The organism is Monashia sp. HAY1-5C, assembly GCF_056755255.1.
On the sequence record NZ_JBPGXG010000002.1, the window covers coordinates 1 to 57,671 of the forward strand.

Annotated in this window: 43 protein-coding genes and 3 pseudogenes (1 of these 46 running past the window's edge); 20 read left to right on the forward strand and 26 right to left on the reverse strand. The window is 73.5% G+C overall.

What is annotated here, in order from left to right:
* Positions 1 to 336: pseudogene (locus ACR9ZK_RS00450) on the reverse strand (alpha/beta fold hydrolase); the annotation flags it as partial.
* 39 nt (positions 337 to 375) lie between these two features.
* Positions 376 to 663 (reverse strand): hypothetical protein, encoded by a 288-nt coding sequence (locus ACR9ZK_RS00455; protein ID WP_481338873.1) that lies wholly within the window; start codon positions 661 to 663, stop codon positions 376 to 378.
* A gap of 44 nt (positions 664 to 707) precedes the next feature.
* Between ACR9ZK_RS00455 and tpx the strand changes: the two are divergent.
* Positions 708 to 1,217: pseudogene (gene tpx / locus ACR9ZK_RS00460) on the forward strand (thiol peroxidase).
* Between the two features lie 90 nt (positions 1,218 to 1,307).
* On the opposite strand, the gene glpK reads toward tpx, so the two are convergent.
* Positions 1,308 to 2,834 carry a glycerol kinase GlpK gene (gene glpK, locus ACR9ZK_RS00465; protein WP_481338875.1) on the reverse strand — a complete coding sequence of 509 codons (1,527 nt, stop codon included), beginning with the start codon at positions 2,832 to 2,834 and terminating at the stop codon, positions 1,308 to 1,310.
* 173 nt (positions 2,835 to 3,007) lie between these two features.
* Between glpK and ACR9ZK_RS00470 the strand changes: the two genes are divergently transcribed.
* From ACR9ZK_RS00470 to ACR9ZK_RS00485, 4 genes are all read left to right on the forward strand, one after another.
* Positions 3,008 to 4,372, forward strand: coding sequence for an HNH endonuclease signature motif containing protein (locus ACR9ZK_RS00470; protein WP_481338877.1), 1,365 nt, complete (start codon positions 3,008 to 3,010; stop codon positions 4,370 to 4,372).
* Between the two features lie 444 nt (positions 4,373 to 4,816).
* Complete coding sequence (locus tag ACR9ZK_RS00475; RefSeq protein ID WP_481338879.1) at positions 4,817 to 5,014, forward strand: twin-arginine translocase TatA/TatE family subunit; 198 nt, start codon at positions 4,817 to 4,819, stop codon at positions 5,012 to 5,014.
* Between the two features lie 97 nt (positions 5,015 to 5,111).
* Positions 5,112 to 6,836 (forward strand): glycerol-3-phosphate dehydrogenase/oxidase, encoded by a 1,725-nt coding sequence (locus tag ACR9ZK_RS00480; RefSeq protein WP_481338881.1) that lies wholly within the window; start codon positions 5,112 to 5,114, stop codon positions 6,834 to 6,836.
* On the forward strand, positions 6,833 to 7,765 hold the full coding sequence (locus tag ACR9ZK_RS00485) for a carbohydrate kinase family protein (protein ID WP_481338883.1): 933 nt from the start codon (positions 6,833 to 6,835) through the stop codon (positions 7,763 to 7,765). The genes ACR9ZK_RS00480 and ACR9ZK_RS00485 overlap by 4 nt, the downstream gene beginning before the upstream one ends.
* Before the next feature lies 1 nt (position 7,766).
* On the opposite strand, the gene ACR9ZK_RS00490 is transcribed toward ACR9ZK_RS00485, so the two are convergent.
* Positions 7,767 to 8,216 (reverse strand): VOC family protein, encoded by a 450-nt coding sequence (locus tag ACR9ZK_RS00490; protein ID WP_481338885.1) that lies wholly within the window; start codon positions 8,214 to 8,216, stop codon positions 7,767 to 7,769.
* Positions 8,217 to 8,324: 108 nt separating this feature from the next.
* Positions 8,325 to 9,194 carry a DNA-formamidopyrimidine glycosylase family protein gene (locus tag ACR9ZK_RS00495; RefSeq protein WP_481338887.1) on the reverse strand — a complete coding sequence of 290 codons (870 nt, stop codon included), beginning with the start codon at positions 9,192 to 9,194 and terminating at the stop codon, positions 8,325 to 8,327.
* Positions 9,195 to 9,304: 110 nt separating this feature from the next.
* Between ACR9ZK_RS00495 and ACR9ZK_RS00500 the strand changes: the two genes are divergently transcribed.
* A complete protein-coding gene (locus tag ACR9ZK_RS00500) occupies positions 9,305 to 12,379 on the forward strand; it encodes a glycosyltransferase (protein WP_481338889.1) in 3,075 nt (1,024 codons plus the stop codon).
* Here ACR9ZK_RS00500 and ACR9ZK_RS00505 read toward each other — a convergent pair.
* Together ACR9ZK_RS00505 and ACR9ZK_RS00510 are read right to left on the reverse strand one after the other, a co-directional pair.
* Entirely contained in the window at positions 12,366 to 13,580 is a 1,215-nt protein-coding gene (locus tag ACR9ZK_RS00505) for a glycosyltransferase family protein (RefSeq protein WP_481338891.1), read from the reverse strand. The genes ACR9ZK_RS00500 and ACR9ZK_RS00505 overlap by 14 nt on opposite strands.
* Positions 13,580 to 15,457 (reverse strand): glycosyltransferase family protein, encoded by a 1,878-nt coding sequence (locus tag ACR9ZK_RS00510; protein WP_481338893.1) that lies wholly within the window; start codon positions 15,455 to 15,457, stop codon positions 13,580 to 13,582. Before ACR9ZK_RS00510 ends, ACR9ZK_RS00505 begins: the two co-directional genes overlap by 1 nt.
* Positions 15,458 to 15,643: 186 nt before the next feature.
* Here ACR9ZK_RS00510 and ACR9ZK_RS00515 point away from each other — a divergent pair, with 186 nt between their 5' ends.
* From ACR9ZK_RS00515 to wecC, 5 genes are read left to right on the forward strand one after another with little or no spacing between them, the layout of a single operon-like run.
* Positions 15,644 to 17,353: a glycosyltransferase gene (locus ACR9ZK_RS00515; RefSeq protein WP_481338894.1), complete on the forward strand. Its 1,710-nt coding sequence runs from the start codon at positions 15,644 to 15,646 to the stop codon at positions 17,351 to 17,353.
* Positions 17,350 to 18,264 (forward strand): ABC transporter permease, encoded by a 915-nt coding sequence (locus tag ACR9ZK_RS00520; RefSeq protein WP_481338896.1) that lies wholly within the window; start codon positions 17,350 to 17,352, stop codon positions 18,262 to 18,264. The genes ACR9ZK_RS00515 and ACR9ZK_RS00520 overlap by 4 nt, the downstream gene beginning before the upstream one ends.
* Positions 18,251 to 19,114 (forward strand): ABC transporter ATP-binding protein, encoded by an 864-nt coding sequence (locus ACR9ZK_RS00525; protein ID WP_481338898.1) that lies wholly within the window; start codon positions 18,251 to 18,253, stop codon positions 19,112 to 19,114. The genes ACR9ZK_RS00520 and ACR9ZK_RS00525 overlap by 14 nt, the downstream gene beginning before the upstream one ends.
* Positions 19,111 to 20,319 carry a glycosyltransferase gene (locus tag ACR9ZK_RS00530; protein ID WP_481338900.1) on the forward strand — a complete coding sequence of 403 codons (1,209 nt, stop codon included), beginning with the start codon at positions 19,111 to 19,113 and terminating at the stop codon, positions 20,317 to 20,319. Before ACR9ZK_RS00525 ends, ACR9ZK_RS00530 begins: the two co-directional genes overlap by 4 nt.
* Complete coding sequence (wecC, locus tag ACR9ZK_RS00535; RefSeq protein WP_481338902.1) at positions 20,253 to 21,512, forward strand: UDP-N-acetyl-D-mannosamine dehydrogenase; 1,260 nt, start codon at positions 20,253 to 20,255, stop codon at positions 21,510 to 21,512. Before ACR9ZK_RS00530 ends, wecC begins: the two co-directional genes overlap by 67 nt.
* Before the next feature lie 65 nt (positions 21,513 to 21,577).
* Here wecC and wecB read toward each other — a convergent pair whose 3' ends face one another.
* The gene (gene wecB, locus ACR9ZK_RS00540) at positions 21,578 to 22,768 is read right to left on the reverse strand and encodes a non-hydrolyzing UDP-N-acetylglucosamine 2-epimerase (protein WP_481338904.1); all 1,191 of its coding nucleotides are present in this window, start codon (positions 22,766 to 22,768) and stop codon (positions 21,578 to 21,580) included.
* A gap of 107 nt (positions 22,769 to 22,875) precedes the next feature.
* On the opposite strand from wecB, the gene ACR9ZK_RS00545 reads away from it, so the two are divergent.
* Positions 22,876 to 24,153 (forward strand): nucleotide sugar dehydrogenase, encoded by a 1,278-nt coding sequence (locus ACR9ZK_RS00545; protein WP_481338906.1) that lies wholly within the window; start codon positions 22,876 to 22,878, stop codon positions 24,151 to 24,153.
* Positions 24,154 to 24,538: 385 nt separating this feature from the next.
* On the opposite strand, the gene ACR9ZK_RS00550 is transcribed toward ACR9ZK_RS00545, so the two are convergent.
* Genes ACR9ZK_RS00550 through fdh form a run of 7 tightly spaced genes read right to left on the reverse strand, consistent with a single transcriptional unit; the run spans position 24,539 to position 38,817 of the window.
* On the reverse strand, positions 24,539 to 29,461 hold the full coding sequence (locus ACR9ZK_RS00550) for an ATP-dependent helicase (protein ID WP_481338908.1): 4,923 nt from the start codon (positions 29,459 to 29,461) through the stop codon (positions 24,539 to 24,541).
* A 57-nt stretch (positions 29,462 to 29,518) separates the two neighbouring features.
* Positions 29,519 to 29,959, reverse strand: coding sequence for a nuclear transport factor 2 family protein (locus tag ACR9ZK_RS00555; RefSeq protein WP_481338910.1), 441 nt, complete (start codon positions 29,957 to 29,959; stop codon positions 29,519 to 29,521).
* Between the two features lie 22 nt (positions 29,960 to 29,981).
* Positions 29,982 to 31,793 carry a selenocysteine-specific translation elongation factor gene (selB, locus tag ACR9ZK_RS00560; protein WP_481338912.1) on the reverse strand — a complete coding sequence of 604 codons (1,812 nt, stop codon included), beginning with the start codon at positions 31,791 to 31,793 and terminating at the stop codon, positions 29,982 to 29,984.
* 30 nt (positions 31,794 to 31,823) lie between these two features.
* Positions 31,824 to 33,194, reverse strand: coding sequence for an L-lactate MFS transporter (locus ACR9ZK_RS00565; protein WP_481338914.1), 1,371 nt, complete (start codon positions 33,192 to 33,194; stop codon positions 31,824 to 31,826).
* Between the two features lie 53 nt (positions 33,195 to 33,247).
* Entirely contained in the window at positions 33,248 to 34,372 is a 1,125-nt protein-coding gene (gene nrfD, locus ACR9ZK_RS00570; RefSeq protein WP_481338916.1) for an NrfD/PsrC family molybdoenzyme membrane anchor subunit, read from the reverse strand.
* Positions 34,369 to 35,466 (reverse strand): 4Fe-4S dicluster domain-containing protein, encoded by a 1,098-nt coding sequence (locus tag ACR9ZK_RS00575; RefSeq protein ID WP_481338918.1) that lies wholly within the window; start codon positions 35,464 to 35,466, stop codon positions 34,369 to 34,371. The genes nrfD and ACR9ZK_RS00575 overlap by 4 nt, the downstream gene beginning before the upstream one ends.
* A 3-nt stretch (positions 35,467 to 35,469) precedes the next feature.
* The gene (fdh, locus tag ACR9ZK_RS00580) at positions 35,470 to 38,817 is read right to left on the reverse strand and encodes a formate dehydrogenase (RefSeq protein ID WP_481338920.1); all 3,348 of its coding nucleotides are present in this window, start codon (positions 38,815 to 38,817) and stop codon (positions 35,470 to 35,472) included.
* A 137-nt stretch (positions 38,818 to 38,954) separates the two neighbouring features.
* Between fdh and ACR9ZK_RS00585 the strand changes: the two genes are divergently transcribed.
* From ACR9ZK_RS00585 to ACR9ZK_RS00595, 3 genes are all read left to right on the forward strand, one after another.
* Positions 38,955 to 41,510, forward strand: a complete 2,556-nt coding sequence (locus ACR9ZK_RS00585) for a DEAD/DEAH box helicase (protein WP_481338922.1) — start codon at positions 38,955 to 38,957, stop codon at positions 41,508 to 41,510.
* 38 nt (positions 41,511 to 41,548) lie between these two features.
* Complete coding sequence (locus ACR9ZK_RS00590; protein ID WP_481338924.1) at positions 41,549 to 42,442, forward strand: acyl-CoA thioester hydrolase/BAAT C-terminal domain-containing protein; 894 nt, start codon at positions 41,549 to 41,551, stop codon at positions 42,440 to 42,442.
* Positions 42,443 to 42,553: 111 nt separating this feature from the next.
* Positions 42,554 to 43,336: a DUF1206 domain-containing protein gene (locus tag ACR9ZK_RS00595; protein ID WP_481338926.1), complete on the forward strand. Its 783-nt coding sequence runs from the start codon at positions 42,554 to 42,556 to the stop codon at positions 43,334 to 43,336.
* Between the two features lie 4 nt (positions 43,337 to 43,340).
* Here the strand turns inward: ACR9ZK_RS00595 and ACR9ZK_RS00600 are convergent, their stop codons facing one another.
* From ACR9ZK_RS00600 to ACR9ZK_RS00610, 3 genes are read right to left on the reverse strand one after another with little or no spacing between them, the layout of a single operon-like run.
* Positions 43,341 to 44,114 carry a phosphatase PAP2 family protein gene (locus ACR9ZK_RS00600; protein WP_481338928.1) on the reverse strand — a complete coding sequence of 258 codons (774 nt, stop codon included), beginning with the start codon at positions 44,112 to 44,114 and terminating at the stop codon, positions 43,341 to 43,343.
* Positions 44,111 to 44,881: a phosphatase PAP2 family protein gene (locus ACR9ZK_RS00605; protein WP_481338930.1), complete on the reverse strand. Its 771-nt coding sequence runs from the start codon at positions 44,879 to 44,881 to the stop codon at positions 44,111 to 44,113. Before ACR9ZK_RS00605 ends, ACR9ZK_RS00600 begins: the two co-directional genes overlap by 4 nt.
* Positions 44,874 to 45,872: a diacylglycerol/lipid kinase family protein gene (locus tag ACR9ZK_RS00610; protein ID WP_481338932.1), complete on the reverse strand. Its 999-nt coding sequence runs from the start codon at positions 45,870 to 45,872 to the stop codon at positions 44,874 to 44,876. The genes ACR9ZK_RS00605 and ACR9ZK_RS00610 overlap by 8 nt, the downstream gene beginning before the upstream one ends.
* Before the next feature lie 118 nt (positions 45,873 to 45,990).
* Between ACR9ZK_RS00610 and ACR9ZK_RS00615 the strand changes: the two genes are divergently transcribed.
* Positions 45,991 to 46,644, forward strand: coding sequence for a DUF1345 domain-containing protein (locus ACR9ZK_RS00615; protein ID WP_481338934.1), 654 nt, complete (start codon positions 45,991 to 45,993; stop codon positions 46,642 to 46,644).
* Positions 46,645 to 46,671: 27 nt separating this feature from the next.
* Here the strand turns inward: ACR9ZK_RS00615 and ACR9ZK_RS00620 are convergent, their stop codons facing one another.
* The 4 genes and pseudogenes from ACR9ZK_RS00620 to ACR9ZK_RS00635 all read right to left on the reverse strand — a co-directional run bounded on the left by ACR9ZK_RS00620 (position 46,672) and on the right by ACR9ZK_RS00635 (position 49,753).
* Complete coding sequence (locus tag ACR9ZK_RS00620; RefSeq protein ID WP_481338936.1) at positions 46,672 to 47,925, reverse strand: ATP-grasp domain-containing protein; 1,254 nt, start codon at positions 47,923 to 47,925, stop codon at positions 46,672 to 46,674.
* A pseudogene (locus tag ACR9ZK_RS00625) lies at positions 47,922 to 48,590 on the reverse strand (alpha/beta hydrolase); the annotation flags it as partial. The gene ACR9ZK_RS00620 and the pseudogene ACR9ZK_RS00625, both read right to left, overlap by 4 nt.
* Positions 48,591 to 48,791: 201 nt before the next feature.
* A complete protein-coding gene (locus tag ACR9ZK_RS00630) occupies positions 48,792 to 49,130 on the reverse strand; it encodes a TfoX/Sxy family protein (RefSeq protein WP_481338938.1) in 339 nt (112 codons plus the stop codon).
* Positions 49,131 to 49,204: 74 nt separating this feature from the next.
* Positions 49,205 to 49,753, reverse strand: a complete 549-nt coding sequence (locus tag ACR9ZK_RS00635) for a type 1 glutamine amidotransferase domain-containing protein (protein ID WP_481338940.1) — start codon at positions 49,751 to 49,753, stop codon at positions 49,205 to 49,207.
* 122 nt (positions 49,754 to 49,875) lie between these two features.
* Here ACR9ZK_RS00635 and ACR9ZK_RS00640 point away from each other — a divergent pair, with 122 nt between their 5' ends.
* From ACR9ZK_RS00640 to ACR9ZK_RS00650, 3 genes are all read left to right on the forward strand, one after another.
* The gene (locus ACR9ZK_RS00640; RefSeq protein ID WP_481338942.1) at positions 49,876 to 51,558 is read left to right on the forward strand and encodes an alpha-amylase family protein; all 1,683 of its coding nucleotides are present in this window, start codon (positions 49,876 to 49,878) and stop codon (positions 51,556 to 51,558) included.
* Between the two features lie 37 nt (positions 51,559 to 51,595).
* Positions 51,596 to 52,315, forward strand: a complete 720-nt coding sequence (locus ACR9ZK_RS00645; RefSeq protein ID WP_481338944.1) for an MBL fold metallo-hydrolase — start codon at positions 51,596 to 51,598, stop codon at positions 52,313 to 52,315.
* 75 nt (positions 52,316 to 52,390) lie between these two features.
* The gene (locus tag ACR9ZK_RS00650) at positions 52,391 to 53,377 is read left to right on the forward strand and encodes an LLM class F420-dependent oxidoreductase (protein WP_481338946.1); all 987 of its coding nucleotides are present in this window, start codon (positions 52,391 to 52,393) and stop codon (positions 53,375 to 53,377) included.
* Here ACR9ZK_RS00650 and ACR9ZK_RS00655 read toward each other — a convergent pair.
* The 4 genes from ACR9ZK_RS00655 to ACR9ZK_RS00670 form a co-directional block, all read right to left on the reverse strand.
* Positions 53,366 to 53,896, reverse strand: coding sequence for a DUF4395 domain-containing protein (locus ACR9ZK_RS00655; RefSeq protein WP_481338948.1), 531 nt, complete (start codon positions 53,894 to 53,896; stop codon positions 53,366 to 53,368). The two genes, ACR9ZK_RS00650 and ACR9ZK_RS00655, sit on opposite strands and share 12 nt — an antisense overlap.
* A gap of 63 nt (positions 53,897 to 53,959) precedes the next feature.
* Positions 53,960 to 54,775, reverse strand: a complete 816-nt coding sequence (locus ACR9ZK_RS00660; RefSeq protein WP_481338950.1) for a DUF6498-containing protein — start codon at positions 54,773 to 54,775, stop codon at positions 53,960 to 53,962.
* 58 nt (positions 54,776 to 54,833) lie between these two features.
* Positions 54,834 to 56,384, reverse strand: coding sequence for an MFS transporter (locus ACR9ZK_RS00665; RefSeq protein WP_481338952.1), 1,551 nt, complete (start codon positions 56,382 to 56,384; stop codon positions 54,834 to 54,836).
* Positions 56,385 to 56,408: 24 nt separating this feature from the next.
* Positions 56,409 to 56,981 (reverse strand): carboxymuconolactone decarboxylase family protein, encoded by a 573-nt coding sequence (locus tag ACR9ZK_RS00670; RefSeq protein ID WP_481338954.1) that lies wholly within the window; start codon positions 56,979 to 56,981, stop codon positions 56,409 to 56,411.
* Positions 56,982 to 57,097: 116 nt separating this feature from the next.
* On the opposite strand from ACR9ZK_RS00670, the gene ACR9ZK_RS00675 reads away from it, so the two are divergent.
* Positions 57,098 to 57,671, forward strand: partial view of a deoxyribonuclease IV gene (locus tag ACR9ZK_RS00675; RefSeq protein WP_481338956.1) — the 5' portion only. It continues 224 nt past the right edge of the window; 574 of the gene's 798 nt are visible here — the first part of the coding sequence; it begins with the start codon at positions 57,098 to 57,100; its stop codon lies beyond the right edge, outside the window.

Sequence of the window (57,671 nt, forward strand, 5' to 3'; positions counted from 1 at the left end):
CCCGCGTGCGCTCCACGTGACGACGACGTAGCCACGCTCCTGCAGCTCGAGCGCCTGGGAGGCCACCGCCTCCTTGTTGCCCCCGAAGCCGTGCGCGAGCAGCACGACGGGGTGACGGCCGGAGGCCTGCGGGTAGACCGAGACGTCGAGCCGCACGGCCGTGCCGTCCGGCTCGGGGCGCACGGGGACCTGCCGGCCCACCGGGGCGGGGACGGCGGCCGACCGCGTGAGCGCCGGGGACGCGACCGGGGACGACGCCTCGGCCACGGGCAGCGTCGGCGCGCTCGCGGCGAGCAGCACCCCGAGCGCGGCGACGAGACGGGCCCGAAGCGGCATGCGGCCATCACATCACGCGAACACCCAGAGCCGCGTCGGTCAGCCGGCGCGCTCGAGGCGCTTCTCGAGCAGGTAGGCGGCGACCCCGCACACGACGAGCACCATGAGCGGCGGGACGTAGCGCATGGCACCGTCGAGCCGCAGCCAGTCGTACGGCGCCGTCGCGAAGCCGAAGAGGTCGAGCTGGAGGACGTACCTGACGACCGGCAGCAGGCCGAAGACCAGACCGACGATGCCGATGCAGTTGACGAGGAACCGGGTACCGGCACCGTGCGGCGCCTCGGGCGAGCGTCCGGACGGGCGCGCCGGCGGACGCGTCGGAGTCATGGGCCCCAACCTACGCGTCGGCTCCCGGGTGCTAGAAACGCGTCATGGCCACCACCGCCCTCGCAGAGACCACCGTCCACACCGTCGGCGACCTGCCGGCCGTCGGGCGCCCTGCGCCCGACTTCACGCTGGCGGGCACCGACCTCGCCGACGTCGAGCGGCCGCACGGCCGCCGCGTCGTCCTCAACATCTTCCCCAGCATCGACACCCGCGTCTGCGCGACGAGCGTGCGGCGTTTCAACGAGCTCGCCGCGGGCCTGGACAACACGACGGTGCTGTGCGTCTCGGCCGACCTGCCGTTCGCGCTGCGCCGGTTCTGCGGCGCCTAGGGCATCGCGAACGTCGTGACGGCCTCGACGTTCCGCTCCACCTTCGGCACGGACTACGGCGTGACGATGGTCGACGGCCGGATGCGCGGGCTGCTCGCGCGCTCGGTGGTCGTCATCGACGCCGAGGGCACCGTCGTCCACACCGAGCTGGTGCCGAGCATCGGCCAGGAGCCGGACTACGACGCCGCGATCGCCGCCGTCACAGCCGGCACCGGGCTGGGCTGACCGCCGTCGCGCCGGTGCGCGTCCGGGCAGCCGACGCAGGCGCCACCCAGGTCGCGGGGGCAGGCGGGGGTGCGCCCCCGTCCGCGGCGCTCACCGGGTGTCGTCGTCGACCCAGTCGAGGGTGCGCTGCACGGCCTTCTTCCACTGGCGGTAGAGGCGGTCCCGCTCGGCCTCGTCCATCTGGGGGCTCCAGCGGCGGCCCTCGCGCCAGTTCCGGCGGATCTCGTCCGTCGACTCCCAGTAGCCGACGGCCAGACCCGCGGCGTACGCCGCTCCGAGGGCCGTCGTCTCGCTGACCTCCGGCCGGACGACGTCGACACCGAGCAGGTCGGCCTGGAACTGCATGAGGGTGTCGTTGACGACCATCCCACCGTCGACCTTGAGCTCGGTCAGCGGCACGCCCGAGTCGGCGTCCATGGCGTCGAGCACCTCGCGCGTCTGGAAGGCCGTGGCCTCCAAGGCCGCCCGGGCGATGTGCCCCTTGTCGACGTAGCGCGTCAGACCGACGAGGGCGCCCCGTGCGTCGGGGCGCCAGTACGGCGCGAAGAGACCGGAGAAGGCCGGCACGAAGTAGGCACCGCCGTTGTCGTCGACGCTCGCCGCCAGCGTCTCGACCTCCGCGGCGTCCTCGATGATGCCGAGGTTGTCGCGCAGCCACTGCACGAGCGACCCGGTGACGGCGATGGACCCCTCGAGCGCGTAGACCGGCTTGTCCCCGCCGAGGCGGTAGCAGACCGTCGTGAGCAGGCCGTTGTCGGACGCGACGATGTCCTCGCCGGTGTTGAGGAGCATGAAGTTGCCGGTGCCGTAGGTGTTCTTCGCGGTCCCCACGTCGAGGCAGGCCTGGCCGAAGGTCGCGGCCTGCTGGTCGCCGAGGATGCCCGCGACGGGCACGTCGATGAGGATGCCTGGCTTGCACGTGCCGTACACCTCCGAGGACGAGCGGATCTCGGGCAGCATCGACATCGGCACGCCCATCGCGGCGCAGAGGTCCTCGTCCCACGACAGGGTCCGCAGGTCCATGAGCAGGGTCCGCGACGCGTTCGTCACGTCGGTGACGTGCAGGCCGCCGTCGCCGGCCCCTCCGGTGAGGTTCCACAGCAGCCACGAGTCGATGGTGCCCATGAGCAGCTCACCGTCGCGAGCGCGCTCGCGGGCGCCGTCGACGTTGTCGAGCACCCAGCGGACCTTCGGTCCGGCGAAGTACGTCGCGAGCGGGAGCCCGGTGACCTCGCGCCACCGGCCGGCGTCGCCGCGGGCCGCGAGCTCGTCGCAGATCGCCTGCGTGCGGGTGTCCTGCCAGACGATGGCGTTGTGCACCGGCTCGCCCGTGGTCCGGTCCCAGACCACGGTGGTCTCGCGCTGGTTGGTGATGCCGACGGCCGCGACGTGCGTCGCGTTGAGGTTGGCCTTGCCGAGGGCGCCACCGACCACCTGACGCGTGTCGGCCCAGATCTGGGACGCGTCGTGCTCCACCCACCCGGCGCGCGGGAACACCTGGCGGTGCTCGAGCTGGTCGACGGCCACGACCCTGCCCTCGCGGTCGAACACCATGGCCCGGGTGCTCGTGGTGCCCTGGTCGATCGCGACGACGTGGCTGCGCTGCTCGGTCGGCATGACGCCGACCGTACCGTGCGGGCGCCTCGGCATCACGGCTCCGCGGCCCACACCTGTGGACAGGACTGCGACACAAGCACTTCCGAGTCCACCGTCCAGACTGCAGGCTTGACCGCCATTCGAACACCTGTTCTACTTGAGAGAGGTGACCACCTGGCGAGAGGAGAGCGGCGATGCCCTATCTCGACGCGCTGCCTGCCGGGTCTGCGGGTGGTCGACCCGCGAGGGTCCGGCGCATCCTCGCCACCGACCGGGCCCGGCTTGGGGCTGCGGTCGTGGTGGCACCGGTCCCCTTTCGCGTCGAGGGGCTGGACGCGGCCGGTGACCGGGTGCTGTCGCAGGTGGAGGCGCTGGAGCGGGCCAAGGCGCGGCTGGAGTCGCGGCTGCTGGAGGCGTACGCCGCGTTGCACACGATCCAGGAGCAGCAGCTGGCGCGACTGGCCACCGCCGCGCCGGTACCGCTGAGCACCGAGCGGGTCGTGGCGGCCGAGATCGCCTGTGCGACCGGGGTCGGGCAAGGCGAGGTGTCCCGCCGGCTCGAGCTGGCCCTGGCGCCGCGCCGACACCGGGTCCTGCGCGAGGCGCTGCGCCGAGGAGCCACGAGCCTGCACCGGGCCCTGACCCTCGTCGCCGAGACGCGCGCCCTGCCCGACCACGCCCTGCCGGCCCTCGAGACCACGGTCCTGGCGCCGGCCCCCGACGGGACGGTCGCCACGCAGCAGCTGTTCCGGGCCCGACTGCGCCGCACCGTCACCGCCGCCGACCACCGGTGCAGCGACGAACGCCGCCGTACCGCCACCGCGCGCCGGGGCGTGTTCGGGCGCCTGACCGAGGACGGCATGGGCGTCATCACCCTGACGGCCACCGCCGAACGGGTCGTCGGCGTCCTGGACCGCGTCGACGCGTTGGCCCGCGCGGCCCGGGCCGCCGGCGACGGGCGCACCCTGGACCAGCTCCGTTGCGACCTGCTCACCGACCTCGCCCTCTTCGGCACCACCCCGGGCGGGCATGACGGGCAGGCCCTCGCTGGAGCGGCATCCGGGTCGACGGCAGGCCCGGACGCCGGCCCGGATGCCGGCCCGACGTGCGGGCGCTGGCTCACCGCCGCGCCGGCGGCGGTGGTGCGCATCGTCGTCCCGTTCGAGGTCGCCACCGGGGCCTCGGACGCCGCGTGCGAGCTGCCGGGGCACGGTTGGGTGACCGCCGCCCACGCCCGCGCGATCATGACCGCGCCCGGGTCGGTGTGGCAGCGCCTGGCAGTCGACCTGGACACCGGCACCGCCGTGCAGCTGTCCGCCGACTGCTACACCCCGACCCGCGCCATGGCCGAGCACGTCCGGGCCCTCGACGGGACCTGCCGCGCCCCCGGCTGCCAGGTCCCCGCCGAACGCTGCGACCTCCGACCACATCACTCCCTGGCCGGCCGGTCCGACCCGGGTGACCAACCTGCAGGCCCTGTCCCGCGGCTGCCACCACCCCAAGACCGCCGGCGCCTGGACCGCCCGGCGCGACCACCATCCCGCCGCCGGACCCGATGACCCCGACCGGGGTGGTGGAGGTGGTGGAGGTGGTGCGGGCCGTGGTTCCGGGGCGACGAGGTGGACCACCCTCGCCGGTCGCGAGTACGTCACCTACCCCAAGGACTGGCGCGAAGCCCTCACCGACCCCGGCGCCCGCCCATCCGATACGGGGCCACCCCAGACAGACCGGCCCGATCCGGCGATTGTCCGGGAACCCGGCGCTGAACCCGAGCCGCCACCGTTCTGAGCACGTCGGCTGGCTGAGCCGGTCCTTGGCCTCTGCAGCGTGGGTGGCCGAAGGCCGACGCCCGCGGCCGCTCGTCGCTCCGAGGTGAGCCACCGCCTGTCGACGGGGTCACAGTCAACGCCTCGACGGCGCACAGGCCACGTCCAGACTTCGCGCCTAGCCTGCGGCGGAGCGGCATGCGGCACGGTGCCGGCCGCCGTCGAGGGGAGGGCGCCATGGCCGATCTGGGATGGCCCGAGATGCTCATCATCGCCATCGCCGCGATGGTCCTCTTCGGCTGGAAGCGCCTGCCCGACGCCTCACGCAGCCTCGGCCGGTCGATCCGCGTGTTCCGCTCCGAGATCGCCGGTATGCGGACGGACGCCGAGGGCACGGACACGCAGGCCGAGAGCTCGGCCCCGCGGGCCGAGTGACCGGCGGGCCGGCAGTCCGGGGATGACCGCGCCGGGTCCCCGGGCGGGTCGTGACGGCTAGGGTGTGTTCGGGCCCGTCCGACTCGAAGGGGGACCGATGACCAGCCCCGTCCGCCTGGACCTCGCCTATCGCGCCGCGGCGTGGAAGCGCCTGGCCACCAAGCAGTTCGACGTGCTCGTCGTCGGCGGCGGCGTCACCGGGGCCGGCACCGCGCTCGACGCGGCCACGCGTGGTCTGTCGACGGCGCTCGTCGAGCAGCGCGACTTCGGGTCGGGCACGTCGTCGCGGTCCTCGAAGCTGTTCCACGGCGGCCTCCGGTACCTCGAGCAGATGAACTTCGACCTCGTCCGCGAGGCCCTCAAGGAGCGCGAGCTCATGCTGAGCCGCATCGCGCCGCACCTCGTGCGGCCGGTGTCCTTCCTCTACCCCCTGACGAGCCGGGGCTGGGAGCGCCCCTACGTCACGGCGGGGCTGACGCTCTACGACTCGATGGGCGGTGCGCGGTCGGTCCCGCGGCACAAGCAGCTGACCCGGACCGGTGCCCTCAAGCTCGCCCCGGCGCTGAAGCGCGACAGCCTGACCGGCGGGCTGCTCTACTTCGACGCCCAGGCGGACGACGCGCGGCACACCCTGATGACCGTCCGCACCGCGGCGGCCTACGGTGCCACGGTCCTGTCGAGCGCCCGCGTCGTCGACCTGCTGCGCGCCGGCGAGCGGGTCGTCGGCGCCGTCGTCGAGGACGTCGAGACGGGCGAGCGCACCGACGTGCACGCGTCGGTCGTCATCAACTGCACGGGCGTCTGGACCGACGACATCCAGACGATGGCGGGCGGGCGCGGCCGCTTCCACGTCCGCGCGAGCAAGGGCGTGCACATCGTCGTCGCCCGCGACCGGATCAACTCCGAGACCGGGCTCATCCTGCGCACGGAGAAGTCGGTGCTCTTCGTCATCCCGTGGAACACCCACTGGATCATCGGCACGACCGACACCGACTGGGACCTCGACCGGTCCCACCCGGCCGCCACCAAGGCCGACATCGACTACATCCTCGAGCACATCAACGGCGTCCTGAAGGTGCCGCTGACCCACGACGACATCCAGGGCGTCTACGCCGGCCTGCGGCCGCTGCTGTCCGGCGAGAACGAGGACACCAGCCAGCTCTCGCGCGAGCACGCCGTGGCCCGGCCCCAGCCCGGCCTCATCTCCATCGCCGGCGGCAAGTACACGACCTACCGGATCATGGCCGCCGACGCCGTCGACGCCGCGCGCGAGGACGTCGGCGGGGACGTCCCGGGCAGCGTCACCGAGTACATCCCGCTGTCCGGCGCGGAGGGGTACGTCGCGCTCGTCAACCAGATCGACCGCCTGGCCCGGCACGAGGACCTGCCGGTCTGGCGGGTCACCCACCTGCTCGAGCGCTACGGGTCGCTCGTGCACGAGCTGTTCGCCCTCGCCGCGGACGACCGCAGCCTCTACGAGCCGCTGCCGGGGGCCGAGGAGTACCTCAAGGTCGAGGTGCTCTACGCGGCGACCCACGAGGCCGCCCTGCACCTGGACGACCTGCTCGCCCGCCGCACCCGCATCTCCATCGAGACGCCGAGCCGCGGCGTCGACAGCGCCCGCGCCGCGGCGCAGATCGTCGCGCCCGCCCTCGGCTGGGACGCCGAGCGCGTCGAGGCCGAGGTGTCCGCCTACCTCGCGCGCGTCGAGGCCGAGCTGGAGTCGCAGAAGGAGCTGGTCGACTCCGAGGCCAACGAGGAACGCCTCGCCGCCCCGGATGCGCGTCGCATCCCCGTGAGCCGGCCCCAGGAGATCTCGTGACCCACACCGCACGGGGGGTCCTCGTCGTCGGCGGCACCGGGGTCGACACGATCGTGCGCGTCGCCGAGCTGCCCGTGCCCCTCGCGGACTCGCACGTCGTGCCCCCGATCGACGTGCACGTCGGTCACACCGGTACCGGCGTCGCGCTCGGCTGCCACCGGCTCGGCATCCCGACCCGGATCGTCGACGTCGTCGGTGACGACCACGAGGGCCGGCTCGTGCGCGAGCGGCTCGCCGCCGAGGGCATCCCGTTCGACGCGGTCGTCCACCCGACCGGGACGCGTCGGGCCGTCAACCTCGTCGACCCCACCGGCCGCCGGCTGTCCCTCTACGACCCGCGTCACCCCTACGACCTCGTCCCCGACGCAGCGCTGTGGCTCGACGCGCTGGCGGCCCTCGACGCGGGGCCGGGTGCGCGGCACGTCCACGCGTCGATCATGCCGTGGACGGTGCACGCCCTCACCGAGGCGACCCGGCGCGGCCTGAGCACCTCGACGGACCTGCACGACTGGGACGGCGAGAACCCGCACCACCGGCCGTTCGCCGAGGCGGCTGACGTCGTCTTCGTGTCGGGCTCGGCGTTGGGCGGACGCGAGGACGACGTCGTCGCGGCCGTCCTCGCCCGCGGCCGTGCCCACACCGTCGTCGTCATGGACGGCGCGCGAGGCAGCCGTGTCACCCCCCGCGAGGGCGAGCCGTTCGCCGTGCCCGCCCTCGAGCTGCCCGGTCGCACGGTCATCGACTCCAACGGCGCCGGCGACGCGTACGTGTCGGGCTTCCTGCGGACCTGGCTCGACGGCGGGTCGACCCGCGACGCGGCCCGCGCCGGCGCCGTGGCGGGCGCGTGGGCGTGCGGCGCGGTCGGCACCCACACCGACCTCGTCGACGCCGCCGAGCTCGACCGCCAGCTGGCCCGGCTCGCCGCCTGAGTCAGGCCTGCGCGCCGCCGGCGTCGCCCCCGGCGTCCCCGCCCTCGCCGCCGGTGCCGATGTTGACCATCCAGTCGACGCCGAACCGGTCCGTCAGCATGCCGAAGGTGTCGCCCCACATCTGCTTCTCGAGCGGCATCTGGACCGCGCCGCCCTCGGCGAGGCCGTCCCACCAGCGCTTCAGGTCGTCCTCGTCGTCGCCGCTGAGGCTGATGGTGATGCTCGAGCCGGTCCGGTGCTCCATCTGGGGCGGGGTGTCGGCGGCCATGAGGGTGAAGCCCGTGGGGGTCACGAGCTGGGCGTGCATGATGCCGTCGGAGCCCTCGCCCTCCTGCCCGAACTCACCGAACGTGCTGAGCGTCAGGTCGCCGCCGAACACGGACTTGTAGAACTCCATCGCCTCGCGGGCGTTGTCCTTGAACGAGATGTACGGGTTGAGCCGAGAGGTCATCACATGCTCCTTCACAGGTCGCTCCGGTGCGGAGCGGGACGCGCAGCAGCCTAGGACTCGGCACCGACGGCCGACACCCCCAGAAGGGCGACGCCGCGGGGGCCCGGCTCAGGAGGACCGTCGGGAGCGCCGGGCCCCGCCGCTCGAGCCGAGCGGGTCCTGCCGGCGTCCGTCGTCGGTGGGCCCGAGCCCGCCCTGGCACGCCGGGCAGTAGAACATCGTCCGCTCCTGAGGTGGCACGCCGATCGGGGCGACCCGGACCGTCGTGCCGCACCTCCGGCAGGGCCGGCCGCTGCGGGCGTGCACGTACTGCGTCTCGCCCTGCCGCCGGCTGCCGGTGCTCGACTGCACACCGTCGTGCCGCCCCTGGTCCATGAGCCGCTGCGTCCGGTCGACCAGACGCTCGACGGTCCGGCGGCCGAGGTCGGCCGGCAGCGACCACGGGTGGACCCGCTCGAGGAAGAGCGCCTCGGCGCACCACATCGTACCGACGCCGGCGAGGTTGCGCTGGTCGAGCAGGGCGGCACCGACCGGCGCCGTGGCGGCGAGCACGTTGCCGACGGCGCGCTCGCGGTCCCAGTCGGGTCCGAGGACGTCCGGGCCGAGGTGGCCGACGAGCTCGCCCTCACGCGCGGTCGGCACGAGGTCGAGCATCCCGAGCCGCAGGCCGAGCGCCGTCCAGTCGGGCGCCGACACGAGCGCGCGCAGCTGCGGGTTGCGGCGCCACCGGTCGGCCAGCGTCGGGGTCGCCTCGACGCGCCACTGCCCCTCCATCCGCAGGTGCGAGTGCAGCGTGAGGCCGCCCTCGACCCGGTGCAGCAGGTGCTTGCCACGGCTGACCACCTCGAGCGTCGAGCGGCCGCGCAGGTCGGCGGTCGAGATCTCGGGCCAGCGCAGGTCCGACTCGACGATGACGCGTCCGGCGAGCGCGGCGTGCAGCCGCTGCGCCGTGCGCCACACGGTGTCGCCCTCCGGCACGTGCCACCTCCAGCCGCGTCGTGCTCTGCGTACCCCCGCTTCACCTTGCGTTCACCGGCGAGGTGCCCGCCACGGCCAGCGTATTCAACCCGGGCCACTAGCTTCGCCGGGTGCGAGACCTGACCGTCGTCGTGTCCGCCCCGGCGTCGTGCGCCTCCCTCGAGCGATGCCTGCGGGCGCTCGCGGCGCAGACGCTGCCCGCCGACCGCTTCCAGATCGTCGTCGTGCTGCACGGGTCCGGAACGGGCGCGCGCGAGGCGCTCGAGCGCGCGTTCGAGGGGCCGCTCGCCGGGCACGAGGTCGTGCTCGCCGACGCCGTCGTCGCGACGTCGGCCGCGGCCCGCAACGTCGGCGTGGGCCTGGCCCACGGAGCGTGGACGACGCTCGTCGACGGCCGCGACACCATGAGTCCCGACCTCCTCGAGGCTCTCTACTCGTCCCGCTCCACCGAGCGGGTCGCCGCGGCCCGCGTCGAGCCCGGCCACGAGCCGGGGCCCGACGCCGGGCCCGCCACGGCTCCCCACCGCGCCGTCGGGCTCGCCCGGGCGCGTGGGGGTTTCCTCGTGCCGACGGCGTGGCTGCGCGACGTGCCGTGGGTCGACGCGCTCGCCGCGCACGCCGACGCCGTCCGCGCCGGCCGGCTGCTCAGCCGCTTCGAGCACCGCTTCACGACCGTCGACCCGACGCCCGCACTGCGCGGGGCGACGTACGTGTGCTCGCCCGACGGCCCCCGCACACGACCGCTCGACGCCCCGCTCGACGCCCCGGTCCGCGACCGGGTCGCCGCGCTCGCAGCCCTGACCGCCGGCACGCAGGCCGACCCGACCGACCGGTCCGCCCTGACCGACGCGCTCGTCGACGCCGAGCTGGCCGACCTGCGACGCGACGTCGCCGGTGACGCCGAGTCAGCGGCACTCGCGGACCGGCTGCTCCACGCGGCCGGCATCCGCGGCGTCCGCGGTCTCGGCACGACGTCCTCGCACGACGACACCTGGTCGCTGTTCCGTGAGCCGAGCGACAGCGTGCGCTCCGTCGTCGTCGTCGCGGGCAGCGCGGCCGCCGTCAACGGCCACGCGCGGATGCTGTCGTTCCTGTCGCGCAACGGGGTCGGCGTGCGTGTCGTGCACTACAGCGGCCGCCTCAAGCGGATGCTGCGGCAGCTTCCCGACGCCCACCGCGTCGAGGTGCTGCCCGCCTCGCCGGACCGGCTGGAGTCGCTGCTCGGCGGCGCCCGATCCCGTCGCGGCCGCGTCGCCGTCCGAGCCGCCGGGGAGGCACTGCGCGTCGGCCGACGCCTGGTCCCCGAGGTGCTGCCGCCGGGGGTCACCGCACCCGCGTGGCGACGCGTCGACCGGCGTGTCGTCGACCTCGTCTCCGAGCCGGGCGCCCTCGTCACCCTCGACCGTGGCGGCTCGACGCTCCTGCGGGCGTGTGGCCCGAAGGCGCCCGTGCCGACGAGCGGGGACGCGCACGACCTCGCCGTCACCGTCATGCGGGTCGCCGCGAGCCGGGTCGGCGGCCACCTCCAGGACGCGCACGCCGCCCGCGGCGCGTCCCGCATCCTCCGTGGCGACCCGGCTCGGACGCGGTCGGTGCTCGACGCGCGTCTCTGGGCGATGGTCGCCTACCGGCTGCTGCGCGCGAACCGTGTCGAGGCCGCGGAGCACGTCCTCGAGGACCTCGGCGCCGTCTTCGGCCTGGAGGCGCTCGACCGGCACGGGGTGCCGGCCCTGCGGACGCTCCTCGACGTGCAGACCGGGCGCGGCCGCGACACCGCAACGCTCGTGCAGGCCGTCACCGCTGCCGCCCGTGCCGCGCTCGACGAGGCCGACGCCGCGCTCGGCGGCCCGCACGGCCCGCACGGCCCGCACGGCCGGCACGGCCCGACCGACGACGCGGCCCTCGACGAGGTGGCGTTCCTGGCCACCGTCACCCTCGACCTGCTCTTCACCCGGCGCCTGCACGCGGCCGTGACGACCACTCCCCTCGTCGAGGACCCCGACACCTTCCTCGCCCCGCTGCGCGACACCGCCACCGGACGCCTCCTGTCGGCCGCCGCGCCGCACCGCTCCCCCGCTCGCCCGACGACGGCCCCCGACGCCGGAGCGAGTCGCCCACGCGTCACTGTCCTGCCCGGCGCCTACCCCAAGTTCGCCCGGGCCGTCGTCGAGCAGCTCACCCCGGCCGCCGTCGTCGAGCTGCTCGACCTCTCCGCGCGCGAGTCACGCTTCACGAACACCGGCGTCGATCCGCGCACCGTACGAGCCCGGCTCCTCGCGGCCACGGGCCGGGCCCCAGCCCTCGACCCCGCCACCGCCGAGGCGCTGGCGGCCGACGTCGTCTTCGTCGACTGGGCCGACAAGGGCCTGACGTGGGTCACCGACGTCGTGCCCGAGGGGACACGCGTCGTCGTGCGCCTCCACGGCGTCGACACCCTGGGCGCCTGGCTGCACACGGCCGACTGGTCGCGGGTCACCGACGCCGTCTTCCCGAGCGAGCACCTGCGCCGGGCTGCTGCAGGCGCCCTCGGTGGCCGGCTCGACGGCGTGCGCCAGCACGTCGTCGCCAACCCGGTCGACGTCGACCGCTACGACCTGCCCAAGCGCGAGTCGGCACGCAAGCGCCTCGGCATGGTCGGGTGGGCCCAGCAGGTCAAGGACCCGCTGTGGACGCTCGACGTCCTCGCTGCGCTGCGGCGCCAGGACCCGGAGTGGCGCCTCGCGCTCATCGGCGCCGACGTCGACGTCCGCAACACCAACCCCGTCGAGCGTGAGCTGGCCCGCGCCTTCCACGACCGCGTCGCAGGCGACGCCGAGCTGCACGACGCCGTCGACTACGTCGGGTACACCTCCCGCCTTCCCGAGCGGCTGCGTGACGTCGGCTGGGCCGTGAGCGCGAGCCGCCGCGAGGGCTTCCACGTCGGGCTCGTCGAGATGGCGGCGAGCGGCGCCGTGCCCGTCGTGCGGGACTGGCCCGTCTACGCGCGCGAGGGCGGGGCCGGCCTGCTCTTCCCGACCGACTGGGTCGTGACGACGCCGGCCGAGGCCGCCGCGCGCATCCTCGCGGTGTCGGACGCCGGCGCCTGGGAGGCCGAGAGCGCCGCCACCGTCGAGACGGTCCGACAGCGCTTCAGCGGCACCGACGCCGGTGCCCGGCTGCGCGAGATCGTCCTCAGGACCGGCTGATCCGCGCGAGCACCTGGACGGCTGCGCTCACGTGCTCGATCGCTGACCGGTGGTCGAGCGGTTGCGCGTCGAGGGCGCTGCCCTCCTCGACGACGCCCCAGACCGGGGTACCACTGCCGCGGTAGTCGCTCCACTTGGACGGCAGGAAGGGGTTCTGCGCACCGGCCGGGCTGACCGCGTCGTTGACGAGGAGGCAGTCCATCCGCCGGGCGAGGGACAGGAACTCGAGGTAGCCGACGAACGGCCCGACCCGGACGCAGTCACCCAGCCCGCGGCCCGCGACGACGTCGTGCAGCTCCTCCGGCTTGGCGGTGAACACGTGCAGCAGGACGCGCTCGCGGACCGTGCGCGGCGCCACCTCGAGGGCGTCGAGGACGCCGGTGACGCCGCGGTTGGCGTAGAAGTTGCCGAAGTAGCCGACGTGGCGCCGGCTGGGGTCGAGCTCGTAGGTCGAGGTGCGGCTCCCGTAGAACCGGGGCTCCGGCGTCGGGTGCGGTGAGACGACCCCGATGCGGGCGGCGCGGTCGGCCAGGCGCGGGTCGTGGCAGTGCCTGAGCATGAAGTCGCGCTGGTGCTCGTTGGTGAACATGACGCTGTCGGCGAGGGCGAACGCGATGACCTCGCACCACTCGAAGGCGTTGAGCCCCTCGGGCGCCCGGAAGCCGGCGGCCTCGACGGCGGCCCGGAGGCGCCCGAGCACCCGGTCATCGCCGGCCGGCGCGGACCGGACGTCGCCGAGCACGTCGTGGGACAGCGGGTCGGAGAACTCCGCGTCCCAGTGGATGCCCGGCCGGGCCAGCTTGACCTCGGCGGCGAGGAAGTGTGACGCCGCGAACTGCGCTCTGCTGTAGAGCGACTCGTACTCACCCTGGAGCGACTCCCACCGTTGGAGCGTCTCGAGGCCGAGGCGCTGGTAGTCGACGATGGAGGCCCACGAGCTGAACGCCGTCCTCGACGGGACCGCGGCGAACCGGCGCACGAGGCCACCCGTCAGCTGGACGAGCCCCGGGTCCTGGTGCCGGATCGAGTCCATCGCGTTGCAGACGACGTCGACGGGCTCACCGCGGTCGTGGACGCGCTTGGCCGCGACGATGGCCGCGGTGTCGGAGTAGGGCGGGAAGCAGTACGACGTGACGAGCCGTCGGGCGGTGTCGGGGGCCCCGTGGGCCATGCTGTCCTCCAAGGGGTTTCGCGAGGTCATCAGACGGTGACGTGCTCCGTGGGGTCGCCGTGGAAGGCGAGCACCCCGCGCCGCGCGAGCAGCTCGACGTCCGAGACCGGCCACGTGTGCCCGTCCGGCGTCGAGGCACGCACCGAGACGAAGTTGAAGCGGTCGGTCGAGTAGACGCGGCCACCGTCGGCGCGCACCTTCTCGAGGAACGTCGTGTCGACGCGCCGGGGCAGGTCCTCGAACCGCACCCGGGTCGCGAGGTCGCGGGCGAGCAGCAGCGTGCCGCCCTGGACGAGGTCGACGTACCGGTGCTCGGCCTCCGGGAAGCGCAGCAGCGTGGCCCCCGTCGCGGTCAGGTGCGCGTAGTGCGCCCACTTCCCGACCACCGCGGCGTCCGTGTAGTCGAACGCGCGCACGAGGTCGAGCAGGTAGTGCTCGGTGTAGACGTTGTCGTCGTCCATCTTCGCGACGTACCGGCCCGAGGCCGCCTCGACGCCGCGGTTCATGCACGCACCGAGCGTCAGCGACGCGTCGGCAGGGCGCACGACGATGCGTGAGGCGTCCAGTCCTGCAGCGTCGGCGAGCACGCGCACCGTGCCGGGCTCGACGCCGAAGCCGTGCGTCACGAGGACGAGCTCGATGTCGGGGTGCGACTGGGCGGCGAGGAACCGCAGCACGTGCTCCACCTGGCCCGGGCGCATCGTCGGGACGACGGCCGAGACGCTGCGGTCACGCGGCGGCGCCGGCACGCCGACGGTGGCCAGGACGGTGTCGACGCGGTGGCCGTAGGTGTGTGCGTCGTGGACCCGGCGGTGCGCCCGCAGGCCCAGCCGGTCGCGGTGGTCCTCGTGCTGGAGCAGCGCGCGCAGCTCCCGGTCCGTCTGCTCGGCGTCGTGCGTCACGCGCACCGTGTCGCCGAAGAACGGCTCGAGGGACGCGGCCGGCCCGGACAGCACCGGCGTCTGCGCGGCCGACAGCTCGAACAGCCTCCGCGCGCACATGCTCGGCGAGTCCGTCACCGAGTTGACGTTGAGGAACACCTTGTACGCGGTGTACGCGCCGAGCATCCGCGCGTAGGGCAGGCTGCCGACGAGCGAGCCGGCGTAGCGGCGGGGGAACTGGTACCGCCGGTCGCGCCCGGCCATCCTCGAGAACACCTCGAGCCCGAGCGGCAGGGCCGGTTCGAGCACGTACTCCATCTGCCGACGGCGCTCGTCGTGCTTGTCGGCGAAGTAGCTTCCGGCGAAGGCCACCTCGCGCGTGCGGCCGGCCCCGTGGCGCACCGGGGTGTGGATGCGCGGCTGGGCACCGAACGGCAGCAAGCCGATCCGCGAGTGCCCGAGGTCACGCTCGTAGTCGGGGATGCGTCCCGCGTCGACGGTGAAGACGTGGTCGAAGAGGCGCGCCGTCGCGAGGAACCGGTGGTAGCTCGGCGGGTCCTCCTTGTTCCAGAACACCGTCGGGATGCCCTCGGCGCGGCACCAGGCGACGAGGTCGCGCAGCTCGAGCGAGGGAGCCTCGGGCGCGGTCATGGCCAGACGCCAGGCACCACCGTTGCCGTTCCACGCCGACTCGACGAACAAGAGGTCGGGCCGCCTCCGCCGCAGGAGCTGGCGCCACGTGTCGGGCTGCACCGGCAGCTGGTCCCACTCGTACCGGAAGGCGAGGTCGGAGAAGTCGTCGAGGATGACGGCGGCCACGACGTCGGGCCGGGCCACGGGTCCCGCGGGCAGATCGGGCCTCGGCAGGTCGACGCGCAGCCGCGCGGACCGCACCCGGGGCAGTCGTCGCTCCAGCTCGCGACGGGCCTTGCGCGGCAAGTCTGCCCGCGCCCGGCCGTCGCTCAGCGCGCGCGCCAGAGCGATCCGCGCGCGCCGGAGGTCGGCGAGCATCCGCTGCCTGTTCACCACAAACTTCTCTCCCTGTTCGGCTGGCGTTCCGCCCGCACCCCACCGACGTTTCGCGTGCGCTGCGACGTTCGTCGGGTGAGACCTGGACTCGGCGCCACTGTGGCATCCGCCCTTGGCGCCTCCGGCCCCCGCGGTGCGACGCCCAGCCGAACAGTTGGTGACATCCCGTCCACGACGGCGTTGATGCTCGCCAACCTGCCGGTCGCCGCGTGCGTCGCCCGCAGCCACGTCGTCCGCAACCCGTGGCAGGCCGTCTGGGTCGGCGCCCGCCTGCTGCCCACGACGGTGTCCGGTCGGCTCGGCGAGCGCACGCGCGGTCCCGTGTCGGTCATCGCGGCCGCCGCGGCCGGCCACCGCGAGCTGGCCCGTCGGCGCCTGTCGGACGGGCTGCGCGGCGCCCCGCCGGCGCGGGCCCGGCGCCTCCTCGCGGCCGCCGCGGCCACCGGTCAGTGGGCCGAGGTCGACGCCGACACGGCGAGGCGCGCCCCTGTCACCGGGGGTGCCGCGGCGTACGTCGCGCACGCGTCGGGCGACGTGAGCACGGCCGAGCGTGCCCTCGCCGGCGCCCGCGGTCCCCTCGACCGGGCGCACCGCCGGTGGCTCGAAGGTGAACGGCTCGTGCTGACCGGTGCCGCCGTCGCCGGCCTGGGCCCGAGCCGTGCGCGTCCGGTCGGGGGCAGCGCTGCGTCACCGGGCCGACGCCGCGCCGTCGTCCACGTCGTCACCAACTCGCTGCCCGAGGTGCAGGCCGGGTACACGGTGCGCACCCAGGGCCTCGTCGGCGCCCAGCGACGAGCCGGGATCGACGCGCACGTGTGCACGCCCCCGGGCTACCCGCTGACCCAGGGTCGCATCCTGACGTCCGCCGAGTCCGTGCACGGCGGCGTCCCGTACCACCGGAGCCTCCCGACCCGGAGCCGCCTCGACCTGCCCGACCGGCGTCTCGAGGCGTACGCGTCGGCCGTCGCGGCCCTCGCCCGCAGCGTCGGCGCGCGCGTGCTGCACGCCCACTCCAGGCACGACAACGCCCAGGCCGCCCTCGTCGCCGGTGCACGCCTCGGCGTGCCGGTCGTCTACGAGGCCCGCGGGTTCCTCGAGGACACCTGGGCCAGCCGCGGCGGCAGTCCGGACAGCGACTTCTACCGCTGGACGCGCGCCACCGAGACCCGCTGCCTGCAGCTCGCCGCCGCGGTCGTCACCCTGTCCGAGACCATGCGCACCGACATCGTCGCCCGTGGTGTCCCTGCCGAGCGCGTCCACGTCGTCGGCAACTGCGTGCCCGACGCGCACCTGACCGACGCCGTGCGCGGCGACGGCGTCCGCGCGGGTCTCGGCATCGGTCCCGACGCCGTCGTCGTGGGCACCGTGACGACCCTCAACGACTACGAGGGGGTCGACGTGCTCCTCGAGGCGGCCGCCCTGCTCGACGACCCGAGGGTCGTCGTCCTCGTCGTCGGCGACGGCCCTGCACGCGACCGGCTGGCCGCGGGCGCGAACCGGTTGTCCGCCAACGGAACCCGGACCCGCGTCATCCTCACCGGACGTGTCCCGCACGTCCGCAGCCGTGACCACCACGCCGCCATCGACGTGTTCTGCCTACCGCGGCGGTCGACGGCCGTCACGGCCCTCGTCCCGCCGCTCAAGCCGGTCGAGGCGATGGCGCTGGCCCGACCCGTCGTCGCGAGCGACCTGGCGCCGCTTCGTGAGCTCGTCGGCCCCGACCGCGGCCTCCTCGTCCCCGCGGGCGACGCGTCCGCGCTGGCCGACGCACTCGGCCTCCTCGCCGGCGACCCCGGCCTGCGCGCCCGGGAGCACGTCGCCACCGAGCGCACGTGGTCGGCCGCGGCCCGCACGTACCAGCACATCTACGACTCCGTCTGCGAGGGCGCATGACCGACGTGACCACCGTCCCTGTGACGCGGGAGGCGGCCGACCACGCGCCCGTGCCGATCACGCCGGCCCAGGCGGAGGCCCTCGCGCGCGCCGGCGGCCTCGAGGAGCTGGGCGTCCGACCACCGCTGCGCCGGTACGTCCGCGACGTGTGGCGCTACCGCCACCTCGTCTGGCACCTCTCGTCGTCCCAGGCGTACGCGACGAACCAGAACAACCACCTCGGCCAGCTCTGGGCGGTGCTCAACCCCCTGCTGCTCGTCGGCTCGTACTACCTGATCTTCGGCCTGCTGCTGAAGACCCGCGGCGGCACGTCGAACTACATCGCGTTCCTGACGATCGGCATCTTCGTGTTCGGCTACACCGCGTCGGCGCTGACCGCGGGCGCCCGGGCCGTCACCGCCAGCATCGGGCTCGTGCGCGCGCTGCGGTTCCCCCGCGCGGTCCTGCCGGTGTCGGTGACGCTGACGCAGTTCCTCGTCAACGTGCCGGCGTTCGTCGTCCTCATGGTCATGGTGCCGCTCACGGGCGAGCCGTTCTCGTGGCACTGGTTCCTCTTCCCCGTGGCCCTCTTCCTGCAGAGCCTCGTCAACCTCGGGCTCGCCTTCTTCCTCGCGCGCGTCGTCAACGCCGCGCGCGACACGAACAACCTCGTGCCCGTCGTCGTCCGGCTCGCGCGCTACGTGTCGGGCGTCTTCTTCTCCATCCCGCACTACGCCGGCCACGGCCTCATGAGCGCGCTCCTGCTCTACCAGCCGCTCGCCGTCGGCATGACGACCGCCCGCGAGGCGCTCATGGACCAGTACCCGCTCTCGTGGTCCAGCTGGGCCGCGGCCGGCGTCTGGGGCGTCGTGCTCTGCGCGTCGGGGCTCGTCTTCTTCTGGCACGGGGAGGGCCGTTATGGCAGCGACTGAGGTCACGACGGACGCGACCGGTGAGGCGCGCCCCAGCGTCGTGTGCTGCGGCCTGGACGTCGTCTACTCGGTGTTCGGCGCCAAGAAGCGCTCGACGTCGACCGAGGGCGCCGAGCCGTTCCTCGAGCGCGTCCTCGCCCGACGCCGGCACGGCGCCACCGCGGGGACCGGCGTGCCCGGGGGGACCGGCGTGCCCGGGGGGACCGGCGTCGGCGCCGTGCGCCGCATCCACGCCGTCAAGGACGTCTCGTTCGTCGTGCGGCACGGCGAGGCCGTCGGCATCATCGGGCGCAACGGCTCGGGCAAGAGCACGCTGCTGCGCGCCATCGCCGGGCTCATCCCGCCGACGAACGGACGCGTGTGGGCCGAGGGCAACCCGTCCCTGCTCGGTGTCAACGCCGTCCTGCTCACCGGCCTGACCGGCACGCGCAACGTGATGATCGGGGGGCTCGCCCTGGGTCTGTCACCGCGCGAGGTGCGGGACCGCTACGACGACATCGTCGAGTTCTCGGGCATCGGTGACTTCGTCGACCTGCCGATGAGCGCCTACTCCTCCGGCATGGGCGCGCGCCTGCGGTTCGCGATCTCGACGGCCGCCGCGCCCGACATCCTCATGATCGACGAGGCCCTCGCGACGGGCGACGCCGAGTTCCAGGCGCGCAGCCGCGACCGCATCGCCGAGATCCGCCAGGACGCGAGCACGGTGTTCCTCGTCAGCCACTCCAACGCCGCGATCCGTGAGTCGTGCGAACGCGTGCTGTGGATGGACCGGGGGCGGCTCGTCATGGACGGCCCCACCGAGGACGTCGTCCGCGCCTACGAGGACAGCCACCGGAAGGCGCGCGCGTGAGCCTGCCGCCCGCAGCCCTGCGCGCGCTCGTCGTCACGGTCGTGCACCATCCCGAGGACGCCCGCATCCGGCACCGCCAGATCGGTGCGCTCCTCGATGCCGGGGTGCAGGTCACGTACGCCGCGCCCTTCTCGGCGCACCGGCTCGACCCGCCGGAGGTGCCCCGACTGCGCCTGGTCGACCTACCGCACGCCGTCGGCCGGTCCCGGGGGACCGCGTTCCGGGCCGCGCGCCGGTTGCTGCGCCACGAGGCGTCCGACCACGACGTCGTCCTCGTCCACGACCCGGAGGTCGTCGCGGCCGCGGCCGGGCTGGGGCTGCGCCACCTCGTGTGGGACGTCCACGAGGACACCGCCGCCGCCGTCGAGGCCAAGCCCTGGGTGCCCGACTGGGCCCGCGGGACCGTGGCCGGCGCCGCCCGGAGCATCGAGCGGTACGCCGAGCGGCACCACGACCTCATCCTCGCCGAGCACGCCTACGCCGCGCGCTTCGAGCGGTCCCACCACGTCGTGCCGAACACCGTCACAGTCCCCGAGGACGTCGAGCCGCCGGGCGACACGCGGGCCGTCTACCTCGGCTCGCTGACGCTGGCCCGCGGCGCCGCCACCCTCCTGCAGACCGGCCGGCTCCTCACCGTGGCCACGCGCGGACGCGTCAAGGTCGAGATCATCGGACCGACCCCGGACCAGCGCACGGCCGACACCGTCAGCTGGGGCGTCAAGTGCGGGCACGTCGTCCACCACGGTTTCGTGCCGAGTGCCCGGGCCCTGCCGATGCTCGACGGCGCCCTCGCCGGCCTGTCCCTGCTCGAGGACCGGCCGAACTACCGGCACTCGATGCCGACCAAGGTCGTGGAGTACATGGCCCACGGCATCCCCGTCGTCACGACGCCGCTGCCCCTCGCGCGTGACCTCGTCGAGCGCGCCGGCTGCGGCTACGTCGTCCCCTTCGAGGACGCCGAGGCCACCGCGGCCGCGCTCGTCGAGCTGGCCGCCGACCCGGAGCGTCGTGCCGCGATGGGGCGGGCCGGTCACGAGTTCGCGCGCGAGCACTTCGACTGGCGCGTCATCGGCCGCGACTTCGTCCGGCACCTCACGGACCTCGCCTCATCCACCACCCAGAGCAACGGAGACACCTCATGTTCGACGACGGAATCGCCGTCATCGGCCTCGGCTACATCGGACTACCGACCTGTGCAGCGCTGACCCGCCAGGGCATCGGCGTGGTCGGGGTCGACATCGACCCCCGCATCGTCGAGGAGATCAACGCCGGCCGGGTGCCCATCGTCGAGCCGAACCTCGACGTCGCCATCGCGTCCGCCGTCGCCAAGGGCCTGCTCACCGCGACGACGCGGACGCCGCACGCGTCCGTCTACGTCATCGCCGTGCCGACGCCGTTCCGCGGCGAGCACGAGCCGGACCTCGCCTACGTGCGCGCGGCCACCGAGGCCATCGCACCGCAGCTGCGCGGCGGGGAGGTCGTCATCCTCGAGTCCACGTCGCCGCCCGGCACGACGCAGCTGGTCTCCGAGTGGATCTCGGACCTGCGACCCGACCTCAAGCTGCCCCACCTCGGCGGGATCCCCGACGTCCACCTCGCCCACTGCCCCGAGCGGGTGCTGCCGGGCCGGATCATGGTCGAGATCTTCGCCAACGACCGCATCGTCGGCGGCCTGACGCCCGAGTGCGCCCTGCGGGCCGCGGAGGTCTACCGCACCTTCGTCACCGGGGAGATCATCCTCACCGACGCGGCGACGGCCGAGATGGCCAAGCTGACCGAGAACGCGTTCCGCGACGTCAACATCGCCTTCGCCAACGAGCTCGCCGAGATCTGCGAGCACGTCGGGCTCGACGTGTGGGAGGTCATCCGGATGGCCAACCACCACCCACGGGTCGACATCCTCAAGCCGGGCCCCGGCGTCGGCGGGCACTGCATCGCCGTCGACCCGTGGTTCATCGTGGCGGCGGCCCCGGAGCAGGCCCGGCTCATCCGGACCGCACGCGAGACCAACGACGCCCGCCCGCGCTCGGTCCTGCGCAAGGTCGAGGCCGCCCTCGAGGTCGCGGGTCACCCGGGCGGCGGGGGCGCGACCGTCGCCTGCCTCGGCCTGGCGTTCAAGGCCGACATCGACGACCTGCGCGAGTCGCCGGCCCTCGCCATCGTCGAGGCCTTCGCGACCGAGCACCCGGGAACGCGGGTCCTCGCCGCCGAGCCGCACGTCGACACGCTGCCGCGGACCCTGGCGGCACTGCCGAACGTCGAGCTGACCGCCACCGAGCAGGCCGTGCGCGAGGCCGACGTCGTCGTCCTGCTCGTCGACCACGCCGCGTTCCGCTCGGTCAGCCTCGGCGACCTGCGCGGTCGTGAGCTGGTGGACACGCGCGGGCTCTGGCGCTGAACGCCATGGCAGGCCAAGAGGCGCTCCCGACACCTCGTTCGGGAGCGCCTCTGCCACAAGGGGGCTCAGCCGGCGCGGAGCAGGCCCGCCTCGTCGACGTCGACCGCGGGGTCGAAGTCGGGGACGCGGTGGCCCACGCCGAGCAGCTCGGCGATGGCGGCCACGGACCGTTCGGCGGCACGCCCGTCGCCGTAGGGGTTCACGGCCTCGGCCATCGCGGCGTAGGCGTCTGTGTCGTCGAGCAGCTCCTCGACGGCGGCGCGGATCCGCGCGCCGTCGGTGCCGACGAGCCGGACGGTGCCGGCCGTGACCGCCTCCGGGCGCTCGGTCGTGTCGCGCATGACGAGCACGGGCTTGCCGAGGCTCGGGGCCTCCTCCTGGACTCCGCCGGAGTCTGTGAGCACGACGCTCGCCGCGGCGAGGGCGTGGGCGAACCGGTGGTAGTCGAGCGGCTCGGTGAGCAGCACGTTGTCGAGGCCGCCGAGGAGCGGCTCGATGACCTCCCGCACCACCGGGTTGCGGTGCATCGGCAGGAGCACCTGCAGCTCCGGTCGCGCTGCGGCGAGGTCCCGGATCGCCGTCATCGACTCGACCATGCGGGGGCCCCACGACTCGCGACGGTGCGAGGTGACGAGGAGCAGGTCCCGGCCGGTTCCGGCGGCCTCGACGGCGCGGGCGACGCGCTCGTCGTCGAAGCGCACCGGTTGGGCGGTGGTCCAGCGCAGGGCGTCGATGACGGTATTGCCGGTGACGGTGATGTGCCGTTCGTCGATCGCCTCGCGCAGGAGGTTGGCCTTGGAGGTGGACGTCGGCGCGAGGTGCAGGCCGGCGAGCGGGGCGGTGAGGCGGCGGTTGACCTCCTCGGGGAACGGCGAGTGCACGTCACCGGTGCGCAGCCCGGCCTCGAGGTGCACGACGGGGATCCGCTCGTAGAACGCGGCCAGGCCCGCGGCGAGGACGGTGGTCGTGTCGCCCTGCACGACGACGACGTCCGGTCGCGCCTCGCGGAGCAGCTCGGATGCCGCGAGGACCGTGCGCGAGGTGAGCTCGGCCAGGCTCGCGCCGGGCGTCATGAGGTCGAGGTCGTAGGCCGGCTCGATGCCGAAGAGGACGTTGACCTGGTCGAGCATCTCGCGGTGCTGGCCGGTCACCGCCACGACCGGCTCGAGGCGCTCATCGGCCTCGAGCGCAGCGACGAGGGGCGCCATCTTGATGGCCTCCGGACGGGTTCCGTAGACGGTCATGACTCGGTGCATTCCCCGAGCATGACGACGATTTCCGGCGCGATCGGCGCCGAGGGCCGCTTGCACGAAGGGTTCACTCGACCTTCACTCGGAGGTCGCGAGTTCGATTGGGAGAAGCCATGATTCAGCCGCGAATCGACGTCGTCGTCGTTGGCCTGGGGTACGTCGGACTGCCGCTCGCCCAGGCGGCGACCGCGGCGGGGATGCGGGTCGCAGGGCTCGACACCGACGCGTCCGTCGTGACGTCGCTGACGGCCGGGCGGTCGCACGTCGACGACCTGTCCCACGACGACGTCCGCACGATGCTCGAGGGCGGGTTCACGCCGACGACGGACGCCTCGGTCGTGGCCGACGCGTCGACCGTCGTGATCTGCGTGCCGACGCCGCTCGGGTCCGAGGGCGGTCCCGACCTCGGGGCGGTGGTCGGGGCGACCCGGTCGCTGGCGGCCCACCTGCGGCCGGGCACCCTCGTCGTCCTGGAGTCGACGACCTACCCGGGCACGACCGACGAGGTGGTGCGGCCGATCCTCGAGTCCGGGGGCCTGGTCGCCGGGCGCGACTTCAGCCTCGCGTTCTCGCCCGAGCGCGTCGACCCCGGCAACCCCGTGTACGGGATCGTCAACACCCCCAAGGTCGTCGGCGGCCACACAGCTGCCTGCACCGACGCGGCCGCGACCTTCTACGGCAAGGTCGTCGACACCGTCGTGCGGACCCGAGGCACGCGCGAGGCCGAGACCGCCAAGCTGCTCGAGAACACCTACCGGCACATCAACATCGCGCTCGTCAACGAGATGGCCCGGTTCTGCCACGACCTCGACATCGACCTGTGGGAGGTCATCGCCGCAGCGAGCACCAAGCCGTTCGGCTTCCAGGCGTTCCACCCCGGCCCCGGCGTCGGGGGCCACTGCATCCCCATCGACCCGAACTACCTGTCCCACAACGTCCGCACCCGGCTCGGCTACCCCTTCCGCTTCGTCGAGCTGGCCCAGGAGGTCAACGGCGGCATGCCCGCCTACGTCGTGCGCCGCGTGCAGGACGCGCTCAACCACGACGCGAAGGCCCTGCGCGGCTCGCGGGTCCTCGTCCTCGGCGTGACCTACAAGGCGGACATCGCCGACCAGCGCGAGTCACCGGCCGTGCCGCTGGCCCGGCGCCTCCTCGAGCTCGGGGCGGAGGTCGTCTTCCACGACCCGTTCGTCGCCCGCTGGGACGAGGTGGGCGCCGACGTGCCACGCGTCGCGGACCCCGAGCTCGAGGACGCGGTGGCAGGGGCCGACATCGTCGTCCTGCTGCAACGCCACCGCAGCTACGACGTCGACCGGCTGGCGGCCCGGTCACGGCGCTTCCTCGACACCCGGGGATCGGCGACGCCCCGCCGGCACGTGGAACGCCTGTGACACCGCGGCCCACGCCCTGTGGCCGGAGACCTGCTCGGTCATCGAGCCCTCGACCAGCACCGCTGAGCCCCCACTCGCTACGTCACTGCTCAGCGAGAGTGAGCACTGACGTAGCGACTCCAAGTCACGCCCTCCAGGAGCACACCCTTCCTCCCGCTACGTCACTGCTCAGCGAGAGTGAGCACTGACGTAGCGACTCCAAGTCACGCCCTGCAGGAGCACACCCTTCCTCCCGCTACGTCACTGCTCAGCGAGCAGTGAGCACTGACGTAGCCACGCAGGACACACCCCCAGGAGCACACCCCTCCACCCGCTACGTCACTGCTCAGCGAGAGTGAGCAGTGACGTAGCGGGCGTGGGCGTGCCGTCGGTCGGTCCGGGCGAGTCAGCGACGCAGGCGCAGGCCGCGGGGGGTCATGTGGAACCCCGCGGTCGACAGCGCCTCGACGAGCGGGTGACCCGAGCCGAGGACCGAGGCGCCGTCGGCCTTCTCGACGGTGAGCCGCCCGAGGGCCCCCTCGCGGACCGCGAGCGCCAGGGCGTCCGCGGCCGGCTGCAGCCGGGCGGGGTCCTCGGACCAGCAGAGCATCGTCTTGCCGCCGCGCTCGACGTAGAGCACGAGCGCACCGTCGACGAGGACGACGAGAGCGCCCGCCTTCCGGCCCGGCTGGTGGCCCTTGCGTCGCGAGGGGCCTTCGGCGGCCTCCTCGGTGGCGTCCGTGACGCCGCGCTCGGGCCAGCCGATGGCGGCACCGTAGGGGTTGGCGGGGTCGCTCGCGGCGAGGACGAGCGCCGGCACGACCGACGCGTCGGGGCGGCGCCCGCGACCCGGCGCGGCGGGCGGCGGCGTCACCGGCACGGCCCACTCGTCGCCCTCCCCCGGGTCGACGCGACCGGCGGACGACCCGGCACGAGCCGGCTCCCCACCCGGCAACCGCGACAGCGACCGCAGCCGGTCGACGGCGCCGGTGGAGGCGAACTGCGACGCACCGAGGCCCTCGACGAAGTAGCCGCGGCGCACCTTGCCGGCCTCCTCGGCGGCGGCCAGTACCCGGTAGACGGCGGCGAACCCACCCGGCACGTCCTCGCTGACGACCGAGCCCCGGGTCAGCACGCCGTACCGGTCGAGGAGCAGCTCCGCGGCCGTGACGGCGCGCACCGTGGGGTCGGTCTCGGCGACGGGCAGCAGCGTCCAGCGGCCGACGCCGGTCGGTGGGCCGGAACCCTGCGCCCGGCCGGCCTGCAGCGCGCGCCCGGCGGCCGCGGTCTCGGCAGCCTCGACCTGCGCCGGCGTCGAGGCCGCGAGCGCCCCCCGCAGCGAGCCGAACCGGCCGAGCGAGCCACGACGCGACGTGTACCGCGCCGACCGCGGGGCCGACGACGTGCGTCGGTGCGCGGTTCGGCCACCGGAGAGCAGGGCCCGCAACGGCGCGACGGTGTCGTTGGTGACGCGCCCGGACCACACGAGGGACCACAGGGCCTCCACAACCTCGGTGTCGTCGAGCTCGAGCCGCTGGGCGAGCGGACGGAAGAAGTACGCGCCCCCGCCGTCGAGGGCCGCGAGGACGGCGCGCTCGGCGTCGGTCAGGTCTGCACCGACGGGGTCGTCGGGCGGGGCCAGGGTCAGGTGCGCGCTGTCGGCGAGGTGGAGGCTGACCCAGCCGTCGTCACCCGGCAGCGAGCCGTGACCACGCCACACCACCTCGCCCGAGCTCATGACCTCGTCGAGCAGCGACGGCCGGTAGTCGGCCACCCGCGCCGGCAGGACGAGCGACTCGAGCGCGCTCGCGGGCACGACCGCACCCGTCAGCTGCTCGACCGCCCGCAGCAGGCCCTCGCGACCGCGCTGGCCGCCGCCGACGCCCTGCCACTGCGGCACGAACCGCGCGAGGTCGGCCTGGTCGACCGGCTCGACCTCGTGCCGCAGGGCCGCGAGCGACCGGCGCCGCAGGAGGCGCAGCACCTCGGCGTCGCAGAACTCGGGGCCGCGGCCACCGCCGTTCTCGGTCGGCAGCAGCTCGCCCTCGACGACCCGCCCGGCCGACACGAGCCGACGCAGCGCGTCGTGGACGACGGCCGGGCCCAGACCCCACCACGAGGCCACGGTGTGGACGGTGAACGGCCCGTGCGTGCGGGCGAACCGGGCCACGAGATCGGCCAGGGGGTCGGGGACCGGCTCGAGGAAGGCGTGCGGGACACCGACGGGCAGGGCCGTGCCGAGCGCGTCGCGCAGCCGGGCGGCGTCCTCGACGGCGGCCCAGCGGTCCTCGCCGGCGACACGGACCGCGATGACGCGTCGGGAGGACTCCAGCTCGGCGAGCGCCGACTCGACCGCCGCCGGGCCGAACCCCTCGGCGGCCCGCGTCACGACGTCGCGCGTCGACAGGGGGCCGAGGACGCGCAGGAGGTCGGCGACGTCCTCGGCGTCGCGGACAGCGCGCTCGGGCGTGAGCCGCTGGAGCTCGGCCTCGGTGCGGGCGACCGCCTCGGGGTCGAGCAGGTCGCGCAGCGCCAGCGCCTCGCCCTGGCCGAGCAGCTCGGACAGCAGCGAGGGGTCGAGCGCGAGCGCGGCCGCGCGACGCTCGGCGAGGGGCGAGTCACCCTCGTAGAGGTACTGCGCGACGTACCCGAAGACGAGCGACTTGGCGAACGGGCTCGGCTGCCGCGACTCGACGTCGACGACGGTGACGGCGCGCGAGCGGATCTCGCCCATGAGCTCGACGAGACCGGGGACGTCGAAGACGTCCTGGACGCACTCACGGACGGCCTCGAGGACGATGGGGAACGTCGGGTACTGGCTGGCGACCTCGAGCAGCTGGGCCGCCCGCTGCCGCTGCTGCCACAGCGGCTGGCGCCGGTCGGGGCGTCGACGCGGCAGCAGCAGCGCGCGCGCCGCGCACTCACGGAAGCGGGAGGCGAACAGGGCCGACCCGCCGATCTCCTGCGTGACCAGCTCGCTCACCTCCTCCGGCTCGAGGGTGACCAGCTCGACGAGCTGCTGACCGACCGACGCGCTGCCGCCCGCACCGGCGTCGTCGAACTCGAGGTCGGGCAGCCGGAAGACGATGCCGTCGTCACCGTGCATGGCCTGCACGTCGATGCCGAAACGTTCGCGCATCCGCGCCGCGACGCACAGCGCCCACGGCGCGTGCACCTGACCGCCGAAGGGCGAGAGCACCGCGACGCGCCAGTCGCCGATCTCGTCGCGGAACCGCTCGACGACGATGGTGCGGTCGTCGGGGACGTGGCGCGTGGCCTCCTTCTGCTCGCCGAGGTAGCCGAGGAGGTTGTCGGCGGCCCACTCGTCGAGGCCGGCCTCCCGGACCCGGGCCCGGGCACGCTCGGGCGACAGGCCGACGATCTCGCGGATGAACGACCCCACGGCCCGGCCGAGCTCGGCGGGCCGGCCCTGCTGGTCGCCCTTCCAGAACGGGAGGCGACCGGCCTGGCCCGGAGCGGGGGTGACGAGGACGCGGTCGTGGGTGATGTCCTCGATGCGCCACGTCGACGTGCCGAGGGTGAAGACGTCACCGACGCGGGACTCGTAGACCATCTCCTCGTCGAGCTCGCCGACCCGGCGGCCCGGCCCCTCACCGGAGGCGAGGAACACGGCGTACAGGCCGCGGTCCGGGATGGTGCCGCCGCTCGTGACGGCGAGGCGCTGTGCGCCGCGGCGCCCGGTGAGGGTGTCGGTGACGCGGTCCCACACGATGCGCGGCCGCAGCTCGGCGAACTCGTCGGACGGGTACCGGCCGGCGAGCATGTCGAGGGTCGCCTCGAGGACCGTCCGCGGCAGCGCGGCGAAGCTCGCGGTGCGTCGCACGAGACCCTCGAGGTCGCCGACGGTCCAGTCGTCCATGGCGCACATCGCGACGACGTGCTGGGCGAGGACGTCGACGGGGTTGGCCGGTACGCGCAGCGACTCGATGTCGCCCGAGCGCATCCGTTCGACGACGACGGCGGTCTGCACGAGGTCTCCCCGGAACTTCGGGAAGAGCACGCCCTGGCTCACGGCACCCACCTGGTGGCCGGCACGCCCGACGCGTTGCAGACCGCTCGCGACCGACGGCGGCGACTCGACCTGCACGACGAGGTCCACGGCGCCCATGTCGATGCCGAGCTCGAGGCTGCTCGTGGCGACGACGGCGGGCAGCCGACCGGCCTTGAGGTCCTCCTCGATGGCGGCGCGATGCTCCTTGCTCACGGACCCGTGGTGCGCGCGGGCCAGCACCGCGGGCGCGCCGCGCGAGGCCCCGGACTGCGCCATGATCTGCGCGGGTGGGTGCTTCGCGGCCGCGACGCCCGTGGCCACCGCGCCCAGGGCCGCGCCGGGCCCCGGCAGGCTCTCCTCCTCGGCGAGCCGCTCCTCCCAGATCTCGTTGAGCCGGGAGGTCAGCCGCTCGGCGAGGCGACGCGAGTTGGCGAAGACGAGCGTCGAGCGGTGGTCGGCGATGAGGTCGACGATGCGTTCCTCGACGTGCGGCCAGATGCTCGCCTGCGGGGCGTTGCCCGCTGCGGGGCCGGACAGGTCGGGGACGCCCGGGGAGATCTCGGCCGTCGCTGCGGACAGCTCGGCCATGTCGGGCACGGGCACGACGACGTCGAGGTCCCACTGCTTCGTCGAGGCCGGCTGCACGATGTCGACCGGACGCCCACCGGCGAGGTAGCGCGCGACCTCCTCGACCGGCCGGACCGTGGCCGACAGCCCGACGCGCTGGGCCGGCCTGGGCAGGACGGCGTCGAGGCGCTCGAGGCTCAGCGCGAGGTGGGCACCGCGCTTGGTTCCGGCGACGGCGTGGACCTCGTCGACGATGACGGTCTCGATGCCCCTGAGTGCCTCGCGGACCGACGAGGTGAGCATGAGGAACAGCGACTCGGGTGTCGTGATGAGGATGTCGCTCGGTGTCCGCGCGAAGGCGCGCCGCTCGTTCGCGGGGGTGTCGCCGGAGCGCACGCTGACCCCGATGTCGGGGACCGGAAGGCCCAGCCGGGTGGCCGCGTGCCCGATGCCGACGAGCGGCGCGCGGAGGTTGCGTTCGACGTCGACGGCCAGCGCCTTCATCGGCGACACATAGAGGACGCGGCACCGCTCGAGCCGCTCCTCGGGCACCGGCTCGCTCGCCATCCGGTCGATGGCCCAGAGGAAGGCCGAGAGCGTCTTGCCCGAGCCGGTCGGGGCGACGACGACGCAGTGACGTCCGGACGAGATGGCCTCCCAGGCGCCGGTCTGGGCGGTGGTGGGCGCACTGAAGCTGCTCCGGAACCACTCCGCGGTGGCTGGGGAGAAGCGGTCGAGCACGTCACCCATCACCGACCACCCTGCCATGCGCCGGGGACAGTGCCCGGGGCGTCACCGCGCCGGTGCTCAGAAGGGCGGCAGCTCGCCCTCGCCGGGGGTGACCCGCAGGTCGACCTCGTCGATGCGGACGTCGTTGATGCTCGCCTCCCGCCGACGCATGTACCCCAGGTCGTCGAACTCCCACAGCTCGTTGCCGTACGAGCGCCACCACCGGCCCTCGGGGTCGCGGGACTCGTACTGGAACCGCACGGCGATCCGGTTGCCCTCGAAGGCCCAGAGGTTCTTGCGCAGCCGGTAGTCCAGCTCCCGGGCCCACTTGCGCCGCAGGAACTCGGTGACCTCGGCGCGCCCGACGAGGTGCTCGTCACGGTTGCGCCACACGGTGTCCTCGCTGTAGGCGCCGGCGACCCGGTCGGGGTCGCGCGTGTTCCAGGCGTCCTCGGCGGCCTGCACCTTCTGGCGGGCGGTGTCCTCCGTGAACGGCGGCAGCGGCGGTCGGGGGTCCATGTCGGCTCCTTCCACGAGGGTCTCAGCGTCGCACCTCGCGGTGCGTGCCGTCGACGCGGCGGGTCCACCCCCGGGCGTCGAGGTGCTCGAGCAGCGGGACGACGGTGCGGCGCGTCGAGGCGAGCGCGACCCGCGCCTCGCTCGTCGTGAACGGCTGCGGCAGGCCGGCGAGGACCCGCATGGCCCGGGCCGGCGCGATCGGCTGGAGGTAGACGTCGTCGGGCACCCCGGTCAGGCGCAGCAGCCGGCCGGCTCGCACGGCCGCGGCCACCTCGCGGCCCCCGAGGCCGGCCGCGTCGAGCTCCTTCTGCTCGGGGGCCGCGAACGGCTCGTGGGCGAGCCGCGCCTCGATGCGGCGCAGGCCCTCCTCGGCCCGGTCCCCCAGCTCGGCGGTGCGGCCCGGCAGGCCGACCCGGCCGTCGTGGACGTCGAGCCCGACGGAGCCCGCGAGCTCGGGGACGAGGGTGCGGTCCGGGGCGCCGGACGCCGCGCGCGCGGCCTCGAGGGTGAGCGTCGGGTCGAGCGGGTCGGCGTCGGCCCGGGCGACCGCAGCGGCGTGCAACCGCCGCCCCCACTGCTGCCACGCCGCGTCGGCGACGAGCCACCGCCCCCGGCGCGCCACGCCGTCGGCGTCCGACCCATCCTCGGGCACCGGGAGCCCGAGGGCTGCCGCGTCGGAGGTGGCCATCGCCTCGCGCCGCGCGACCTCGGCGGCGAGGTCCGGGGTGCCGCTCATGCCGGCGACGGCCTCGGCGCGCCGGACCGCGGCACCGCGGCGGCGCAGCGGCGGCGGGTCGGCGTCGACGACGAGCGCCCCGACGACGTGCCGCGACCCGGGGTCGCGCAGGACGAGCCGGTCCCCCGCCGTGAGGGCGAGCGGCGCCGGGAGGGTGAGGCGGACGGCGTCGCCGCCGAGCGGTCGCGTGCGCACCTGCACGGCGAGCGAGCCGACGTGGAGCATGAGGTTCGCGGGGATGCGTCCGGGTCCGGAGCGGACGGCGTCGCCACGCTCGAGGCGCACGTCGACCGAGTCCGTCGTCCGCCACGCGTGCGGCGTCACGAGGGCGTCCCCGCGGCCCACCTGGTCGGCCCCGACCCCACGGAGGTTGACGGCGGCCCGGCTCACCGGGCCGACGGCGTCGGCGGGCTGCTCCTGGCTCTGCAGCCCGCGCACGGTGACGCGGGTGTGGGCTCCGTCGGCGCGCTGCACGAGCAGCTCGTCGCCGACGCGGACCGTCCCGGCGCCGAGCGTGCCGGTGACCACCGTCCCGGCGCCCCGCACCGTGAAGGACCGGTCGACCCAGAGGCGCAGACGGGCCCCGGTGTCCGGTGCGGGCAGCGACGCGACGAGCCGGTCGAGGGCGGCCCGCACGTCGTCGAGCCCCTCGCCGGTCCGGGCCGACACGGCGACCGCCTCGCAGCCGGCGAGCGAGGTCGCCCGCACCCGCTCGAGGGCGTCGGCACGAGCCGGCCCCGGGTCGGCGAGGTCGGCGCGCGTGACGACGACGAGCCCGTGCCGCAGCCCGAGCGCGTCGACGGCGGCGAGGTGCTCGGCCGACTGCCGCCGCCACCCCTCGTCCGCGGCGACGACGAGGACGACGGCCGGGGCCGGGCCCAGACCGGCCAGCATGTTGCCGACGAAGTGCTCGTGACCGGGGACGTCGACGAAGGCGACGGACGCCCCGGACGGCAGGGTCGTCCACGCATAGCCGAGGTCGATCGTCAGGCCGCGGCGCCGTTCCTCGGCCCAGCGGTCCGGCTCGATGCCGGTGAGGGCGCGCACCAGCGTCGACTTGCCGTGGTCGACGTGGCCGGCGGTGGCGACGACGTGCACGCCCTCACCGTACCCAGCGGACGGTCCGCGTCAGTGGCGACGCAGCCTGTCCCGCCCGGACGCCGCCGTGGCGCCGGTGGCGCCGGTCGTGCCGGTGGTGCCGGTACCGTCGGCAGCTGCCGGCCGGCGGTCGTGGCGGGGCGGCCGGGTCACGAGCGGCAGGACCAGCGCGACGAGGGTGATGATGCCGATGACGCTGAACCCGAGCGTGTAGGCCTTCTCGCTGCCGATGAGCGAGGCGATGAGGAGCGGTCCGACGACCCCGCCGATGCTCCAGCCGATGAGCATGAGGCCGTAGATCGCCCCGACGTTGCGCACCCCGAAGAACCGCCCCGCCGTCGAGGGCATGGTGCCGAACGCGCCGCCGTAGCAGAGATACACGAGCGCGGCGAGGACGGCGAACAGCGCCTTGTTCGACGCGTGCGGGATGAGCAGCAGGCACACGGCCTGGATCCCGAGGATGCCGAGGAACGCCGGCATCTTGCCGACGAGGTCGGACAGCCAGCCCCAGAAGATGCGGCCTCCGCCGTTGAAGAGCCCCAGCACGCCGACGAGCGCGGCAGCCGCCGCGGTCGAGTAGCCCGCGACGTCGCTGGCCGTGCCGGCGGCCACGGCGATGAGCGAGATGCCGGCCGTCACGCTCATCGTGAGGATGCCGGTGAGCAGGTACCACTGCGGGGTGTGCATCGCCTCGCTCGGCGTGAAGTCGCGGGACGCCGTGCCCGTGCCCGTGCCCGTGTCGCGCGCCCGGGCCGTGGTGGCGGACTCCGACGCGATGTCGGGCACGGCTGCCGGGTTGCGGAACACCGACGTGCACACGAGGAGGATGACGAGGTACCCGATGCCGAGCCAGAGGAAGGCCTTCGTGGGGACGCTCGGCGTGTGGTCGATCAGGGCCTGCCCGACGGGGGCGGTGACGACCGCCCCGAACCCGAACCCCGCGACCGCGAGGCCGGTGATGAGGCCCGGTTTGTCCGGGAACCACTTCTGCAGCATGGCGATCGGCACGATGTAGACCATCCCGAGGCCGAACCCGCCGATGACGCCGTACCCGAGGACGACCAGCCAGAAGGCGTCCGGCGACTGGGCGAAGGAGGCGAGGATGACGCCGACGGCGTAGATGACCCCTCCGGTCATCGCGACGACGCGCGGCCCGCGGGCGTCCTGGAGCCGGCCGCCGACGTAGCTGCCGATGAAGATCATCCCGATGACGACGCTGAACGGCACGGCGGCCTTCGACTTCGACCATCCGAACGCGGCGTCGCTCTGCATCGCCTTGGCGAAGACGCTCCACGCGTAGACGGAGCCGATGGCCAGCTGCACGAGGACGGCACAGACGAGGATGACCCAGCGGTTGGCGCCTCGGGTCCTCGTCACCGGATCGCTGTCGGTCCTGCTCACGGCATCCCCCTTCCGGTCCTCCGGCGGCGCCTCCCTGCGTCGTCGGTGCGCGTCTAGCGCGCCGTGGTGATCGCGTCGTCGACGACGCCGGCGGCGCGGCGGCGTTCGAGACGCTCGCGTTGGTGCTCGACCGTGTACTTCGGGTCGATCGCGGAGGCCATACCCGCCTCGAAGACGCCGAACCGAGTGCACGCCGATCCGGCCATCAGGGCCAAACCGCTCAGGGCGGCACCGACGCGGGTCCGGCCGACGGTGACGGCACCGACGGCGCCGGCGACGGTCAGCACCGTGCTGGCCCGGAGCAGACGGGCGGCCCTGCCGGTGTGCAGCGGCTCGGCGAGCATCGGCCCGAGCTCGTGCTGCATCCGCTCGAAGGCGAGCGTCTCGACGAGGGCGCTGAGGGCGGCCAGCCGCCGGGCGGGACCGTTCTGCCGGGCCGGCACGGTGAGCAGGGCCAGGCCCGACGCGGCGGCGTTCGCCGAGCTGACGAAGACGAACGGCAGCTCGCGGTAGGACTCGTGCCAGGTCGGGGTGGCGGTGTCGGCGAGGAGCACCGCGGTGTAGGCCGCGAGCGGCGGCGCGAAGAGCGCGGAGCCGGCGGTGGCCGGCCCGTCGGCGACCGCGAGCACCCGGGAGACGCGGGCGACCGCGGTGCCGGACCGCCCTGTGCCGGAAGGACGCTCGAGCAGCGCCTGACCCAGCTCGGTGGCGAGGGCCAGGCCGGAGAAGCCCCCGAAGGCGGTAAGGATCCACGAGCCGACCGACATCGGCGAGGTGAGCTTGACGGTGCGCAGCATGTTGAGGCCGCGGCTCGGCTTGCCGAGGTCCTTGGCGAGCGCCGCACCGCCGAGGGCCGCGGCTGCGACCGCACCGATGCGGCCCGCCCGGCGCAGCGCCGGGTAGCCGAGCACCTTGCCGCCGGCCCCGAGCAGCGCCGACCCGCCGGCGACGCCGCCGAGGAACAGGTACGCGGCGACCTCCTTCTCCCACGGCGCGGGCTTGACGACGTGCCGGCCGTAGTAGCTGTCGAACCGGACGTCCGGGACCATGAGCGACTCGTCGCGGCGCCGGCGACCACCGTCGTGCCCGGCGGCGTCACGGGCGTTGCCGTGGGTCGCCGGGTCACGCCGGCGCTCGCGCTCGGGCGGGCGGTCGGCGTCGAAGGGGTTGGTCGTCATCGCTTCCTCCCGACGAACGCGGCCGCGGCCATGCCGAGCATCGCCAGCCCCGCGTACCCGGCCTTGCGGAACATGTCGGGCAGGTCGGCCGTGGTGACCCGCGGGTCCGGCGGCAGCCCGTAGACCTCGGGCTCGTCGAGCAGGAGGAACACCGACCCGGTGCCGCCGACCCCGTCGTTCCCGTCGGTGCCGTAGAGCCGCGCCTCGGTGTAGCCGAGGCCGTGCAGCTCGGCGACGCGGGCCCGTGCGGTGGCGCGCATGTCGTCGAGGTCGCCGAACTTGATCGAGGTCGTCGGGCAGGCCTGGGCGCACGCGGGTGTCTGCCCCGCCCCGAGGCGGTCGTAGCACAGCGTGCACTTCTGGGCGATGCCGACGTTCTTGACCTCGCCGTTGTGGGCCGGGTCGGCACCTGCCGAGCCGATGCTGATGCCGTGCGAGCGGCGTCCGCCCTCGTGGCCCTCGTCGCCCCGGCGCCGTTCGATGACCCCGAACGGGCAGGCGGCCACGCAGTACCCGCACCCGTTGCACACGTCGTCCTGCACGACGACGGTGCCGAACTCGGTGCGGAACAGCGACCCCGTCGGGCACACGTCGAGGCACGCCGCGTGGGTGCAGTGCTTGCACACGTCCGACGCCATGAGCCACCGGACGTCCGGCACGGCGGTGTCGGTGGGCCCCGGCCCGGCGGCGGCGCCGGACCGCACGTCGCCGGGCGCCTCCAGCGTCGCGGTGGCGGTGCCCCCGCCACCGGTCGGGGCCGGCTCGTCCCCGGTGCGCAGGGTCGGCATCCCGAGCTGGACGAGGCGTCGCCCCGACTCGCGGGCCTGCTCGATGCGCTCGCTCGTCTGCTCGACGAACGCGACGTGGCGCCAGGTGCTGGCCCCGAGCGCGCCGGTGTTGTCGTAGGACTGGTTGAGCAGGTCGAGGCCGTCCTCGGGGATGGCGTTCCACTCCTTGCACGCGACCTCGCAGGCCTTGCAGCCGATGCAGATCGAGGTGTCGGTGAAGAACCCCTTGCGCGGCTCCGGGCGGTCCCACGCGGCGTCGCTCGCGGGGTCGGTCGGCCCCGACAGCTGGTTGCGCCAGAAACCCATGCCTCAGCCCTCCTTCGGCTCGGGGACGGACCCCGGGTGCCCGGTGCGCAGCTCGTTGCCCGTCATGACGGTCGAGCCGGCGCGCGACTGGTACTCGGCGACGAGGCGCAGCAGCGCCTCCCCGGTCGGACGCCGCCCCGGCACGATGTCGCACGAGCCGGCCTTGCTCTCCTGGATCTGCACGTTCGGGTCGAGGGCGACACCGAGCAGGTCGTTGGCGGCGTCACCGCTGACGACGGCGTCGCTGCCGACGCCCCAGTGGTACGGCAGCCCGACCTGGTGGACGGTGCGGCCGCGGATGACGAGCGGCGTCATGCGCTCGGTGACCAGGACCCGCGCCTCGATCGCGGTGCGGGCCGACACGATCGTGGCCCAGCCGCCGGGCTCGAGCCCGCGCTCCCTCGCGAGCTCGGGCGAGACCTCGCAGAAGAACTCCGGCTGCAGCTCGGACAGGTACGGCAGCCACCGGCTCATGCCGCCCGCGGTGTGGTGCTCGGTGAGCCGGTAGGTCGTGAAGACGTACGGGTACACGTCGGACCCCGGCTCGCCCGCGGACGGGCTCCACAGGTTGTCCTTGCGGGGGAAGACCCGGCGGGCCGGGTTGGACTGCTGCGTGTAGAGCGGGTTGCGGACCGGCGACTCCTGCGGCTCGTAGTGCGTGGGCAGCGGACCGTCGAGCATGCCCTTGGGCGTGAAGAGCCAGCCCTTGCCGTCGGCCTGCATGATGAACGGGTCGTCGCCGGCGAGGCCGTCGGGGCCGCCGGTGCCCGGCTCGGGGCGGAACGTCGGCGCCTTGGTCGGCGGGAAGTCCGGCACGTCGTGCCCGGTCCACTTCCCGGCGTCGGCGTCCCACCACACGTACTTCTTGCGCTCGCTCCACGGGTTGCCCTCGGGGTCGGCCGAGGCGCGGTTGTAGAGGATGCGGCGGTTGGCCGGCCAGGCCCAGCCCCAGTCGAGGGCGGTGAGGTCCTGCTCGCGACCGGGTCGGCGGTTGGCGGCCTGGTTCTTGCCGTCTGCGTAGACGCCGGTGTAGATCCAGCAGCCGCCGTCGGTCGAGCCGTCGGCCTTCATCTCGGTGTACGACGACAGCGGCTGTCCGGCCTTGTCGCCCGTGAGGTGGCGGCCGTTGACCTCGGCGAGCACGGCCTCGGCGTCGATCTCGCCGTCGGCGTCGAGCGGGTAGTCCCACGTCAGGTCGAGCAGCGGCCGGTCGCGCGGGTCGGTCGAGTCGGCGAGGATCTCGCGGATGCGCCGGCCGAGCTCGTAGAAGAACTCCAGCTCGCTCTGCGCCTCACCGGGCGGCGCCACCGCCTTGTGGTGCCACTGGAGCATCCGCTGGGTCTGCGTGAACGAGCCGGACTTCTCGGTGTGGGCCGCCGCGGGCAGGAAGAACACCTCGGTCCGGATGTCCTCAGGACGCATCTCGCCCGTCGCGATCTCCGGGCCGTCCTTCCAGAACGTGGCCGACTCGATCATCGCGAAGTCGCGCACGACGAGCCACTTGAGGTGCGACATCGCCTGGCGCTGCATGCGGCCGTGGGCCGAGCCGACGGCCGGGTTCTGGCCGAGGAGGAAGTAGCCCTCGACCTGGTCCTCGAGCATCGCCATCGTCGTCTGGTACGTGCCGTGCGCGCCCGAGAGCCGGGGCAGGTAGTCGAAGCACCAGTCGTTCTCGGCGGTCGCGGCCTTGCCCCACCACGCCTTGAGCAGGCTGACGGCGTAGGTGTCGGCGTTGGCCCAGAAGCCCTTCTGGGACTTGCTGCCGATGGCGCCCACGTAGTCCTCCCACGTGTCGTGGAGGCCGACGACCGGCATCGCGAGGTAGCCGGGGAGGATGTTGTAGAGCGTCGGGATGTCGGTCGATCCCTGGATGCTGGCGTGGCCGCGCAGCGCCATGATGCCGCCGCCCGGACGGCCCATGTTGCCGAGCAGCAGCTGGATGATGGCCGCGGTGCGGATGAACTGGGCGCCGAGCGTGTGCTGGGTCCAGCCGACGGCGTAGACGAACGCCGTGGTGCGGTCGCGGCCGCTGTTCTCGGTGACGGCCTTGGCCAGGTAGGCGAAGTCGTCGACGCTGACGCCGCACGTGTCGGCGACCATCTCCGGGGTGTAGCGGGCGTAGTGCTTCTTGAGGATCTGGAAGACGCACCGCGGGTCCTGCAGCGACTCGTCGCGCAGCACGCTCGCGTGCTCGAGCGCCGGTCCGCCGGAGCCGTGCTCGTCACCGGCCGCGCGCTCGGACTTGCTGTGGCCGTGCTCGTGCCCGCCGCCGCCGCTCTCGTGAGCGGCGGCCGGGCCGCCGATGGTGCCCGGCGACCCGTCCTCGTCGTCCGAGCCCGCCGCGTAGGCCCACGTGCTCGGCTCGTACGAGCCCTTCTCCTCGTCGTAGCCGGAGAAGAGGCCGTCGAGGTCCTCGGTGTCCCGGAACGTCTCGCTGACGAGCGTCGCGGCGTTCGTGTACGCGACGACGTACTCCTTGAAGTACAGCTCGCGCGTCAGGATGTGGTTGATGAGCGCGCCGAGCAGCACGACGTCGCTGCCGGCCCGGATCGGGATGTGCTTGTCGGCCGTCGCCGACGTGCGGGTGAACCGCGGGTCGACGTGGATGACCTTCGCGCCCTTGAGACGGGCCTCGGTCACCCACTGGTAGGCGACCGGGTGGCACTCGGCCATGTTCGAGCCCTGGATGACGATGCAGTCCGAGTTGGACAGGTCCTGCACGTACTGCGTCGCGCCGCCGCGTCCGAACGAGGACCCCAGACTGGGGACCGTGGAGGAGTGTCAAATACGGGCCTGGTTCTCGATCTGGATGGCGCCCGCCGCGGTGAACAGCTTCTTGATGAGGTAGTTCTCCTCGTTGTCGAGCGTCGCGCCGCCGAGCGAGGCGATGCCCATGGTGCGCCGGAGCGGACGGCCGTGCTCGTCGGCGTCCTGCCAGCCGGCACGCCGGCTCTCGACGAAGCGCTGGGCGATCATCTCCACGGCGGTGGCCCGCGGCATCCGCTCCCAGTCGGTGCCGCCGGGCCGCCGGTAGAGCACGTGCCGCTGGCGACCCGGGTTGTTGACGAGCTGCTCGCTCGCGGAGCCCTTGGGGCACAGTCGGCCGCGCGACACCGGCGAGTCGGGGTCGCCCTCGATCTGCACGACCTTCTCGTCCTTGACGTACACCTTCTGGCCGCAGCCGACGGCGCAGTACGGGCAGACGCTCTGCACGACGCGGTCGGCCGTCGCCGTGCGCGGCGCCAGCGACCGGGTGCGCTCGGACGTCACGGCCGGGCCGCGTCCGAGGAAGTCTCCCGAGCGGACCTGCCGGACCACCGGCCACGACAGGAACGTCTTCTTCGCCTCCATGAGCGTCACCTTCCTCGGCGCAGGGGACTCCGGTCGAGCCTCACGTCGTCTCGTGCTCTCCGTTCCCACCGGGGCGGGACCCGTAACCACCCTAGGCTCGATTCGGCCGGCGGGGTGACCGGTGGCATGCTCGCCGGGTGACGACGAACCTCGAGGCGCGCATCCCGGCCGACGCGGATGCCGACGCGCTCTACGACGCGTTCGTCGAGTGGGCCGCGGAGCAGGGGCTGGCGCTCTACCCGCACCAGGAGGAGGCCTTCCTCGAGGTGCTCTCGGGCGCCAACGTCGTCCTCGCGACTCCGACCGGGTCCGGCAAGTCCCTCGTCGCGGCGGCCGCGCACTTCACCGCCCTCGCCGAGGACCGCGTCTCCTTCTACACGGCGCCGATCAAGGCGCTCGTCTCGGAGAAGTTCTTCGCGCTGTGCGAGCAGTTCGGCGCCGACAACGTCGGCATGATCACCGGTGACGCCACGGTCAACGGCGACGCCCCGATCATCTGCTGCACGGCCGAGGTCCTCGCCAACGTCGCGCTGCGCGAGGGCGCCGCCGCCGACATCGGCCTCGTCGTCATGGACGAGTTCCACTTCTACTCCGAGCCCGACCGCGGCTGGGCCTGGCAGGTGCCGATCCTCGAGCTGCCGCAGGCGCAGTTCGTCCTCATGTCGGCGACCCTCGGCGACGTCACGATGTTCCGCGACGACCTCACCCGACGCACGGGCCGGGCCACCGCGGTCATCACCGGCACCGAGCGTCCGGTGCCGCTCGAGTTCTCCTACGCCACGACGCCGATCCACGAGACGATCGAGCAGCTGCTCGAGCAGGACCGGGCCCCGGTCTACGTCGTCCACTTCACCCAGGCGGCCGCCCTCGAGCGGGCCCAGAGCCTCGTCGCCCTCAAGATGACGACCCGCGAGGAGCGGGACGCCATCGCCGAGCGCATCGGCGGCTTCCGCTTCGGCTCCGGTTTCGGACGGACCCTGTCGCGCCTCGTCCGCCACGGCGTCGGCGTCCACCACGCCGGGATGCTGCCGAAGTACCGCCGGCTCGTCGAGCAGCTGGCCCAGGACGGCCTGCTCAAGGTCATCTGCGGCACCGACACCCTCGGCGTCGGCATCAACGTGCCGATCCGCACGGTGCTGCTGACCGGCCTGACGAAGTTCGACGGCACGAAGCAGCGCCTGCTCAAGGCGCGCGAGTTCCACCAGATCGTCGGACGCGCCGGGCGGGCCGGGTTCGACGCGCGGGGCTGGGTCGTCGCCCAGGCGCCGGAGCACGTCATCGAGAACCTCCGGGCCGTCGAGAAGGCGGGCGACGACCCGAAGAAACAGCGGAAGGTCCAGCGCAAGAAGGCGCCGGACGGCTTCGTCGGCTGGTCGGAGGAGACCTTCGAGCGGCTCATCACGAGCGAGCCGGAGCCGCTCCAGCCGCGGCTGCGCGTGTCGCACTCGATGCTCGTCAACCTGCTGGCCCGAGAGGGAAACCCGGTGGCCCACGCGGTTCGCCTGCTGTCGGACAACCACCACGAGGAGAAGGACCAGCGGCGCCTGCAGCGGCACGCGCTCGTCCTCGCGCGCGAGCTGCTCACGTCCGGCGTCGTCGAGCGGCTCCCCGCGGCCGACGCGTCGGGACGCCGGCACGCCCTGACCATCGACCTGCAGCGCGACTTCGCCCTCAACCAGCCGCTCGCACCGTTCGCCCTCGCCGTCATGGAGACCCTCGACCGGGAGTCCGACACGTACGCGCGCGACATCGTCAGCGTCGTCGAGGCGATCCTCGAGGACCCGCGGCAGGTGCTGTGGGCCCAGGAGTACAAGGCGCGCGGCGAGGCGGTGGCCGCGATGAAGCTCGACGGCGTCGAGTACGAGGAGCGCATGGAGCGGCTCGAGGAGGTCACCTGGCCCAAGCCGCTCGCCGACCTGCTCGAGGTGACGCTCACCGCGTACCGCCGGAGCCACCCGTGGATCTCCCCCGACGCACTGTCCCCGAAGTCGGTCGTGCGCGAGATGTACGAGCGCGGCATGACGTTCACCGAGTTCGTCTCGTACTACGGCCTGTCGAGGTCCGAGGGACTCGTCCTGCGCTACCTCACCGACGCGTACCGGGCGCTGCGGCGCACCGTTCCCGAGGCCTACCGCGACGACGAGCTCGACGACGTCGTCGAGTGGCTCGGTGAGCTGGTGCGCCAGACCGACTCGAGCCTGCTCGACGAGTGGGAGGACCTCGTCAACCCGGCCGACGGCGCCGCGCCGGGGCGGCCGTCCGGGGAGGTCGCCCCACCGGCCCGACCACTGACCGCGAACGAGCGGGCCTTCACGGTCATGCTCCGCAACGCCATGTTCCACCGCGTCGAGCTCGCCGCCCGCGACGCGTGGGAGCAGCTCGGCGAGCTCGAGGCCCGGGTCGCCGAGCTGACCGACCCGCCGCGTCCGGTGGTCATGGACGCCGACGCGTGGAACGAGGCGCTCGGTGCCTACTACGACGAGCACGACGCCGTCGCGACCGACCAGCAGGCCCGCTCCCCCGCGCTGCTCCAGGTCGAGAAGGTGCCGGGTGAGTGGCGGCTGCGGCAGGTCGTCGTCGACCCCGACGGCGACCGCGACTGGGGCATCCGGGCCGTCGTCGACCTCGCCGCCAGCGACGAGGCCGGATCCGCGGTCCTCACCGTCACGGGCTTCGAGCGCCTCGGCGGCTGAGCGTCGAGGCGCGACGGCGCGTGCCTAGGGTGGTCGGCATGAGTGGTCCCCAGTCCGACCCGACCTCGGTACCCGGCCTCGCCGCCGTGCGGGTCGACCCGCTGCCTGATGCCGAGGGCGTCCTCGCGCGGCCGCACGACGGCGGCAACGGCACCGGGGTGCTCGTCCTGTCCGGTTCGAGCGGACGCGTCGAGGCGCCGCGGGCCCGCCTGCTCGCCGCGGCGGGCGTGTCCGCAGCCTTGACCTACCAGTGGTTCGGTGCACCGGGGACCCCCGACACGATCTGGGAGTACCCCCTCGAGGCGTTCGCTCCGGCCATCGACCGGCTCGCCGCCGACGGCGACCGCGTCGTGCTCCTCGGGACGTCGAAGACGGCCGAGGCGTTCCTGCTCCTTGCCACCGAGGACCCGCGCGTCGACGCCGTCGTCGCGGTCGCGCCCAGCCACGTCGCGTGGGCCAACGTCGGCCCGGGGCCCGACGGCGAGCTGCGCCCGCAGCACGCGTCGTGGAGCCGTGGGGGCGCGCCGCTGCCGTTCGTTCCGTACGACGACGAGGCCGACATCTCCGGCGACCCGCCCGAGTACGTCGGCCTGTACCGCCGGAGCCTGGCCGTCGCGCCGGCCGACACCCTTGCGGCAGCGACGATCCCGGTGGAGCGGTTCTTCGGCGACGTCCTGCTCGTCGCCGGTGGGGACGACCGACTGTGGCCCTCGCTCGACGCCGCGCGCGCCATCGAGGCGCGCCGCACCGCGTACGACCTGCCCACCACGGTCGTCAGCCACCCCGACGCCGGGCACCGCGTCGTGCTGCCCGGCGAGCCGGTCGCCACCGGCGGCCTGCAGCTGGCCCGCGGTGGTACCGAGGAGGCCGACCGGGCGCTCGGACGCCTCGTCTGGCCGGAGCTGCTCCGGGTGCTCGCAGTGTCGCCCTGAGACCCACCTCCGCGCCCACGGACCGGCGTCCTCGCCGCGTCCGCGGGGAGCCGGGGCCGGGTATGTTCGCCGATGCCCGCTCCGCTCCGCTCGACCGACAGGATGGCTCCGATGGACGTGACCGACGTCAAGCTCGCCGCAACCCGGGCCGGGGACCACCCGGTGCTCGAGAGCGCTGCACGCGTGGGCTACGCCGTCAGCGGGGTGTTCCACGTCGTCATCGGTGTCATCGCCCTCAAGCTCGCCCTCTCCGGCGCGGGCCGGCCGGACCAGTCGGGGGCCCTCAGGGCGCTGGCCGACAACCCCGTCGGAACGGTCGTCCTGTGGGTCGCCGTCCTCGGCTGGCTCGGCCTCGCGCTCTGGCAGGTGACGGAGGCGCTGACCCGCGGCGGGGCCGGCGACCGGGTCAAGGCGGTCTCCAAGACCGTCGTGTACCTCGCCCTGTCGGTGACCGCCTTCAGCTACGCGAGGGGCCACCAGGGCAGGAACAGCACGTCGCAGACCCGGGACCTCACGGCCACCCTCATGTCCAAGCCGGCCGGGCAGTGGCTCGTGGGGATCGTCGGCCTCGTCGTCATCGGCGTCGGGGTCTACCACGTCTACAAGGGCTGGAAGCGCCGGTTCCTCACCGACCTCCAGTCGCACCCGGGCCCGTGGGTCGAGAAGGCGGGCCGCTTCGGGTACATCGCCAAGGGCGTCGCCCTCGCCATCGTCGGCGGACTCTTCGTGCTCGCCGCGGTCCGCCACCGCCCGAGCGAGGCCACCGGCCTCGACGGGGCGCTCCACAGCCTGCTCGGCGCCCCGGGCGGTCCGGTGATGCTGACGCTCGTCGCGCTCGGCCTCATCGCCTTCGGCATCTACTCCTTCGGGCGCGCGAGGCGGGCCCGAGTCTGACGCGTCAGCGGGTGGCCGTCGCCGTCCGCCCCGGGGCCCACGCGTCCGGCGCGTCGGCGGCGCCGACGTCGCGCCGCAGCCAGAGCCAGGCGAGCACGAAGCAGACGAGCCCGTTGGCCAGGCCGACGAGGACGTCCGTCAGGTGGTGCATGCCGCGGTAGAGGCGGGCGTAGCCGACGAGGACCGGCACGACGAGGCACACGACCGTCACGAGGCGGCGCAGCCACGGGGTCTCGATGCGCTGGGCCATCGCCGCGAAGGTCACGTAGAGCGCGGTGGACGCGCCGACGTGTCCGCTCGGGTAGCTCGACGTCGGCGGTGCCGGGTCGAGGTGCGCGACCTCCGGACGGTCGCGGTCGGTGATCATCGTCGCCGCGACGAAGACGCTGGCCTGGGCGGCGATGGCGATGGCCGGGACGGCCGCGTACCACCACTGCCCGGTGCGCCACCACACGAGAAGCGCGACGAGGATGCAGACGCCGATGACGTACTCGGTGTTGCCGATGTGCGACCACACCAGGGTCACGGCGTCCCACGCGCTCGTCCGGGTGCCCTGGATCGCGCGGTTGACCGCAGTCTCGGACCGGAGACCGCCGAGCGGCCCCTCGATGAAGAAGCCGATGCCGGTGATGACGGCGAACAGGACGATCGCCGGGCCGAGGACGCGCAGCGCCAGGTCGCGCAGCGCGGGCCCGACGGCCGGTCGGGTCCGGTCCAGCTCGTATCGGTGCAGCTCGTATCGGTGCAGCTCGTATCGGTGCAGCGTCGACCGGTTCACCGGGTGCCTTTCGACTCAGGACCCGTCCTGCCCTCCGGGGGCGGCGGGTCGTCAGGGGTGCGGGGGTTCCATCCGAGGTAGCCGAGGTAGGAGGCGCCGACCAGCCCCGTCCCGAAGAGCAGGCCGGCGACGACGTCGGACGGGAAGTGCACGCCGAGGAAGACGCGGTCGGCCATGGTCACGAGGACGGCCACCGCCCCGACGGTGACCACCACCCGGCGCGTCCGCGGCGACACGACGGGCCACACGAGCAGGACGAGCGCGGTGGCGATCGCGGCCGCGTTCGCGGCATGGCCCGAGGGGAAGCTGTAGCCGGGCGCGTGCGAGACGGCGTCGGTGACCACCGGGCGGGTCCGACGGACGACCTCCTTGAGGACGAGCTGGAGGTTCCAGGCCACCATCATCGTGACGAACGCCCAGATGGCGCGGCTGCGCAGGCCGTGCCGGCGCCACACCCAGATGCACAGGCCGGTGGCCGCGATATAGGGCCACCTCGGCTGCGTGGCCTCCTGCCAGGCGACGAGGAAGGTCTTGAACGCCGGGTGCGCGCGGGTCAGGTCGGTGGCGGCGCGGATCGAGGCCTCGTCGATGCGGATGACCGGCACGAACTTCTCACGGGCGATGAAGGCCAGCGCCGTCACGGGCACGGCGAAGGCCAGGCCGAACACGACGGCCCGGCGCAGCCGGCGCCATCGGCCCGGTGGGGGTGGGACCGCCTCGCCCTCGCGCCGTTCGCGGGCCTCGACGCCCGGGGGAGCCTCAGCCACCGCGCACCACCAGCGCTCCCGGGAGCGCCCGCGCCGTCATCGCGCGGTGCGGTCCGACCGGGTCGCCGTCGATCTCGGCCTCCACGGCGCGACGCGCGAGGACGGTGAGGTCGGGGGCCACGAGCCGGTCGAGCCTCCGGCGCCCGGCGCGGTGGCGGGTCGCGACGTCGACGAGGACCGAGGCCCACCCGAAGGCTCCCTGGGGCGCGAGCACGACGGCATCGAGGACGCCGTCGTCCACGACGGCCTCCGGCATGAGCTCGACGCCGCCCTGAAGGGTGCCGCAGTTGCCGATGATGACGGCCTGCGCGTGCCGCACGACCGACTCCTCGGGGGCGCCGACGACCCCCTCCCCACCCCTGGCCCGCACCTCGACGGGGAAGCCGCGACCCGAGAGCTTCCGGGTGGCGGCGAGCACGTAGGCGACCCAGCCGACCGCCTCCTTCACCGTCTCGTCGGTGTCGGCCATGATCTCGCCGTCGAGGCCGAGCCCGGCCATGACGAGGAAGACCTCCTCGTCGTCCGCGACCCCGGCGGGGCTGTCCTTCGTCGCCCGGCTCGACTCGGGCTCGGGGAGGGCGTCGGCCAGGCGCACCGCGCCGACGTCGATGCGCCGGTCCCGGCCCTCGACGAGCGCCCGCGCCGCCTCCTCGAGGCTGCCGACGGGGACCCCGAGGTTGCGCGCGAGCAGGTTGCCGGTGCCGCCGGGGAGCAGGCCGAGGGCGACGTCCGTCCCGACGAGCGCCGAGGCGACGGCGCGGACCGTGCCGTCGCCGCCGAGGGAGGCCACGACGTCCGCTCCCGCCTCCACGGCATCGCGGGCCTGGCGCTCGCCGGTCTCCTCCGCCGTGGTCTCGACCCACTGCGGCTCGGACCAGCCGCCGTCGGCGCAGGCCTTGGCGACGGTCGCCTGCGCGTCCTCGAGGTCGTCGACGCGGAGGGGGTTGTAGACGACGGTGAGGCTGCGCCGAGCGCGGGACTGGTCGGACATGGACGACTCCTCGGACTCGGCTGGCAGGACGGCGGCCTCTCGCTCGACTAGGAGCAGTCATACCCGCGCGCGCGTTTCGGGCATCACGGCCCCAGCCCCCGCGAGTAGCCTCCACGACGTGCCCACCATCCGCCGACGCCTCCTCGTCGCGGCCACCGTCGGTGTCCTCGTCGGGGTCCTCGCGGGGCTCGTGCCCCTCGGCCCGTCCCGCGGGCTGCTCGTCCACCTGCTCGAGGGGTTCGTCGTCGCCGGACTCGTCTTCGCCGTGCCACTGCTCACGCACGTGCTCGGCCACGATGCTCCTTCGACGCGCGAGAAGGTGGCCGGCCGCGACGGCGACGCCGCCTGGTACGACGTGGTCGTCATCGTCGTCGGGCTCGCCAGCCTTTTCGGGGTCGCCGTCCTGCTCATCGCGACGAAGGCGCGCGGGTCCGAGCTCGTCGTCGACGGCGTCCTCGGGGTGCTCGCCGTCGGCGTCGGCTGGCTGTGCGTGCACACCGTCTACGTGCTGCGCTACGCGCGCCTCTACTACGCGAGCCCCGAGGGCGGCCGCCCGCCCATCGACTTCAACATGGACGCCGACCCGGCGTTCAGCGACTTCGCCTACTTCTCCTTCAACCTCGGCATGGCCTACCAGGTCTCGGACACCGCGGTGCGCTCCTCGCAGGTGCGACGCGTCGTCCTCGGGCACACGCTCCTGGCCTACCTCTACGGCACGATCGTCATCGCCTCGACGATCAACCTCGTCGTCGGCATCGGCGGCCAGTCCTAGGGCCGGCGGCCAGTCCCGGGACCGGCGTCAGGCAGCGCTGAGGCGGGCCTTCTCGTCGCGCACCCACATCGAGACCAGCCCACCGAAGTGGGCCATGAACTGGTCGCGCTCGTGGGCCGGGTAGGTCGTGACGACCGTCGCCCGCAGGAGCGAGTCGAACGCGTCGGACTGCACCCAGTCGAGGACGGCGGCATCCAGGTGCGACAGGTGCTCGTCGCACCAGGCCCAGTACGCGTCGGTCTCGAAGTACTCGTCGGCGAGGGCGAGGTAGGCGTCGAGCTTGTCCTCGTCGGACAGGTCGTCGCGGTCGGCCACGTCGAAGTAGCGGTGCATCTCGAGGTCGACGCGGCCGCGGCGTCCGGTGACGAGGCAGTACGCCGACCAGCGCACGAGCGCCTTGATGGCCCACGGGAAGTAGTAGTGCAGCGACGTGACGGCCACGTCGGGGCAGGCGTTCGCGTAGTCGATCGGGTAGACGTCGTCGCCCTTGACGAGCATCTCGGCGGAGTTGAACTCCCACCCGAACATCGCGTTGACGATCCGGCTGATCGCGGCCGCCTGCCGGCCGGCCGAGGGCGTGAGGAAGTCGTAGGACACGGCGTACCGGTTGTGCATCGGCTGCTCGGGCCGGAAGTCCATGACCATCGTCTCGGGACCGATGGACAGCGCCCGCGCGAAGTGGTCGTACTCGACCGTGGCCTGCAGGTGCATGAGCATCTCGCCCGAGTCGTCGTAGGCCTTGACGAGGCCGGCCTCGTCGTCGATCCGCGAGACGCCGCGCCAGCCGCCGCCGTCGAACGGCTTCATGTACATCGGGTAGCCGAGCCGGTTGGCGATCTTCTTGAGGTCGAAGGGCCGGTTGTACTTGGCGCTCGTGTAGGCCCACCGGACGTTGTCGACGGGGTTCTTGTACGGCACGAGCCAGGTCTCGGGAACCTTGAGCCCCAAGCGCATCAGGGCGCAGTAGGCGCTGTGCTTCTCCATCGACTGGAACGTGAACGGGCTGTTGAGCAGGTAGGTGCCGTCGACGAGGGCGGCCTTCTTGAGCCACTCGCGCGGGTGGTAGTACCAGTGCGCGAGCCGGTCGATGACGAGCTCGGTGCGCACCGGCTGGCGCAGGTCGAACGGCTCGATGGTGAGGCGCTCGCTCGTCAGCTGGTGAATGACGCCGTCGGCCGTCGTGATCGGGCCGACCCGCTCGAGGAGAGCCTCGAACGCTGCGGGCCAGTCCTCCTCGGCTCCCAGCAGCAGTCCGATCAGGTGGTTGCGGGTCTGCGTCATCTGCCTCTCCCTCTCGACGGGCCGGGTGCTCCCGATCCTTGCAGCAGTGTCAACAGGAACGGGTCGAAGGCGGCCTCCCAGTGGCGCCAGTCGTGCCGGCCCGGCACCTCGGCCAGCGTCACGTCGTGGCCGGTTCGCTCCAGCGTCCGTGCCATGAGGCGGTTGTTGGCGAGGTTTCCCTCCTCCGTGCCACAGGTCAGGACGATCCGCGCGCCGGTGCGCCGCCGTCGCGCCCGGCCCACGGACGCGACGAACGCGGTGACGCGGTCCCAGTGGACGAAGGCCTCCTCGCCGTCGAGCCGCTTGCGGAAGAACGAGCCGGACTGCAGGAACAGGGCACCGAAGGTGCCGGGGTGTCGCCACCCGGCCTGCAGCGACGCCAGGGCGCCGAGGCTGGCCCCCATGAGCACCGGAGCCTTCGGCGTCACCCATCCGGCCAGGACGCGTGAGAGCACGCAGCCGACGAGCGTGTCGGCCCACGCGGGGTTGGCCGCGTAGCGCTCGTCGCGCGGGCCCGGCTCGAGGAGCACGACGCGGTGCGAGCCGATGCGTCCCGCGTCGGTCGCGCGGCGCAGGGCCGACAGCAGGTGCGCCCGGCGCGAGTACTCGGAGCCGTCGTGGGCGACGAGCAGCGGCAGCGAGTCGCCGCGGCGGGTGCCGGTCGGGGTGACGACGGCGAGGTCGAGTCACCGACCGGGGTCCCGCTCACGGTCAGCCTCGTGCGCGCCATGGGCCGACCCTACGGGGGAACGCGACGGGCGGCGGTTCGAGATGACGACCACGACGACGTCCGGGTCAGCGGTCGCGTGCGCGCCCTTCGGCCGGCGACCGGATGGTGGTCGTCATCCGCGACGCCAGCCGGCTGCCTAGGCCTTCCTCGCCTTGGGCGGCAGGGTCGCCACGTGGTCCCGCGCCCGCTCGAGCCAGGCCGACTTCTCGTCGTCGGGCATCGCCGCGGGCAGGGAGCGCCAGCCCTTCATCGGTCGCTCGTCGGGTCCGAACGGGCCGGTGCCGTCCATCGCCTCGAGCTCGGCGAGCGCATCCGGGCCGGGCTTGACGCCGACGTCCTCCCCGAAGAGCCCGGCGTACATGTTGCCGTTGACGAAGGCACCGAGGCTGCCGAACATCGGCTTGACCTCGACGCCGGGACCCTCGGTCACGAGGCCGCGGAAGTGCGCCTTGGCCTCGTCCGTGTGCTTCGGCATCTTCACGCGTCCATCACACCACTCCCGGCGCCGCGCTCGCTCGCAGTCCGGGGCCACCCCGCGCCGTCAGCGGGTCAGGCGGGGTTGGCGGCCGCCCCGTGCTCGAGCACCTCGACGACGGCGCCGCAGAAGTCGGGCAGGTCGTCGGGCTTGCGACTGGTGATGAGGTTGCCGTCGATGACGAGCGACTCGTCCACCCAGTCGCCACCGGCGTTGCGGATGTCCGTCTGCAGGCTCGGCCACGAGGTGAGCCGCCGCCCGGACAGCACGCCGGCCTCCACGAGGGTCCACGGGGCGTGGCAGATCGCGGCGACCGGCTTGCCCGACGCGATGAAGTCACGGGCGAAGGCGACCGCCTCGGGCTGGGTCCGCAGGCTGTCCGGGTTGGCGACGCCGCCGGGCAGCACGAGCGCGTCGTAGTCGTCGACCGACGCGTCGGCCACCGTGACGTCGACGTCCCTCGTGTCGGCCTTGTCGAGGTGGTTGAACATCTGGACCGTGCCGGCCTCGGGGCTGACGACGACCGCCTCGTGGCCGGCGTCGGTCACCGCCTTCCACGGCTCGGTGAGCTCGACCTGCTCGATGCCCTCGCTCGCGACGAGAAAGGCGACCTTCTTGGACACGGGAACCTCCTGGGGTCGGGACGGGTCGTGCGGGACCTGTCGCTCGTACCCAGCCGCCGTTGGCGCGTACCCGGTGGTGGGGTACGTGCCTGTAGGTCGGGGAGCCCCGTGAGGAGGAGCGCATGAAGCTGAGCCAGACCGGCGACCTGTGGTGGAAGAGCGCGGTCGTGTACTGCGCCGACGTCCAGACGTTCAACGACTCGGACGGCGACGGACAGGGCGACCTGCGCGGCATGACCGACCGCATCGAGTACCTCGCCGACCTCGGCATCACCTGCCTCTGGCTCATGCCGCTCTATCCGACGGCGGGTCGCGACGACGGCTACGACATCACCGACTTTTTCGGGGTCGACCCGCACCTGGGTGACCACGGCGACTTCGTCGAGCTCGTCCGCACGGCCAACGCCGCCGGCATCCGCGTCATCGTCGACTTCGTCATGAACCACACGAGCGACCAGCATCCCTGGTTCAAGCAGGCCCGGCGCAGCACGGACGCCCCGTACCGCGACTACTACGTCTGGTCCTCGAAGAAACCGCCGTCGACGAGGAAGGAGGTCGTCTTCCCGGACGCCGAGGACAGCATCTGGGAGCTCGACGAGCGCACCGGCGAGTGGTACCTGCACCACTTCTACCGCACTCAGCCCGACCTCAACGTCGCGAACCCGGCTGTGCAGGAGGAGATCTCGAAGACGCTCGGGTTCTGGCTGCAGCTCGGCGTGGACGGCTTCCGCGTGGACGCCGTCCCCTTCCTCTTCGCTCGCGACGGCGTGCCCGGTGTCGAGGACGACGACGCCTTCGACCCCGACCGCTACCTCGGTGACGTCCGCGCGTTCGTCCAGCGCCGCAAGGGCGCCGCCGTCCTGCTCGGCGAGGTCAACCTGCCCTACGAGCAGCAGGTCACCTTCTTCGGCGGGCCCGACGGCGACGGGCTGACGATGCAGTTCGACTTCAACGGCATGCAACGGCTCTACCTGTCCCTCGCCCGGGGTGAGGCCGGCCCGCTCGCCTCGGCCCTGCGAGAGCGTCCCACCCTGGACGAGACCAGCCAGTGGGCCAACTTCGTCCGCAACCACGACGAGCTGACGCTCGACAAGCTGTCCGAGGAGGAGCGTCAGGAGGTGTTCGAGGCCTTCGGGGCCGAGGAGGAGATGCAGCTCTACGGCCGTGGGCTGCGGCGCCGGCTGCCCACGATGCTCGGCGGCGACCAGCGCCGCATCCGGCTCGTCTACTCGCTGATGTTCTCCCTGCCCGGCACGCCGGTGCTCTTCTACGGCGAGGAGATCGGCATGGGCGAGAACCTCGCCGTCCCCGGACGGCTCTCGGTGCGCACGCCGATGCAGTGGTCCACCCAGCCCAACGGGGGGTTCTCGAGCGCGCCGGCTCGTCGCCTCGCCCGCCCGCTGCCGGACGGGCTCTACGGACCCGAGCACGTCAACGCCGTCGAGCAGCGCAAGGACCCCGGCTCGCTGTGGTCCTTCGTGCGCCGGCTCGTGCGCACGTACCGGCAGATGCCGCAGCTCGGGTGGTCGACGGTCGAGGTGCTCGACCACGACCAGGCGGCGGTGCTCGCCCACGTCTGCCACCGCGACGACTGGCGGATGCTGGCCGTGCACAACCTCGGCCCCGACTCCTGCGTCGTCACCCTCACCGTCGAGGACCCGCCACCGGACGCCGTCCTGCGCGACGTCCTCGCGAACGACGCCGACGTCCCACTCCCTGCGGACGGACGCGTCGAGCTCCCGGTCGAGGGCTACTCCGGACGCTGGCTGCGGGTCCTGCGCCCGGGCGAGGAATGCTTCGTCTGAACCGGCCGGGGCCGCCCGCCCCCACTACGCTCGCCGCATGACCCAGGACCTCGTCGTCCCCCTCGCGCCGGGCGTGTGGCGCATCCCCCTGCTGCGCGACCTCGTCAACGGCTTCGCGTTCCGCGACGAGGACGGCCAGGTGACGCTCGTCGACATGGGCGTCCGGAGCAGCGGGCCCAAGGTGGTCGCCGCCCTCGGGGCGATCGGGTCCGGCCCCTCCGACGTGACGCGCCTGCTGCTGACCCACGCGCACCCGGACCACGCCGGTGGCGCGGCGCACGTCGCCGAGGCGACCGGACGCGGCTTCACCGTCCACACCGAGGATGCCCGGTTCGCGGCAGACGGGTCCTCGCCGCCCCGCGACCCCCGCTTCCTGCTCGGCCGCCTCTTCCAACGCTTCTCGCGCCCCGGCCGCGACTTCACACCGGTCGCGGTCGAGCACGAGATGCACGACGGCGAGGTGCTGCCGATCGCCGGGGGCCTGCGCGTCGCGCACACGCCCGGTCACTCACCCGGCCACGTCTCCCTGCTGCACGAGCCGACCGGCGTCCTCGTCACGGGGGACGCGATCTTCAACGTGCGCGGGCTCCGGTGGCCGATCAAGGCCTTCTGCACCGACTTCCGGATGACGCAGCAGACCGCCCACCGCCTCGCCGAGCTCGACTACGACGTGGCCGCGTTCACGCACGGCGCCGAGCTGCGTGAACGGCCGCGCGAGGCCATCCGCACCTTCCTGCTGCGGCACGCGCGCGCCTGACGCGACCTCGGACACCGCACCGGCTCGACGTCGGGCCGACGGTGTGGCGCTCGGTGCGAGGGGTACGACGCGCCCGTGACCACCTTCGGATACACCCTCATGACCGAGCAGAGCGGCCCCAAGGACCTCGTGCGCTGGGCGGTGGCTGCCGAGCAGGCCGGCTTCGACTTCGAGGTGTGCAGCGACCACTACTCGCCGTGGCTCACCGAGCAGGGCCACGCGCCGTACGCGTGGTCGGTGCTCGGCGCCGTCGCCCACGCCACCGAGCGGGTCGGGCTCATGACCTACGTGACGTGCCCGACGATCCGGTACCACCCCGCCGTCGTGGCCCAGAAGGCCGCGACCCTCCAGCTGCTGGCCGACGGGCGGTTCACGCTCGGCCTCGGCAGCGGCGAGAGCCTCAACGAGCACGTCGTCGGCGAGGGATGGCCCGGCGTCGTGACGCGCCAGGACATGCTGGCCGAGGCGATCGGCATCATCCGCGAGCTGCACACCGGCGAGCTCGTCACGCACCACGGCGAGTACTTCGACGTCGACTCCGCCCGCATCTGGGACTGCCCGGACGGCGGCGTGCCGATCGCGGTCGCCGTCAGCGGCGACCGGTCCATCGCGCGGCTCGCCCCGCACGCCGACCACCTCGTCGCGGTGCAGCCGGACGCGGAGACCATCTCGACGTGGAACGGGACCGAGGGCGCGCCCCGCATCGGCGACGGTGCCCGCGCGGTCGGCCAGGTCCCGGTCTGCTGGGACCCCGACGAGCGGACCGCGGTCGAGCGGGCGCACCGGCAGTTCCGGTGGTTCGGCGGCGGCTGGTCGGTCAACAGCGACCTGCCGACGCCGGCGGGCTTCCGCGGCGCCACCCAGTTCGTGCGCCCCGAGGACGTCGCCGCGTCGATCCCGTGCGGTCCCGACCTCGACCGCATCGTCGAGGCCGTCAGCCCCTACTGGGAGGCGGGGTTCACCGACATCGCGCTCGTCCAGGTCGGCGGCGACGCGCAGGAGGAGTTCCTGTCCGACGCGGCGGGCCCGCTGCTCGAGAAGCTGCGCGCGTCAGCCGGCTGACTCCCGCTCGGCGAGCAGACGCTCGCGGCGCTTGGTGATGTCCGCGCACTCGAGGCAGATCTCCTCCGGCACGAGGCCGACGCGCATGAGCCCGGAGAAGAGGATGCAGCCGACACAGATGCCGAAGACCGACTCGAGGAACGGGAAGACGACCATGACCGCGCCGATCGCGACGAGCCCGACGTGTGGCCCCGAGGACCCGGTCGCCGCCCCGAGGAGCCAGAGCGCGGTCGCGGCGAGCGTCATGACGGCGCCGATGCTCGCCGCGAACCGCTTCGGCGTGCCGGCCGTCGGCTGCTTGGCCGCCCGGACGGCGGGTCGGATCCACCGCCGGACGAGCTGCGCTGCCGGGCTGGCCTGCGGTCCGAGCGCTGCCCGCAGCGTGAAGTCGACGGCGAGGACGGCGTAGAGCCACCACTGCTGCGTCGACAGCGCGACGGCGCCGACGACGAGGACGACGGCGGCCACGAGCCGCACCGTCACGTCGTCGACGACCGCGGGGAAGCGCGAGGAACTCATGCCTGCATTATGACCTCCATAAGGCTGACTTATGCAAGCCGGTGGTCGGGATGCGACCCGGCCTCACCGCGTGGACGCGTGCTCCTTCGCCGGGGGCGTCACCCGTGCCCCAGCCGCGACGCCCGACCGCCGGGCGAGGGCGACGTGCTCGAGCAGGTGCAGGACGAGGTCGAGGCCGGTCTTGCACCCGACGAGCAGGGCGACCGCCCCCGCGTCGCGGGCGGTCGGCCCGTCCGGTCCTCCGAGGAGGAGCAGGCCGGCGAGGACCGTGACCTGCAGGAGAGCCGTCCGCGGGTACGGGACCGCCCCGACGCGGGCAGGGTCGGCGAAGGCTCGCTCGCGCCGGCCGAACCAGTTGAGCCCGACGGACAGGAGGTGGCTGAGCAGGATCACCCCCGAGGTGGCCACCCAGTCGAGCGGACCGCCCCGCAGGCCCGCCAGGACGGCGAGGACCACCGCAACCACGCCGTGGACCACGGTGAGGACCCCGAAGCGCAGGGCGAAGGTGACCGCGTCGGCCGGGTCGCCGCTGACCCACGTCTTGGCGGCGAGCCACCGTTCGAGGCCGGCGAGCCGCGGCCCGCGCGGAAAACGGGGCCGGCCCGCGGGTCCCGGCTGGCGGCCGACGGGCGAGGGGTGGCGCCGACGCGTCGAGGTCAGCAGCCTCACCGTCGTCGTGAACCAGACGACGACGGTCTCGAACCAGTACACGAGCAGCACGTCGCCCATCCCGAGGCGCCCCTCGAGCACAGCCCAGAGCGGCAGGAGGTTCGCGCCGACGAGGATCGCCGCGCTCAGCGTCCGGGCCAGCGGGGAGGGCAGGCGACGGCCCAGCCGGGCCATGAGCTCGACGCCGAGGATGCGCAGGAGGGCGGTCACGGGCGCCCATCGTGCCATGGGCCCGTGACCGCCACCTGTCGAGAGGGTGGACGGCAGGTCACGCCGAGCGGAGCACCCGCAGGGCGCACCACGCGCAGACGACGAAGAGGGCGGCGCCGACGCCGGCCACGACGTTGAGGCTCGTCGTGAAGGCGGTCTGTGCGGCGGTGACGAGCTCGCGGGCGGCGTCCGCGGGCAGCGTCGACGCCGCCTGGACGGCCCCGGCGAGGGAGTCGAGCGCCGACGCCGTGGCGCCCGACGCGTGCCCCGCGGCGTACGGGGCGAGCTCGTCGCGGTAGACGAACGTCGCGAGAGAGCCGAGGCCGGCCACCCCGATGGCGATCCCGAACTCGCCCGACGTCTCCGACATCGAGGCCACCGAGCCGGCCCGCTCCGGCGGTGCGGACTGCATCATCACGCCCATCGTCAGCGTCGAGGGCAGCATGATCCCGAACGACGCGAGGCACATCCCGAAGACGAGCAGCCCGAGCCCCCCAGCGGCACCGACCTGCGTGTACAGGGCGAGGCCGGCCGCGCACACGAGCAACCCGTACGCCATGCTGCGCGCGGTGCCGAGGCGCCGGGCCACGCGGGCCGAGGTCGACGAGCCGACGAGCAGCGCGAGGTTGGCCGGCAGCATCCACAGGCCGGCGCCGAGCGGCGACAGGCCGGCGACGAGCTGGAGCCACTGCGAACCGAGGAACGACACCCCGGCCATGACGACGCCGCCGACGAGCATGACGGCCAGCGCCACCGAGAACGCCCGGCTGCGGAAGAGCGCGAGGTCGACGAGCGGGTTGGCGATCCGGCGCTGGCGCTTGACGAACAGGACGCCCATGGCCAGGCCCGCGGTGATCGTCGTCGCGGCGAGCGAGACGCTGCCGCCGCGGGCGATCTCCTTGAAGCCGTGGATGACCGGCAGGATCGTCGCGAGCGACAGGACCGAGCTGAGCACGTCGACGCGGGCGCCCGCGTGACGCTCGGACTCGGGCAGGACGCGTCGGCCGACGAGGACGAGCAGCACCATGAACGGCACCCCGAGCAGGAACGCCGAACCCCACCAGAAGTGCTGGAGCAGGACACCGCCGACGAGCGGGCCGACGGCCATGCCGCCCATGAAGCACGAGTACCAGACGCCGATGGCCGTCATCATCTGCTTCTCGTCGTGGAAGATCGTCCGAACCAGGCCCATCGTCGAGGGCATCAGGGTCGCGCCCGCGATCCCGAGGACCGCCCGCCAGACGATGAGCTGGCCGGGCCTGCTCGCGTAGGCCGCGCAGGCGCTCGCGACGCCGAAGGCGACCGCGCCCACGAGCAGCAGCCGCTTGCGGCCGATGCGGTCGCCGACCGCACCCATCGTCACGAGGAAGCCGGCCAGGACGAAGCTGTAGATGTCGAGCATCCACAGCTGCTGGGTCGTGCTCGCGTGCAGGTCGGCGGACAGCTCCGGCAACGCGAGGTAGAGGACGCTGACGTCGAGCGACAGCAGCAGGGCGGTCAGCGCCAGCACGCCGAGGGCGAGCCACTGGCGGCGCGTCGGCGTGCTGGCGGAGGTGCTGGCCGTGGTGGTGGCCGTGGTGGTGGTCTGGGGCTCGGTGATCGTCGTCATGCCCTCACGTCGATCACCGAACCGTCATTTCGACACGGCCTGCGCCATCGGGGCCAGGCCGCACGATGTGGCGAAGCCCTCCGACTCGATGCCGAGCGCGATGTTCGAGCGGGTCGTGAGGTTGGCGAACCCGATCACCGTGGTCAGCTCGACGAGCCCCGCCGGGCCGAGCTCGCGAAGCAGGTGCGCGACGAGCTCCTCGGACGGCTCGGGCGGCGTCTGGCTCATCGCCTCCGCGTACTCCATGACCGAGCGCTCGAGCGGCGAGAACACGTCGGACTCGCGCCACCTCGGGATCTCGCGGGCCTTGTCGACGTCGAGGCCCTGGTTGTAGGCCATGAAGTAGTTGAAGTCGAGGCACCACGAGCAGCCGAGCATGGCGGCGACGGCCATGTGCGCGAAGGACTTGAGGCCCTCGTCGCACTCGTGCGCCTTCTGGATCTTCTGGCCCAGGCCCATCGTGGCCCGCAGCAGGGGCTGGTGGTGCCACATCACGCCGAGCGACTCGGGGACGCGGCCGAACAGCTTCATGCTGAACCGCTTGACGAGGGCGCCGTAGGGGCCGGTGATCTCCTTGGCGGGGATCCTGGTGGTCATCGTGTCCTCCTGTGGGTGGTGGGAACTCGTCCGTCGACAGGTGGACACGCGGCGGCGCAGATGTGTGACATCGGCCTGCACGACGCGTCGTCGGCACCACCGCCTACGCTCGGGGGATGGCCCTACACATCGGTGCGCACGTCGACCAGGAGGACCCGATCGCCGAGGCGAAGGCGCGGGGAGCCTCGCTCTCGCAGCTGTTCCTCGGCGACCCGCAGAGCTACAAGGGCCCGGTCGTCCGGTACGCCGGCGGCGCCGAGGCGCTCAAGGCCGACGCCGCGGCCGCGGGCATCGACCTCTGGGTGCACGCGCCGTACCCGATCAACGTCGCGAGCCTCAACAACCGCATCCGCATCCCGGGCCGCAAGCTGCTCCAGCAGCACCTCACGGCGGCCGCCGAGATCGGCGCCAAGGGCGTCATCGTGCACGGCGGGCACCTCGGCGCCGACGAGGACGCCGCGACGGGCTTCGACAACTGGCGCAAGTGCATCGACGGCCTCGACCTGCCGGTGCCGCTGCTCATCGAGAACACCGCGGGCGGCGACAACGCGATGGCGCGTCGGCTCGAGGCCATCGCCCGCCTCTGGGACGCCGTCGGGCAGGCCTCCGGCAGCGAGAACGTCGGCTTCTGCCTCGACACCTGCCACGCGCACGCCGGCGGCAACGACCTCGGCAGCGTCGTCGACCAGG

Bases quoted from the DNA above. Each gene is read 5' to 3' on its own strand.
- wecC (WP_481338902.1), top strand. From the start codon at position 20,253: ATGTTCGACGACGGAATCGCCGTCATCGGCCTCGGCTACATCGGACTA.
- ACR9ZK_RS00515 (WP_481338894.1), top strand. From the start codon at position 15,644: ATGCTCGCCAACCTGCCGGTCGCCGCGTGCGTCGCCCGCAGCCACGTC.
- ACR9ZK_RS00630 (WP_481338938.1), bottom strand. From the start codon at position 49,130: ATGCCGAAGCACACGGACGAGGCCAAGGCGCACTTCCGCGGCCTCGTG.
- ACR9ZK_RS00665 (WP_481338952.1), bottom strand. From the start codon at position 56,384: ATGACGACGATCACCGAGCCCCAGACCACCACCACGGCCACCACCACG.
- nrfD (WP_481338916.1), bottom strand. From the start codon at position 34,372: ATGACGACCAACCCCTTCGACGCCGACCGCCCGCCCGAGCGCGAGCGC.
- glpK (WP_481338875.1), bottom strand. From the start codon at position 2,834: ATGCCGACCGAGCAGCGCAGCCACGTCGTCGCGATCGACCAGGGCACC.
- wecB (WP_481338904.1), bottom strand. From the start codon at position 22,768: ATGCACCGAGTCATGACCGTCTACGGAACCCGTCCGGAGGCCATCAAG.
- ACR9ZK_RS00520 (WP_481338896.1), top strand. From the start codon at position 17,350: ATGACCGACGTGACCACCGTCCCTGTGACGCGGGAGGCGGCCGACCAC.
- ACR9ZK_RS00655 (WP_481338948.1), bottom strand. From the start codon at position 53,896: ATGAGTTCCTCGCGCTTCCCCGCGGTCGTCGACGACGTGACGGTGCGG.
- ACR9ZK_RS00480 (WP_481338881.1), top strand. From the start codon at position 5,112: ATGACCAGCCCCGTCCGCCTGGACCTCGCCTATCGCGCCGCGGCGTGG.
- ACR9ZK_RS00555 (WP_481338910.1), bottom strand. From the start codon at position 29,959: ATGGACCCCCGACCGCCGCTGCCGCCGTTCACGGAGGACACCGCCCGC.
- ACR9ZK_RS00545 (WP_481338906.1), top strand. From the start codon at position 22,876: ATGATTCAGCCGCGAATCGACGTCGTCGTCGTTGGCCTGGGGTACGTC.
- ACR9ZK_RS00670 (WP_481338954.1), bottom strand. From the start codon at position 56,981: ATGACCACCAGGATCCCCGCCAAGGAGATCACCGGCCCCTACGGCGCC.
- ACR9ZK_RS00490 (WP_481338885.1), bottom strand. From the start codon at position 8,216: ATGACCTCTCGGCTCAACCCGTACATCTCGTTCAAGGACAACGCCCGC.
- ACR9ZK_RS00640 (WP_481338942.1), top strand. From the start codon at position 49,876: ATGAAGCTGAGCCAGACCGGCGACCTGTGGTGGAAGAGCGCGGTCGTG.
- ACR9ZK_RS00645 (WP_481338944.1), top strand. From the start codon at position 51,596: ATGACCCAGGACCTCGTCGTCCCCCTCGCGCCGGGCGTGTGGCGCATC.
- ACR9ZK_RS00470 (WP_481338877.1), top strand. From the start codon at position 3,008: ATGCCCTATCTCGACGCGCTGCCTGCCGGGTCTGCGGGTGGTCGACCC.
- ACR9ZK_RS00455 (WP_481338873.1), bottom strand. From the start codon at position 663: ATGACTCCGACGCGTCCGCCGGCGCGCCCGTCCGGACGCTCGCCCGAG.
- ACR9ZK_RS00505 (WP_481338891.1), bottom strand. From the start codon at position 13,580: ATGACCTCGCGAAACCCCTTGGAGGACAGCATGGCCCACGGGGCCCCC.
- ACR9ZK_RS00525 (WP_481338898.1), top strand. From the start codon at position 18,251: ATGGCAGCGACTGAGGTCACGACGGACGCGACCGGTGAGGCGCGCCCC.
- ACR9ZK_RS00620 (WP_481338936.1), bottom strand. From the start codon at position 47,925: ATGACGCAGACCCGCAACCACCTGATCGGACTGCTGCTGGGAGCCGAG.
- ACR9ZK_RS00590 (WP_481338924.1), top strand. From the start codon at position 41,549: ATGAGTGGTCCCCAGTCCGACCCGACCTCGGTACCCGGCCTCGCCGCC.
- ACR9ZK_RS00550 (WP_481338908.1), bottom strand. From the start codon at position 29,461: ATGGGTGACGTGCTCGACCGCTTCTCCCCAGCCACCGCGGAGTGGTTC.
- ACR9ZK_RS00610 (WP_481338932.1), bottom strand. From the start codon at position 45,872: ATGTCCGACCAGTCCCGCGCTCGGCGCAGCCTCACCGTCGTCTACAAC.
- ACR9ZK_RS00475 (WP_481338879.1), top strand. From the start codon at position 4,817: ATGGCCGATCTGGGATGGCCCGAGATGCTCATCATCGCCATCGCCGCG.
- ACR9ZK_RS00595 (WP_481338926.1), top strand. From the start codon at position 42,554: ATGGACGTGACCGACGTCAAGCTCGCCGCAACCCGGGCCGGGGACCAC.
- ACR9ZK_RS00575 (WP_481338918.1), bottom strand. From the start codon at position 35,466: ATGGGTTTCTGGCGCAACCAGCTGTCGGGGCCGACCGACCCCGCGAGC.